Consider the following 54,480-nt stretch of genomic DNA (forward strand, 5'->3'; position numbering starts at 1 on the left):
CCGCAATGCCTCGATCTTGGCGGCACGCTCCTTCAAGGCCGAATTGGTCGGGTCGACGGTCAGCGCGAAACGGGCGTTGGAGAGCGTGTATTCATGGCCGCAATAGATGACGGTCGCGGCGGGCAGCGCTGCAAGCTTCTTCAGCGACTCGTACATCACCGGCGGCTTGCATTCGAACAGCCGCCCGCAACCCAGCGCAAACAGCGTGTCGGCGGTGAACGCCACCTTCGATGCCGGCAAGTGATAGGAGACGTGGCCGGCGGTGTGGCCAGGCGTGGCGATCACCTCGATCCGTTCATCGCCGAGATGAACGACGGAACCTTCTTCGACGGTTTCGTCGATGCCGGGAATCTTCGCCTTCTCCGCTTCCGGGCCGATGATGCGCAGCTTGAAGCGCTCCTTCAGCGCCAGATTGGCCTCGACATGATCGACATGGTGATGCGTGGTCAGGATCATCGTCGGCGTCCAGCCGGTGCGCTTGAGTGCGGCCAGGATCGGCGCTTCCTCGGGCGCATCGATGATCGCGGTCTGGCCGCTTTTGGGGTCATGCACCAGCACGCCGAAATTGTCGCTGCGGCACATGAACTGTTCGATTTCGACCGGCATCGCATCTCTCCATTGTCGCCGCAGACATAGGGCGCCAAGGCGCCGATGTCATCCCGGAATGTCGAATGACATCCCAGGGAGATGACAAGTGTCACTCGGGAATGTCGACCTCGTCGAGGCCTTTTGTTGAAACCCGCCGATATCACGGCTACATCCCTCGCATGCATTCCGACATCGTCGATCTTCGCTCCTTCTATTCGACAACGCTCGGCCGGTTCGCCGAGCGCTCGATCACCATGGCGCTGTCGTCGATCTGGGCAGACGTGCCCAATGAGCGGCTGGTCGGCCTCGGCTATACCTTGCCGTGGCTGGAGCGCTTCGGCGCCGATGCCGAGCGGGTCTTCGCCTTCATGCCGGCAACGCAAGGCGCCGTGGTGTGGCCGGCGACGGGGCCGACGGCGACGGCATTGGTCTTCGACGAGGAGCTGCCGCTGGTCGATTCCTGCATCGACCGCATGCTGCTCGTCCATTCGCTCGAACATGTCGAAAATCCGCGCGAAACGCTGAACGAGATCTGGCGGGTGCTGTCGCCGGCTGGCCGCGTCGTCATTGTCGTGCCGAACCGGCGCGGCGTATGGGCGCGCTTCGAGCACACGCCGTTCGGCAATGGCCGTCCTTTTTCGCGCGGCCAGCTTACCGAACTGCTGCGCGAGACGAATTTCACGCCGGCCGCCTGGTCCGATGCGCTGTTCTTTCCGCCATCGCGGCGTCGCTTCATGATGCGCTTCCAGAACGTGCTGGAACGCGCCGGCCGGCGGCTGTGGCCGATCTTTTCCGGCGTCATCGTCGTCGAGGCGCAGAAGCGGCTCTATCAAGGCGTTCCGGTCGCCCAGCGCGCCTCGCGTCGCGTCTTCGTGCCGGTGCTGTCGCCGCATGGCGCCACGCGGCTCGGGCGTCAGAAGGAGGCCGGGGACGCCAAGCTATCGGCTGCGGGGGTGACGGCTTCGTGATCGCGACAAGAACACCTGGAGCCTTGTCCCACCCTATCTGTCGCAAGGGGGCTCGCAGCCCATTTGAACGACGGATGCGATCAAGTCTCTCCATCCGGTTTCAGCACTGAACGCAAGGACCTCAGCTATGGCTGATCAACTGGACAATGCAGCCACCGTTCAGCCGGCTGCCGTGGCGGTCGAAGCCAGCAGCCTGGGCGATCAGGTGGCGACGATCAGGCAAGCACTGACGGGATCGCCGGTTCGCAGTTGGTTGCTCTGGACATCGGTCGGCATCATGGCCGTCATCATCGCAACGTCGATCGGCCAGGTCCTGCTCAACCGCTGGAACCAGCCTTTCTACGATGCGCTTGCGCGCCGCGACATGGCGGCCTTCCTGCACCAGCTTCTCGTCTTTGCGGCAATCGCCGGCGGACTTCTGGTGCTCAACATCGGCCAGACCTGGCTCAACCAGATGATCAGGCTGAAGCTGCGCGAGGCGCTGACGCTGGATCTGATCGACCAGTGGATGCGGCCGGCTCGGGCTTTCCGTCTGGCCAATGCCGGCGCCATCGGCGTCAATCCCGACCAGCGCATGCAGCAGGACGCCGCGCATCTGTCGGACCTGTCGACCGACCTCGGCGTCGGCTTGCTGCAGTCGTGTATCCTGCTCGTATCCTTCGTCGGCGTGTTGTGGGAACTGTCCTCGGGCTTCGTGTTTCATGTTGGCGGCACCGCGCTGGCCATACCGGGCTACATGGTCTGGGCCGCCATCCTCTATGCCGGCACCGCCTCCTGGCTGAGCTGGCTGGTCGGGCGACCGCTGATCCGCCTCAACAGCGACCGCTACACACGCGAAGCCGAGCTTCGCTCGTCGATGGTGCGCGTCAACGAGAATGTCGATGCCATCGCGCTGTACCATGGTGAGGCCGACGCCAGGCGACGGCTCGGACTCGACCTCGGTACGGTGCTGGGCGCCATGCGCCGCATCTACACCGCCCAGATCAACCTGTCCTGGGTGACCGACACCTATGGCTGGATCACCGTCGTGGCACCCATCCTGGTCGCCTCGCCGGTCTATTTCTCGGGCGATATCAGCTTTGGCGGGCTGATGATGGCGGTCGGCGCCTTCAACCAGGTTCACTCGTCGTTGCGCTGGTTCATCAACAATATCGGCAGCATCGCCGACTGGCGCGCCACGCTGATGCGCGTCGCCGATTTCCGCATCGCGCTCAATGAGACCGATGTGCTGCACGACAAGGAAAGGCGCATTGCCTTCGGCGAAAACGCCAATGGCAGCCTGACTTTCGAGAAGCTCGAAGTGGCCTCGCGGGATGGCTGCACCAAGCTTGCCGACCAGCATGTCGAAATCCGTCCCGGCGAGCGCGTCATGATCACCGGCGACCCCGGCGCCGGCAAGACGTTGTTCTTCCGCGCCATTGCCGGCCTGTGGCCATGGGGGAGTGGGCGGATCGGCCTGCCTGCGGGAGAAAACCCCATATTCGTGCCCCGCGTGCCGTATTTCCCGACCGGTACGCTGCGCGAGGTCCTCGATCACCCGAACGGACCTGCGCCGGCGAGCGACGCCGACATTTCGGCGGTGCTTGCCGAAGTCGGGCTTGGACGGCTGTCATCCTCACTCGACCGCAGCGCGCGCTGGGAGCATGAGCTGGGCGATGACGAACAGCGTTCGCTGGCCTTCGCCAGGCTCGCCTTGCGGCAGCCGAAATGGGTGATCATCGACGAAGCCCTGGACGCGTTCGACGGGCCCTCGCTGCGGCGCGTGCTTTCGACATTGGATAAGCGCTTGCCCGAGACGGCGATCCTCAACATCGGACGCGGGCTGCACAACAATCAGTTCTTTCCCCGCGCGTTGACGATCGTCAAGGATACCGGTGCGCAGGCGCTGAAACCTGTCCGCGTCAGGGCCGGTGCGATCGACCCGCCGCCGGCGGCCGCCCGCCGCAAGAAATAGGCTGTTTTCCTCGGTTACGGGCTCCAAGCTTTATTTTGCCGCGATCGCGAAGGAAGATTTCGCGAAGAAACAACTCTGGCGTCGGCCATGCTTGATGCTTTACGCCTGCTTGCCTGTCTTGCCTGTGCCCAGGCTGCTCCGACCGCCTCGCCGCCGGATGCGCTGGCGGTCGATGTCGAGCTGGTGCTGGCGGTCGACATTTCGCTGTCGATGGACGAGAAGGAGTTTGCCCTCCAGCGCGCCGGTTATGTCGAGGCGCTGCGGCATCCCGATTTCATCCAGGCTGTCCGCGCCGGCAAGACGGGCCGCATCGCGCTCGCCTATTTCGAATGGGCCGGCACGGTGCGCGACGACGCGATCATCGACTGGCAAATCATCGACAGCGCCGAGAGCGCCAACAGCTTTGCCGACAAAGTCGCGGCCCGGCCGTTCCGCAGCTTCCGCGGCACTTCGATTTCCAGTGCACTGGCTTTCGGCACCGAGATTTTCGATCGCACTTCTTTCGAGGGCGAACGCAGCGTCATCGATATATCAGGCGATGGTCCCAACAATATCGGGCCGCCGGTCACCGCGACGCGCGATGCGGCAACCGCCAAAGGCATCGTCATCAACGGCCTGCCGATCCTGATCAATCCGTCACCAACCTTCAGCCATCTCGACCAGTACTATGCGCAGTGCGTGACCGGAGGGCCTGGTTCCTTTGTGCTGCCGATTTACGCTGCCGCCGAATTTTCTACGGCCATCCGGCGCAAGCTGATCCTCGAAGTGAGCGGCATTCAAGATAGGACGAGGGTCATCCCCGTCGACACTGGTGCGCCTGTCGACTGCCTGAAAGGCGAGCGGGACAGACGGTTTTTTTCGGACCCGTATTTTCCGGAGCTCGACCGATAGCTTCGTCGTAGTGACAGGGTCAGGCCGGACGGACGCCGAACTTCTGGCGAAACTCGTCGTGAAGGTCGCGGCGCCAGCGCCGGCCATAGACATAGCCATTGATCAGTTCGGGCAGCGAATAGCCGAGATCTTTCGACGAGCGGTTGGCCATATAACCCGAGAAGGCTTCCGGAATCCGGCACTTCAGAACATCGGAAATGATCTGCCGCGTGATCATGTAGGGCGGAATATGCGGGTACGAGCGGGCAATATTCGGGTGTTTGCGCATCAGGTTCGCATAGGCTTCGACATAGCCGTGGCGACGTCGCGAAATCGAATTCTCCGAATTGTGCTTCGTCCAGTCAATGTCCTCAGACAATTGCGCGCCGAAGCGCCGGGCAAGGCGCAGCAGCAATTCCCGATCCTGCATCCGGGCGATGTCGCTGTCGTAGCCGCCGATGGCCAGCAACGCCTCGCGGCGCGCTGTTATCGCCGATCCCGCGATCAAGATTGTCTCCGCGACCAGCGTTTGCTCCAGCGTGGCAGAGTTTAGGAATGCATCGCGATTGATGCAATCGCTGGCGCGTCCGCCCTTCAGGGATACATAGGAGCTGATCAGCACTTCGAGCGCCGGATTGGCATCGAACCAGGTCAGGGTCCGTTCGAGCCTGTGCGGCAGATAGACGTCGTCGGAATCGAGGAACGTCACGACGGGTGCCCGCGCGCGCTCGATGCCTGCATTGCGGGCGGCATTGGCGCCTCGCCATTTCGCGCCGACATAGATCAGTCGCGGATCGCGAATGGCGGCCAGGGCCGCCGCGGTTCCGTCCGTCGAGCCATCGTCGACGACAATATGCTCGAACCTCGGCATGCTCTGGGAAAGTACACTTTCCACGGCGCGCAATACCGCCTCACGCCTGTTGTGAGTCGGCGTGATGACCGTGATGAGAGGAGCGTGCTCTGTCTTCCCGGTCATACTGCGTCAGCCATTTCCAGTGCAAAAAATACGCTTCCTGCCAGGTCTTTCGATCTTCAGGACGGTCAAATGGATCGGACTCCCCCTTCCATATCCCCCGTATTGGCGACGACGCTACAAAAAACAAGCGTACCTGTCACCCCATCGGGATGCTGCTCAATGCGCATGAAATGACGAATTCCAGTATCTAGCGCTTCAACTGCAACACTATTGCCGCGCGTTATGCTTGCGAATCGCCCTTGCGATGAATGACGCGTCTATAATCTGGATGCATTCCACTACGTCAGACGTAATCGCATCGCGGCCGGTGTTTGGGCAGATTGCCGTCGCGAGGTCGGCTGGTCGGCTTCGGTCCCAGAGGGAGTACTGTCATGACTGCTTACGCCGTTGCCCATATGCGCCAAGCCCGGATGGGTCCGCAGATCGTCGAATATCTGCAGAAGATCGATGCCACGCTGGCCCCTTTCGGCGGCCGTTTTCTGGTCCATGGCGGCGATGTCGAGGTCATCGAAAACAAATGGCAGGGCCACCTGATCATCATCGAGTTTCCCGACAGGCAACAGGTGCGCGGATGGTACAACTCGGCCGCCTATCAGGCGATCCTGACGTTGCGGACCGACAACTCGGAAGCCGACGTGATCTTCGTTGATGGCGTTGAACATCCGCATAAGGCCACGGATGTCCTTGACCAGGCGTGAAGTCGACAATGGCGCGGCGGGATCACCGTTTCAGCAAGAACACCGCCTGCTGGCCGAAGAAGTTCCAGAACCACCATGGCATCGACAGGCCGATCTTCTGGCCATTGGCGTCGAGCGCGGTTGCTTTTTCCACGGTAGCGCCAAGCTCGTCGCACAGATTGACGAAGTCGCGGATGGTGCAGAAATGGATGTTGGGCGTGTCGTACCAGGAATAGGGCAGGTCCGTGGTCACCGGCATGCGGCCATTGAGAAACAGCGACATACGAACCCGCCAATGGCCGAAATTGGGGAAGGACACGATGGCGCGATTGCCGATCCTGAGCAGTTCGTTGAGAACCAGCTTCGGGTTGCGGGTGGCCTGCAGGGTCTGCGACAGGACGACGAAGTCAAAGCCCTTGTCGGGATAGAATTCGAGATCCTTGTCGGCATCGCCCTGGATGACGCTCAAGCCGCGCGCCACGCATTCGTTGACGCCACGCTGCGACAGTTCAAGGCCGCGTCCGTCGACCTGCTTGGTGTCCTGCAGCAATTCGAGCAGCGATCCATCGCCCGAACCGACGTCGAGCACGCGCGATTGTGGCGGGATGAGGTTGGCGACGACTTCGAGGTCGACGCGCTGGTTGCGGGTGACGTTCACGATGCGAGCCCTCGCGCCCGTGCTGCGGAGCCGATGAAGCCATTGATCGCGGCAAACAATTCCGGCTCGTCGAGCAGGAAGGCGTCGTGGCCGCGATCGGTCTCGATCTCGACAAAGGATACCGACGCGCCGGCGGCGTTGAGCGCATGAACGATCGAGCGGCTCTCTTCGGTCGGGAACAGCCAATCCGAGGTGAAGGACACCAGGCAGAAGCGGGTTTTCGTGCCGGCGAACGCATCCGCCAGCCGGCCGCCATGGTCGGCGGCGAGGTCGAAATAATCCATCGACCGCGTCATGTAGAGATAGGAATTGGCATCGAAGCGATCGACGAAGGTCATGCCCTGGTGGCGCAGATAGCTCTCGATCTGGAAGTCGGCATCGAAGCCGAAGGTGAGCGCCTCGCGATCCTGCAGATTGCGGCCGAACTTCCGATGCAGGGCAGCCTCCGACAGATAGGTGATATGGGCGGCCATGCGCGCCACCGCCAAGCCCTTTTCCGGGCGCTTGCCGTGCTCGAAATATTTGCCGCCATGCCAGTCCGGATCCGCCATCACGGCCTGCCGGCCGACCTCATGGAAGGCGATGTTCTGCGAGGAATGGCGCGCGCCGGTGGCAATCGGCAGCGCCGAGAAGACGCGCTCCGGATAGCTGGACGCCCATTCCAGCACCTGCATGCCGCCCATCGAGCCGCCGAGGACGCAAAACAGTTTTTCGATGCCGAAATGGTCGATCAGCATCTGCTGGGCGCGCACCATGTCTCGAATGGTGATGATCGGCAGGTCGAGCCCATAGGGCTTGCCGGTGGCGGGATTGGTCGAAGCCGGGCCGGTGGAGCCCAGACAACCGCCGATGACGTTGGAGCAGATGACGAAGAAACGGTTGGTATCGATGATCTTGCCGGGGCCGATCAGCACTTCCCACCAGCCCGGCTTGCCGGTCACCGGATTGGTGCTGCCGACATGCTGGTCGCCCGTCAGCGCATGGCAGACGAGGATGGCGTTGGAACGGGCGTCGTTCAGCGTGCCGTAGGTCTGGTAGGCGATCTGGAACGGCGACAGCAGGGTGCCGGCATCGAGCTTTAGCGGCTTGTCGGGCCCAAAGCGTAGCACCGGGCTCGACGGCTGATCAGCCTCGTTGTTGGTTTTTCCTGCGCGCAGAGCGGCCATTGCATCCATCTCACACTTTGAATCCGCACGGTGCTTTCGAAATTCGAGGCCGATGCGGTGTCCGGCCGGCGCGGACAACAAAAAACCGGCATTGCCGCCGCAAAGCCGGTTACAGGATGCAAACGGCCCTTTAGCAAGTTGTTTAACGTGGCTGCAAGCCGACCGGCCAAATCACCACGGAATCTCGTACCTCTTCTAGGACTGTGGCGCGCCCGCGTCAACGGCCAGCCGCGGTCCGGAGGTTGCCACCTCTCGACATTGCGGGCCGTGGCTTGTATTTCCGCTGCGGCTTCCAGACGGAAGCGTTCTCGACGGATTTTGCGACATGAGCCAGACACCGGACAAGGCACGTCCAACCCCGCGCGCGGGCATCATGGACATCGACGCCTATGTGCCGGGCAAGAGCACGGCGCCCGCCGGCGTCGCCAAGGTCTACAAGCTGTCGTCGAACGAGAACCCGCTGGGTCCGTCGCCGAAGGCGATCGAGGCCGCGCGGGAGATTGCTGCGAAGCTCGACGTCTATCCCGATGGCACCGCCAGGCGCCTGCGTGAGGCGATCGCCGAGGTRCATGGTCTCAACGCGCAGAACATCATCTGTTCCAACGGCTCCGACGAAATTCTCGGCCTTTTGGCGCAGACCTATCTCGCTCCCGGCGACGAGGCGATTTTCACCGAACACGCCTTCATGGTCTACAAGATCTACATCCAGTCGGCTGGCGCCACTCCGGTCGCGGTCAAGGAGACCGATGAGCGTGCCGACATCGATGCGATGCTGGCCGCCGTCACGCCGCGCACGAAAATCGTATTCCTCGCCAATCCCAACAACCCGACCGGCACCTATGTGCCGTTCCAGGAAGTGCGCCGCCTGCATGCCGGCCTGCCTAGAAATGTGCTTCTGGTGCTCGACGCGGCTTATGCCGAATATGTCCGCCGCAACGACTATGAAGCCGGCATCGAACTGGTCGGCGGCGCCGAGAACGTGGTGATGACCCGCACCTTCTCCAAGATCGGCCTGGGCGGGGCGCGGATCGGCTGGATGTACGCGCCGATGCACATCGTCGACGCCATCAACCGTGTGCGTGGCCCCTTCAACGTCAATGCGACGGCGATCGAGGCCGGCATCGCCGCGATCCGTGACCGCGACCACGTCCAACGCAGCGTGATGCACAACGAAACGTGGCTCACATGGCTGAGCGAGGAGTTTGGCAAGCTCGGGCTGCGGGTGACGCCAAGCGTCGGCAATTTCATTCTGATCCATTTTCCCAACGACCAGAACCATTCGGCTGCCGCGGCGGATGATTATCTGACGGCGCGCGGCTATATCCTGCGGCGCGTTTCCGGCTACGGCTTTCCCAACGCGCTGCGCATGACCGTCGGCACCGAAGATGCCAATCGCGGCGTTGTCGCTGCTCTCACGACATTCCTGAAAAGCTAGAACACCATGACATCACCGATGTTTGAAAAGATCGCGCTGGTCGGCATCGGCCTGATCGGCTCGTCACTGGCCCGCGTCATTCGTCGTGAGGGCCTCGCCCGTCACGTCGCCATCTCGACCCGCAGTGCCGCGACATTGGCGCGGGCGCAAGAGCTTGGGCTCGGCTCCTCCTACTCCACTGATGCGAAGGAAGCGGTCCGCGATGCCGATCTGGTCATCGTCTCGGTGCCGGTCGGCTCGTCGGGCGCTGTGGCCGAGGAAATCGCGCCGGCACTGAAGCAGGGCGCGATCCTCACCGATGTCGGCTCGACCAAGGCATCGGTGATTGCGCAGATGCAGCCCTATGTGCCTGATGGCGTGCATTTCATTCCGGGCCACCCCCTGGCGGGCACGGAAAAATCTGGCCCCGATGCCGGTTTCGCCGACCTGTTCGACAATCGCTGGTGCATCTTCACCCCGCTGCCCGACACCAACCCGGATGCGCTGGAGAGGCTGTCGGAATTCTGGCGCCGCTGCGGCGCCAACATCGACACCATGGATCCGCAGCATCACGACATGACGCTGGCCATCGTCTCGCACCTGCCGCACATCATCGCCTACAACATCGTCGGCACCGCCGACGATCTGCAGTCGGTGACCAAGTCCGAAGTGATCAAATATTCGGCTTCGGGTTTTCGCGATTTCACCCGTCTCGCCGCCTCGGATCCGACCATGTGGCGCGACGTCTGCCTGCACAACAAGGACGCCATCCTCGAAATGCTGGCACGGTTCTCGGAAGATCTGGCGTCGCTGCAGCGGGCGATCCGCTGGGGCGACGGCGAAAAGCTGTTCGATCTGTTCACCCGCACCCGTGCGGTGCGCCGCTCGATCATCGAGGCCGGCCAGGACATCGACGTCCCCGATTTCGGCCGTCAGGCGGTCGAGCACCCGGCGAAGGCGTAGGTCGCTTCTTCAGCCTGCTGGCCAGTGGCTTTTCATCATCGCCAGCGTCTCGGCCCGGTCCGGCGCGCCTAGCCGGCCGCCGAAGCGCAGGCATTTGAACGCGGCGGCCGCACTGGCAAAGCGTAAGGCCTGCTCGACCGGCATGGCTTCCGCCAGTCCGACGGCGAAGGCGCCGTGAAAGACATCGCCGGCGGCCAGCGTGTCGACCGCATTGATTTTCGGCGCCGCGACATGTCGCGATGATCCCGTCGCGCGATCGAACCACCAGGTGCCAGCCGCGCCGCCGGTAACCGCGACAAACGCATCGCCACGCCGGGCAAGTGCCTCACAGGCCTGGCGCGAATCCAGTTCCGCGCCGCACAGTATGCGCGCCGCCGGCTCGGAAGCCACGATATGGGAAGCCAGCGGCAGCAGCAGTTCCAGCACGTCCCTCGGCGCGGTATCGGCATCAAGGATCGCCGGCCGGCCGATGGCGTGCGCCGCCTCCAGGGCAAGCGCTGCGGCACCGGGCCAGCGGACATCGACCAGCACGGCATCGAATGCTGACAGGTCTGCGAGCGGCAGAGCCTCGGGATCGGCCTGGGCCTGGCTGTCGTAGAAGGGCACGATGATGCGCTCGCCATGCGCGTCGACCAGGATCGAGGCCAGCGCCGAGCGGGCGCCACTGACGCGGCGCACGAAGCTGCAATCGATGCCTTCCGCCTCGATTCCGGCGATCAGTTGATCGCCGACGGAATCGTCACCCGCGCTCGCCCACAGCGATACGTCGGCGCCCAGGCGATGTGCAGCGCAGGCCGCGCTCGTCGCCATGCCCGAGGCGATCTGGACGCCGTCGGAGGCGATGAACTTGCCTTGGTGGTCGGGCAGCGTCTCGACACGCAGGATCGTATCCAGCGTCAGCGCGCCGACACTCAGCAGTCTCACGGTTTTTGCCATCGATGCGCTATTCCACCGGCTTGATCTTGCCCAGCGGAATGAAGCCGAGCGAGGCCTTGCCCTTGACCACCTTGAGCGGCATCGACGGCTGGTTGCCGAGCAGCGCCAGGCCAGCAAAGCCCTGCTCGATCTGCGTTTTTTGCTCGGGGATGGCACCGCCGAGGATCGCTGCCACGGCCTTCGGATCCTTCAGCGTGATCGTCAGGTCGGCGTCGATGAGACCCTCGGCATCGACCGACAGCGGTCCGGAAAGGGTGACGCGCGCCGTGCCTGACGACAGGTCGAGGTTGCGGATCTCGATCGCCTGGCCGCGCAGGCTCTTCACTTGCCTGCCGATCAGCGCGACGCCATTCTTCAGCGTCACGTCGCCGCTGGCATCGAGCGCCGGCAGCACCCGTCCGCCGATCGCCTCGGCATCGATCTCGAGATCGCTGAAATTGCCGAGATAGTTGATATCCCCACCTTTCGGCTGCAATTGGCTGTCCGCCTTGCCGGCACTGAACAGTTCGACCGGATCGGTGTCATCAGTGGGATCGGTCTGGCCGGACAGGCCCTCGGCCTGTAGCGAAATCCGCCGTGGCAGCGGCCATGACAGTTTGACGTTGGCTTGCAAATTGTCCCAGTCGATCCACAGCGGCATCATGCCTGGAACGGAGGTCCTGAGCGGACCGCGCAGATCGGCCACCGGCGACAGCGGCTGGATGATCTGGGCGACGGCATTGAAGCTGCCGGCCGAGGCGGCGATGTTCCTGGCATCGTCCTCATAGGCGAGATTGTCGCAGGAGACGGCAAAGCTCAGCGGATAGCCGCTGACCTGGAGATTGGCACAGCCGGCCTCGACGCCACTCTTGTTGAGCGAGGCAACCGCCTTGTCGGCTTCACTTCTGACCCGGTCGGCCAGATAGAACCAGCCGGCGCTGTAAATGGCGAACAGCACGACAATGAACGCGGCAAGCCAGAACAGGAGGCGTCGGCGCTTCGGTTGGCGTTCGTCACTTGACGTCATGCTTTGGCTCTCGTTAACGCAAGGGTGTTGTAGGCGGACTCGCGATTCCGACAACAACAGGTAGACAGAGGCGGACGGAAAAAACACCGATTCCGGTGTGGTGCTGCCATTCTTTACAATCAGGCGCGGCGATATGGGCGATTTTTGGGTGTTTGGCTATGGGTCGCTGATCTGGCGGCCGGGTTTCGCGCATGTCGAGACGCAGCGCGCCCGCCTGCACGGCTACCGGCGTTCGCTGTGCGTCTATTCCTTCGTGCATCGCGGCACACGTCAGCGGCCGGGGTTGGTGCTCGGTCTTGACCGTGGTGGCTCCTGCGTCGGTTTGGCGTTCCGCGTGCCCGGCGAATTGCGCGACGAGGTCATCGCCTATCTGCGCGAGCGCGAGCTGGTCACCAACGTCTATCTCGAACGGACGCTCAAGATTCGCCTTGACGGCGGCCGGACGGTCGAAGCCGTGGCCTACATCGTCGACCGCCAGCACGAGCAATATGCCGGCGCGCTCGACGCGGCGCATGCAGCGGCCGTGGTGCGCGGCGCGGTCGGCCAGTCCGGCAACAATGAGGACTATGTGATCAGCACGCTGGAACACCTTGAGGCGCTGGGCATAAGCGACCACTGGCTGGAGGATGTCGCGCGCCGGGTAGCGCCTTTGTGAAGCGCTGGCTCTGCGGAAAAGGCCGCCAGGCCTTTGACCTCGATAAGGGAAGACCTAGGTTAGGTCCCGAACCTCAGCCAGGGCTGCATTCACTGGCCCCCAATCATCCCGGAGATACGCTTTGCAGAAACGCCGCCTTGGTCGCACCGACCTTTCCATCGCGCCGCTGGTTCTGGGCGGCAATGTCTTCGGCTGGACCGCCGACGAGAAAACCTCGTTCGATCTGCTAGACCGCTTCGTCGGGGCCGGTCTCAACGCCATCGACACGGCGGACGCCTATTCGCGCTGGGTGCCCGGCCACAAGGGCGGCGAATCGGAAACGATCATCGGCAAGTGGATGAAAGACCGCGGCAATCGCGATCATGTCGTGGTGGTCACCAAGGTTGGCTCGGATATGGGACAAGGCCACAAGGACCTGTCCGCCGCCTATATCGAAAAGGCCGTCGACGCGTCGCTGAAGCGGCTGCAGACCGACGTCATCGACCTCTATCTGTCGCACTGGCCGGATCCGACCACGCCGTACGAGGAAACCCTCGGCGCCTACGAGAAGCTGCTCGCCAAGGGCAAGATCCGCTATGCCGGCTGCTCGAACCTCGACGCTGGCCAGTTGCGCGCGGCACTCGATGTGGCGAGCCTGCGCAGCCTGCCGCGCTACGAGGTGCTGCAGCCGGAGTACAATCTCTACGATCGCTCCTCCTTCGACGGGCCGTTGCGCGATCTGTGCGTGGCCGAGGACATCGGCGTCATCACCTATTTCAGCCTGGCCAAGGGCTTCCTCAGCGGCAAATACCGCAGCGAGGCCGATCTTGGCCAAAGCCCGCGTGGCGGCGGGGTGAAAGACTATCTCAACGCGCGCGGCACGCGCATTCTCGCGGTACTCGATGCGGTGTCGGCCAGACATTCGGCCAAGCAGGCGGAGGTGGCGCTTGCCTGGGTTATCGCACGGCCAGGCGTCACCGCGCCGATCGCCAGCGCCACCAGGCCTGAGCAGATGGACAGCCTGATCAAGGCCGCGTCGCTGAAATTGACCGCCGACGACATGGCCGAGCTCGACAAGGCAAGCGGCTGAAGCTTCCGGCGGCGCCGCACGCACGAACGTCCAAGACCACCCTCCTGTCTTGCCATACCGTCCGTCGCACGGGGCAAGGCAGAGAGTGAGATGACAGAGCCGCTTCTTTCGCAGCCGGATCTTTGGCGCCAGTTGGTCGCGCTGGTGCTTGCCGCCACCGTCGTCATGGGCAGCCCGGGGCCGGCAACGATAAGCGTCACCGCCGTCGGAGCTGCCTTCGGCTTGCGTGATTCATTGCGGTACGCCTGGGGGATCGTCCTGGGCACGATTGCAGTGCTGCTGGTGGTAGCTACCGGGGTCATGGCGGTGCTCACGTCGATGCCGAAGCTGGCGCCGTTGCTGGCTTTCGCGTCCGGCGCCTATATCCTCTATCTCGCGTTCAAGATCGCCACGGCTCCGCCATTGGCGGCGCGCGCGGCCGAGGCTTCGCGCCCGACACGGCTGGCCGGGTTTCTGCTGGCTGTCGCCAACCCAAAAGCCTATGTGGCGATCGCCGCCGTGTTCGCCGGCGCGTCGTCGAGCCAAGGCGCCGGCGATCTAGGCATGTGGCTCAAACTGACCGTTCTGGCGCTGATGATCGTCGTTATCCACGCTCTGTGGCTCGTTGCGGGAGCGGCGTTCGCCCGCTTCCTCCGCAGGCCGGCCGCTTCGCGGATCATCAATCTGGTCTTTGCCGCAACGCTGGTGTTGACCACCGCGCTGGCCGTGTTCGGCTGAATGTTGACTCAGGAGCCTTCAGGCTTTCGCGCCGAGTTCCCGCAACCGCTTCACCGCGGTTGACGGCAATGCCGGCGGGTTGGGAGTGCGGGATGCCTCGATGAGAAGCTGGTCACAGGCAGCCTCGGTTTCACCGATCAGCCTGGCCATGAATTCGTCCTTGCCCAAGCCCGGCGGAATCGGCGGCAGGAACCGCGCCTTGATCGTGCCGGGGTAGCGCAGGAATTTGCGGCGCGGCCAGTAGAGACCGGCGACATGGGCGACCGGCACCACCGGAACGCCAAGCTGCGAATAGATTTCGACGATGCCGTATTTGTAGGCCGGCTCGTCACCCGGCGCGCGGCGCGTCCCCTCGGGATAGATGATCAGCTGGCGAGGGTTGCGCGCCATTTCCTGCCTGGTGGCGGCGACCACCGCCTTCAACGCCTTCGAGCGGCTGCCGCGGTCGACCGGGATCATGCGCATCTTCATGATGTACCAGCCGAAGAACGGGATCCAGGTCAGCTCGCGCTTGAGGATGTAGAGCGGATCTTGGAGGAAGGGGAAGAAAGCGATCGCGTCCCAGAACGATTGATGCTTGGGCGCCAGGATGAAGGAACCCTCGGGCAGGTTTTCCAGGCCGGTGATGTCGCTCTTGGTCCCGGCAATCTTGTCATAGAGCCACATGCACGTGCGTGACCAGAATTTCGGTACGAACCAGGCGCGGTGACGGGGCGACAGGAAATAGTAGGGGGTCCAGAGGATCATCTGGACGATCAGATTGACGTAGAAGACGAAATTGAACGCCAGCGATCGGACATAGAGCATGGAGGGAGGCCCGGTGAGAGGTGTGCGTTGGTTACACCAAGCGCGGCGAAAAAGGAAATGGCCGCGAGCCGCTCTGACGAGCGAAGGAGAACGATGGTCGGGCGGCCCGGTTCAACTACGCCAATCGCGTCAGCCGCTCCTTCAGACGCGGGGCAGCGAAATCGAGAAAGGCCCGCAGCTTGACCGGCAGCAGGCCGTGGCCGGCATGCACCAGGCTTACCGGCCATGGTTCAGGCTCGAACTCCTGCAGCAGGATGCGCAGCGCGCCTGACCGCAGTGCGGCTTCGATCTGGTAGGAAAGCACTTTTGTCACCCCGATGCCGGCAATCGCGGCGTCGATGGCCGCCTCGGCGGTGTTGACCTGAAGCCGCGAGCGGACCTGAACCGGGACTTCCGTCCTGCCCTGGGCGAAGCTCCAGATGGCGGCGGAAGCAAGTCCCTCGAACGTGATGCAACTGTGTGTTTCCAGATCCTGCGGGGTCATCGGCGTGCCATGCTCGGCCAGATAGGCCGGGCTCGCACAAGCGACGCGGCGGATCGAGCCCACGGCAATGGCGACCAGGCTCGAATCAGGCAACTGGCCGATGCGTATGGCGAGATCGAAATGGTCCTCAACCAGCTGGGTTATGCGGTCAGCCAGCGTCAGGCGAATGTTCACGTCGGGATAGGCCGCGAGAAAACCGGTGACGACCGGCAGCACGTGCAGGCGGCCAAAAACGACCGGCGCGGTGATGGCCAGTTCGCCGGTCGGAGCGCTGTATTCGCCGGCCGCCGTGCGTTCGGCCTCACCGACATCGTCGAGGATGCGGCGGCAGGCAGCAAGATAGGCCTGGCCGGCATCGGTCGGCGTCAGCCGGCGCGTCGAGCGGTTCAACAGGCGTGTGTTCAGATGTCGTTCGAGATCGGAAACCTTGCGGCTGACCGTCGCCAGCGGAATGCCGAAACGGCGGGCCGCGGCGGAAAGGCTGCCGGCCTCCACCGCGACGACAAAGAGCGACATGGCTTCGAGACGATCCATAGCTTCTTCCAGAAAATGGAAGGACGGATTGCGAATATGTCATCTGCATTTGAAGGATGGAAGGCTTTATATAACGATTCCTGGCCTGCCTGCAGCATGGCCTCAACGGGTAAGGAGTCATCATGTCCGAAAGCCGGCCGCCGCTGCCGCCGTTCACAGCCGAGACCGCCGCGCAGAAGGCGCGCATGGCCGAGGATGCCTGGAATTCACGCGATCCGGCCCGAGTAGCGCTTGCCTACACGACGGATAGCCGCTGGCGCAATCGCGCCGAATTCCTGCAAGGCCGCGATGCCATCCAGGCGTTCCTGACGCGCAAGTGGAGCCGCGAACTCGACTACCGGCTGATCAAGGAGGTCTGGGCCTTCCACGGCAACCGCATCGCCGTGCGCTTCGCCTATGAATGGCACGACGACAGCGGCTCATGGTTCCGCAGCTATGGCAACGAGAACTGGGAATTCGACGAACACGGGCTGATGCGCCTGCGCATCGCCAGCATCAACGACCTGCCGATCGGTGCGGCCGATCGCAAATATCACTGGCCGCTCGGTCGGCGCCCGGACGACCACCCGTCATTGTCGGAGCTTGGCCTCTAGGGTCGCCCGGGCAAGGAGGCTTTCATGAATGCTCATGCTTTCACCAGCGACGTCGCCTTCACGCCAACCGTCAAGGCGATCCAGGCCCGCAAGGGCTCACGCCAGTCCTATGCCCGCGTCGAGGAGCGTGGCGGCTGGCAGGCCGATATCACGCCCGACCTTGCCGCCTTCATCGAGATGCAGACCAGCGTCTTCCTGTCGACGGCCAATGGCGATGGCCAGCCCTACATCCAGCATCGCGGTGGACCCGCCGGGTTTCTCAAGGTGCTGGATCAACACACGATCGGCTTTGCGGATTTTGCCGGCAACAGGCAGTTCATCACGCAGGGCAACCTGGCCGACAATCCGCAGGCCTTCCTGTTCCTGATCGATTATGCCCACCGGCAGCGCATCAAGATCTGGGGCACGGCCCGCGTCGTCGAGAACGATGCCGAGCTGATGGCGAGGTTGATGCCGCAGGACTACAAGGCGCGTCCCGAGCAGGTCATCCTGTTCACGGTCTCGGCCTGGGACTCCAATTGCCCGCAACACATCCCGCAGCGGTTCGAGGCGGCTGACGTGGCAGCGGCGCTTGGCGAACGGGACAAGCGTATCGAGGGCCTCGAACAGGAGATAGCGCGCCTCAAGGGGAGCGCTGCAGCCGGGGCAGGCGCTGCAGCCGGGGAATGAGGTTCAGCCGCCGGCAGCGGTCTCGGCCAGCGCGATGCCGTCCGGCGTCGGCTTCATAGGCACGATGCCGCGCGCCAGCGCCAGCAGATATTTATTGTATTCGGTGAACAGCACGCGCAATGCGCGCGGCTTGGTCAGCCAGCTGCCATTGTCGAGGTTGGTGTTGACCACCGGATACGGTTCGAGCTTGGCGCCATGCAGCAGCCGGCCCATTTCCAGCAGGCTGCGCGGCATATGATAGTTGTTAGTGACCAGGATCACCGTGCCATAGGCGTGGCTCTCCACCCATTTGGCGCTCTCCTCGGCATTGCCGATCGTGTCCAGCGCGGCGCGGTCGATATCGACGCAACAGGAGAACAAGCGCTTGTCGCCACCGATTGCCGCCTGCAGCTGGCGGCGGCTGGCGGAAGGATGCACGCCGCTGATCAGCAGCCGCTCGCCCTTGCCGGACGCCAGCAGATCCATTGCGGCGTCAAGGCGTGACTGGCCGCCGGTCAAAACGATGATTGCGTCGGCCTTAGCCGGATTGGCGGGCGTCGTCAGGTGGCTGACCTTGTTGGCGAACCAGCCAAAGCCGCCGGCAAACAGAGTTGCGAGGATGAGCAGGGAAAGCCCGGACAGGCGCAGAGCGGCTTTTAGGCGGCTGACCTTGCCGTGGTCGCGCGAATGGGCAACCACCACTGGCATCTGCCCAGCCGTCCCGGTCGTTTGCCGCGCGTCCATCGCCATATGGTTAATCCCCAAATGTGGCTTTGGGTAGTAGAAAGACGCACTTTGCGTTACGCCAATTCTCCATCCGTGATCATCCTGTTTCTATCGATGTCATTGTCCCGAACTTGTCCCTGCTTCCAAGCGACGTAAATTAGCCGGCATCCGGCTGGCGGACCTCGATGTCGCTGAGATAGGCGACGACAGTGGCGTGCGAGGTCGCCGCCGTCAGCCCACCGATCACCAGAACCATGAGAACGACCCCGAGATAGCCCGCCGAACCGATGGCGAAATTGCCGAACAGCGCGGTCGCCTGGTCGGCCTGCGGCGTCGCCATGTTGCGCGACGACCACCATGAAAAGACGATGAACACGAGCACAGCCGCGGCTCCGCCGGCGGCGGCACCCTTCATGCCGGTAACCAGGAAATGCCGGCGGAATTCACGCGCGATGAAGCTCGCCTCGGCGCCGACAAAATGCAGAACCTCGATGATGTGGCCATTGCCCGCCATGGCGCCGCGCGTCGCGAACACCACGGTCAGCACGGTCGCCGACAGCATCAGCGCCAGCACCGCGATGCCGATGGTCACCGTGGTGCGGGCCATGGCCACCAGCCGGTCGACCCAGGTGCGGTGATCGTCGAGCGATGCGCTTGGCAATTTCGGCGTGATCGCGGCGCGCATGGCGGCGAAATCAGGCGGGCTGCTCTCGTCGATGGTGACGATGATCAGGCGCGGCACCGGCAGTTCATCGATGTTGAGGCCGGAGCCCAGCCACGGCTCCAGGAGCCTCGCGGTCGCGTCGCGATCGATGATCCGGGTCGCCTTCACGCCGGGAAACTCGCTGGCCATCTGCGAGGCCTCCGCAAGGGCGGCCTCCATGTCTAGGCCGTCGACAGGCTTGATCTGGATCGTCGCCTCGCGCGAGATCTGGTTCTCCCAGACCGAGGCGGTGTCACGCACCAGCGTCACCGCGCCGAAGGTCAGGCAGGACAGGAAGGTCATGATGGCAATGACCAGCACCAGTGCCCGGCCGGCGATGTTCTGCGCCGGCACGATCGGCGCCATCCGGCGCTGGGCACGCGGCCTCGCCTCGGCGGCCTCGGCGTCCTGCTCCTGCTGTTCAAGATGTTCGGCGGACAGCTCAGTCATAGATGTCCAGCCTTCCGCCGGCCAGGATCATGCGGCGCGCGTCGACCTGTTCCATCAGGCCAAGGTCATGGGTCGCGATCACCACGGCGGTGCCGAGACGATTGAGCTCGATAAACAGCCGCAGCAGGCGTCGCGCCAGCGGCGGATCCACATTGCCGGTCGGCTCGTCGGCCAGCAGGATCTCCGGCTGCTCGATCAGCGCACGGGCGATCGCCGCACGCTGCTTCTCGCCGCCGGACAGAACTGGCGGCAGCACATGCATGCGCTCGCCCAGCCCGACCCATTTCAACAGTTCGGTGACATCGGTCCGGTAGCTCGCCTCCTCGCGCCCGCGCACGCGCAGCGGCAAGGCCACGTTCTCGTAGGTGGTCATATGGTCGAGCAAGCGAAAGTCCTGGAACACCACACCGATACGACGCCTCAGGTGCGGCAGTTCGGCGCGCGAGATGCGCGAGCGGTCCTTGCCGAAAATGGTGATCAGCCCGCGCGTCGGCTTCAACGACATGAACAGCAGGCGCAGCAACGTCGTCTTGCCGGCACCCGAAGGCCCGCTCAGGAACTGGAAGGAGCGCTCCGGAATGTGCAGGGAGATGTCACGGAGGATTTCCGGACCCATGCCATAGCGGAGGCCGACATTTTCGAAGCGAATCAATTTCGGCGACCTGAAATTCGCGGCGGCAGCGAGCCAGCCTGTTCTGGGTAATGACCATCGGCCGGCATGGTTAACCGGCGGTTAATTCTTGGGCTTTTTCGGCTCTTCACGAGGGCTCCGGTGGGGAAGCGTTAACCATTTGTGGCTACGCAAAAGAAACGAAAAGCGAACACGTGCTGCAATGCTGGGGCCATGATGGCTGACGATAGAACCGCGCGCCCGGTTTCCGGCGAAATCATGACCGATCCGGCGGCAATTGCCGCAACGGACTGGTTCATTCGCGCTCCAGCGGCTGACATCGTCGATGCCGACTATGTGGTGATGCCGCGCCTTGTCCCCGCCGCGGAAAGCGTTTCGCAGCTGCCACGCGCGATCGTCACGCCGCCCATCGAGGGCATGGACATGCTGCGCAAGCCCGAGGCCCCGGCGGAGCGGCCACCGGCTTCACGCGGCGGGCCGATCTTCTGGATCGCCGGCATTGGCGCCGCGTTCGCCGCTTTCTGGGTCTCCGGAGGGCATGCGCTGGTGCGCCAGGCGCCGTTCCTATCCAGTGCGCAGGCGTCGGCGCTGAGCATTTCAGGCGTCACGTCACGCGTCGATGCCTCCGGACCGAACCCCGTGCTGTTCGTCGATGGCGAGGCCGCCAATGACGGCGCGAAACCGGCGCCGCTGCCGCCGCTCGAAATCCGGGTGACCGGCAATGACGGGCGCACGACCCGCTATTCGTTGGGGACATCAGGTCGTTCGCTGGCGTCGGGCGAAAGATTTGGCTTTGCCAGCCGGCTGGACGTGCCTAAGAACGGCGTAAGAACCGTTTTGGTCACTTTCGCCCGATAGGCGATCACCGGGGAAGACCACCAATGCCAAACGTACGCGGCAAGGACATCGAGGTCCTGTTTTCGGCATCGGCGATCGCACGGCGCAATCTCGAACTCGCCAAGGAGATCGCCGGCCACGATTATCACGATCTGCTGGTGATTTCGGTGCTGAAGGGCTCGTTCATCTTCGCCGCCGACCTGATCCGCGCCATGCATGATGTCGGGCTGTCGCCGGAGGTCGAATTCATCTTCATTTCCAGCTACGGCGCCGGCACCACAAGCGGCGAGGTGAGGGTGCTGCGCGATATCGACAATGAGGTGGCCGGCCGTGACGTGCTGTTGATCGACGACATTCTCGAATCGGGCAAGACGCTGAGCTTCACCCGCGACCTGATGCTGTCGCGCGGCGCCAAGAGCTGCGCCATCGCCGTGCTGCTCGACAAGCGCATGCGCCGCCAGACCTCACTCAACGCCGACTATGTCGGCTTCGACTGTCCCGACTATTTTGTCGTCGGCTACGGCATGGACGTTGCGCATGCCTTTCGCGAATTGCCGTTTGTCGGTGTCGTCAAAGGCGACGTGTAAGCGACGTTCAAAAAGGCTTGTTGGTCTCCTGCGCCTTCAGAAAAAGTCAACTTTTCGCAGCCAAACATGGCCGCCATGGCAAAGCTTCTGATCGTCGAGGACGATGAGTCCGTCCGCACCCTGGCCGCCCGCGCGCTTGAACGCGCCGGACACACAATCGATATCGCCGCGGACGGCGCGCAAGGCCTCTCGCTGATCCAAGCCGAAAATGGCGGCTATGATCTCGTCGTCTCCGACATCCGCATGCCGGAGATGGACGGCATCGAGATGGCGATTGCAGCGGCAGCGCTCTTCCCGTCGATGAAGATCATGCTGATGACGGGCTATGCCGACCAGCGCGAGCGCGCCGAGGAGCTGAACGGCGTTATCCTCGATGTCGTGCAGAAGCCGTTTACGCTGGCCGAAATCCGCTCCCGCGTCGAACGGGCGCTGATCTGCTTCGCCTGATCAGGCTGGATCGGCTGCAGCGAGCACAGGCGCAGCGCTCTTGCGGCGTTCGAAGTTGAGCGCCAGCAGGCCGGCGCCGATGATGAGCGCCGCGCCGATCACCGTCGTCGACCGTGGCACCTCGGCGAAGAACAGGAAACCCCACAGCGGCGACCACAGGATGCCGGTGTATTCGAAGGTGGCAACGCGGTTGGCCGGTGCCATCCGGTAGGCCTGCGACAGCAGGATCATGCCGGCGGAGGCGACGAAACCGCAGGCAGCCATCTTGAGAAAATCAGGCAGTGTCGGCGAGAGCCAGGGCCGCACCAGGAATTCGAGGCTCGGGTGGACGGCGTGGGCGATGCCAGCCAGGTGAAACGTACCGGCAACCACGGCCGCGCCGACCAGATAGGCGCCGTTCTGGTAGAAGGCCATGACGGTGGACGATTCGGTATCGCCGATCTTGCGGGCCATCAACTGCGAAAAGCCGTAGAGCGCCGCCGAGCCCAGCGACAGCAGCGCCGCCCAGTCGAACAGACCGGCGCCCGGGCGCAGCATCACGAGGACGCCGAACAGCCCGATCAGCACGGTCGCCAGCGTCTGCCAGGAGACGCGCTCGCCAAGATAAGGCCCGGCCAGCACCATGATGAACAGCGGCGCCATGAAATAGAGCGCCACGGCGTCGGCCAGCGGCAAGGCGGCGATAGCCAGATAGTACACCGTATAGGAGGTGAACTGGATGAAGGCGCGCATCGTCAGCATGCCGAATCGCCTCGACAGGATCGCAGGCAAGCCGACATCGACATGGACGAGAACAATCAGGATCGGCAAGGCGACGATCGAGCGGATCGCCATCACCTCGGTCACCGGATAGCCGCTCGACACGGCTTTGACGAGCGGGTCCTGCAGCGAGAAGACCAGCACGCCAAGGCACAGGCTCAGGATGCCAAGGACCATCCGGTTCTGCATGTGCCTTCAGGGCTCCCTGCAAGCGAAAAAGAACCCGCCACCGTTTCGGGCAGCGGGCATGAGTGAGGACTCTTCGAATTGGTCCGCGGCCGATTTCGCAGCCGCATATCCAATGGGTGAGGCGACTATCGTTCGGCGTTTGACATGTTGCAAACGAATTGGAATGATATCAGTGATCAAAATTCCTTATGGTGGATTTCATGCGACCGACCCTCGACAGCGACCTTCTGCGCACCTTCGTGGCTATTGCCGAAGCGGGCAATTTCACCAGGGCGGCGGAGCAGGCAGGCCGTACCCAGTCGGCGGTGTCGATGCAGATGAAGAAGCTCGAGGACCTGATCGGCGACACCCTGTTCGAGCGCGGTTCACGCGGCGTCGTGTTGACGCGGCGCGGCGGCGAACTCATCGTCAATGCTCGCCGCATCGTCTCGCTGCTCGACGAGACGGCGGCATCGATGGCGGCGGCACCGCTTGGCGGGCCGGTGCGTATCGGCATTCCGGAGGAGTATGGCCACGCGATCCTGTCGCGTGCGCTCGGCGCTTTTTCGAAGCGCCACACCCAGGTCGAGGTCACCGTGCGCTATGCGCATTCGGGGGCGCAGGTGGCGGCGCTCGCCGCCGGCGAACTCGATCTGTGCGTGGTTTTCGAATGGCAGGATCCTGCCGGCGGCGAAGTGCTGATGCACGATCCGACCGTATGGGTGACATCGACCCTGCATCACATGCATGAGGAGCGGCCGGTGCCGATCGCGCTCTACAACCGGGCCGGCTGGTGCAAGGATTTTGCCGTCAAATCACTGGAGCAGCGCGGTCTTGCCTATCGCGTCGCCTATACCAGTGACACGACTGGCGGCCTAAAGCTCGCCGTCACCTCCGGGCTGGCGATCGCGCCGATCTCGCGCAGCAACATTCCGGCCGGCTGCCGCGAACTGACGTCGGCGGACGGGTTCGGCGACATCGATTCCTCGAATGTGGTGATGCACCGCAACCCGAATGCCTCGGGTGAGGCGATCGACGGCATGCAGGAGGCAATCCGCGAAGCGTTCGTCAACAGGCAGATCTAGTGCCTGTCGTCCAAGCTGTGCAGCGGTCTTGGGATAACGACATGCACAAACAAAGACTCAAGCGGCCGCTTCCTCGTGGAAATGCAGCCGGTTGCCGAACGGATCGGCGACCGATATTTCGCGGGATTTCCACGGCGTTTCCTCCAGACCCGGCCTGGCGAAGCGGTAATTTTTGCCGATCAGCTCGCGATGAAGTGCCGCGATGTCCTCGACCTTGATGCGCACGGCAATGCCCGGCGCGCCGTCGCCGTGATGTTCGCTCAGATGCAGCACGCAGCCGTCGCGGCCGACCGCCATGTAGAGCGGCGCGTTGTCGTCGAAGCGATGCTCCCATTGCACCTCGAAACCAAGGAAGCCGACATAGAACTCACGTGCCTTGGCAATGTCGAAGATGCGCAGGATGGGCGTGACGGCGCCAAGTTTCGGCATGGTGTTGCAACCGTTCGAGTGTCTTCGGGTGAGGTTGGAAGCGGGGCGGCGATCCCTATTTCAGCTCGAGCAGCCGTTCCAGATAGCTGCGTTCGATGTCGGGGCTGAGCGCATTGCCGAGCCGCTTGCGGATCGCTTCCAGAATCTGGCGGGCGCGCTGCACGTCGATCTCGTCGGGCACTTTCACCGAATCGCCGAAATCAGGGCCCTGGCTGGCGCGCGGACGGCCCAGCGGGTCACGGTCGGCGTTCTGCTGGCGGCCACCTTCCTCGCTGCCGCCCTGATCGCCCTGCATGGCCTGCATCTGCTTCATCATGTCCTTGGCGCCCTTGCGCAGCGCTTCCAGCGCCCGGCCCTGGTGGCCGACCGCCTGATCGCCGTCGCCTTCGCCGAGCGCCTGTTCTGCATTGCCCATGGATTTGCCGGCCTCGCCAAATCCCTCATTGGGCTCCATGCCCATGCCTTCGAGCCCCTTCTTCAGCTGCTCGAGGTCGCTTTTCAGCTGGCCCTGGCCCTGCTGCAGCTGCTTCAGCGCATCGGCGAATTCCTGCGGTGTCATCGGCTTCTGCTGGCCATCCTCGCCGGGCTTGCCGTTTTCGCCGGACTGACCTTGCTCACCGTCCTGGCCGAGCTGCTCTTCACGGTTCTGTCCGCGCTGGCGCTCGCCGCGCTGCATCTGGTCCATGCGGAAGGTGTCGTTCATCATCTCCTGCTGGCGCCGCAGGATTTCGCCGAGCTTGTCCATCTGCTGGCGCATCTCGCTGTCCTGCTGGCCGCCTTGCTGCTGACGGCCGGCCTGGAGATTGTTCATCATATCCTGCAGTTGCGACAGCAATTGCTGCGCCTTGTCGCGATCACCCGACTTCGCCAGGTTCTCGATCTGGTCCATCATGCGGTCGATATCGCTCTGGCGCAGTTCCTGGCCGTTCTGCTGCATCTGCGGCGCGTTGGGATTCTGCTTGGCGCGTTCGGCGAATTCCTGCAGGAACTGGTTCATCGCCTCGCGCAGTTCCTTCATCGCCTTTTCGATTTCCGCGTCGCTGGCGCCGTTCTTGATGGCGTCCTGCAGCGCCTGCTGCGCCTGGCGCAGCCGCTTTTCGGCGGCCGAGAGATTGCCTTCCTCGATGCCAAGCGCGATTTCCCAGAGATAGGACACCTCGCTGCGCAGCTGGTCGTCATTGACGGCCATCTTCAGCCGGCTGCGGGCGCTCATGATGGCGAGGTAGTGGGACATGTTGTCGAACGTGTCCTCGGGCCGCAGCGTGATCGCGTCCATCAGGTCGAGCACGTGCGGCTTGGCGTTGGCGTCGAGCGCCAGCAGGCGGCGCTGCTCGAGCACCGCGCGCGCCAGCGGGTTGGCGAATGGCCGCTGCGGCATAACCAGCGTCTTGGTCTCGCTCGACGCGGCGTGCCCGGCATCGTCGGTGGCGACCAGCGTCAGCTTGATGCTGTTGCCGGCCCAGACATGCTCGGTCAGGTCCTTCGTCGTCCGGGCGGCATTCGACTTGCCGCCGCGACGCGGCAGCGACAGCGGCATTTCAGGCGGACCATAGAGCGGATGTGCATTGGGCGCCTGCGGATCGGCGAGCGCGAAAACCGCCTTGGCATTGGCGGCGCCATAGTCGTCGTCGATCTGGTAGTTGAGCTCGAAGGCGCCGTTGGCGGCGCGCTTCGGCTCGCCGACGAAACGGATCTGCGGCGGCTTGTCCGGCATGACCGCGAAGGCCCAGCGGCCGAGCTGATCCTCGCCCGACGTCAGCGTCAGGGTGCCGTCGCCGGTCAGCTTGCCGGTGAACTGGCGCACCTTGGATGGCGTCGCCGGGCTTGCCGCCGGCTTGGCCGTGGCGGCGGCCTGCGGGCCAGCCGGGTCGATGGCCCGGGAATTGCCGTTCTTGTCGGCATAGGCGAGCGTTTCTTCGCCCGAGCCGCCGGTGACGCGCAGCGAGACGTCGCTGCCTTCGGGAATGATGAAGGTCGGCGTCGCCTGGTTGACGTCGGCGGTCAGGAAGATCGGCGGCTTGCCGGTATAGGCCGGCGGCGTCACCCAGGCGTCGATGCGCGGTGGTATGGCATCGTGGACGCCATGGGCACTGAATCCGTCGACAATCTTGCCGCCGCTCGGTCCAAAGGAGAAGGCAAAGGCGGTCACCAGCAAAAGTGCGGCCACCGCGCGCAGACCCCAGCGGTCGCGCTCCGGCACGCGCGTTCGCGGCAGATCGGCGCCAAGGCTGTCGAGCTTTCCGGCCATTCGCTTCTGGTGTTCGCGCCACAGTGCCTGCGAGAAGCTGCTTTCCCTGCCGCTCGGCCGATCGGTCTGCACCAGCACCGGGCTGTGCAGCAATTGATTGGCCGCTTCGATCCTGCGGTCGATTTCGGCGGCGGCGGGCAAGCGGAAGAAACGCAGCGGATAGAGTGCCGCAAGTGCTGCCACACCGAATGCGGCGAGCAGGCCGATGCGCGCCACGTCCGGCAGGCGCGAGAAGATGCCGAGCCAGGAGACGCTGAGGAACAAGCTGGCGACGATGACGAGCGGAAGCAGCACCGGCCAGCCACGCTCGACCATCATCGAGACCCGCGTCGCCAGCCGGCTCAAGGCAAGGCGCCGGGCCAGGCCGCGATGGCTGCTGAAGGTGGGTCGTTGCGTCATCGGCCCTTCCATGGGCGGGCAGGATAGCCCGATCTCACGACTCGAAGAATACCAGCAAACACGGCAAAGGCGAGGCAGTTTGAGAAAACGTGAAGCTGCCGGACTGGTTGCTGTCAGAACGTGGCGGGGTTGGCGTTGGCACCGCAGACCAGTATGGCGACCCTTTCGCCGGGCGCGGGCTCATACCGCCCGGACAGCACGGCCGCGAAGGCGGCGGCACCGCCCGGTTCCGAGATGATGCGCACCCGGTCCCACAGCGCCTTCTGGGCAGCGACGATGTCGTCGTCGCTGACCAGGATCGAGCGTTCGACAAAGGCCTCGGCGATCGGGAACATCATTTCGCCGACGCGCTTGGGCGCCAGCGAATCCGCGGCGATGCCCTCGGCCGGCGCGTCGACGGGGCGGCCGGCCTCGAAGGCGCGGTAAAGCGTTGGCGCCCCTTCCGGCTCGATGGCGATGATGCGGATGCGGCCGGCGAACCAGGCGGCGATGCCGCCAATCAGGCCGCCGCCGCCGACGGCGACCAGCAGCGTGTCGATCTCAGGCAAATCGCTCTCTATTTCCAGCCCGAGCGTGCCTTGGCCGACCAGCGTCTCCTCCTGGTTGAAGGCATGGATCTGCAAGGCACCGGTTTCCTCGGCGAAGCGTTCGCTCGCGGCCAGCGCCTCGGCGTAGCGGGCGCCGCCGACGATGAGCTCAGCGCCGTAGCTGCGGATCCGCTCCAGCTTGGCCGGCGGGCTCACCTCTGGAACGAAGATGGTCGCCTTGTGGCCAAGCCGCATGGCGGCGTAGGCGACCGCGGCGCCATGATTGCCGCCCGACGCGGCGACAACGCCGGCCTTGGGAACCGTTCTCTCCAGGAGGTTGGTGAAGGCGCCGCGCGCCTTGAACGAGCCGGAATGCTGCAGGCACTCGAGCTTCAGGTCGACGGTCAGCGGCGGGCGGTCGAAGTCGGCCATGTCGACGCGCAGCACCGGCGTGTGGCGCACATAGGGCCGGATGCGAGGTTCCATCGCGGCAATGCGTTCGCGTGTGACGGTGTTGCCGTTGCTCATGGACGTCTCCTTGGGATTGACAGCAATTAGTAACTTGGCAAAATGGCTAAATGCAAGAGGTTGATGTCTTCAAGGCGATCGCCAACGAACGCAGGCTGCAGATTCTCGACTGGCTGAAGGATCCGCGTGCGCATTTCCCGCGCCAAGCCGATGGCGATCTGGTCGAAGACGGTGTCTGCGCGCTGCTGATCGCCGAGAAGCTCGGCATCACGCAGGCGACGCTCAGCGAGCACATGCGTGTGCTCACCCAGACCGGCCTGCTGCGGGCCAAGCGCATCAAGCAATGGACGTTCTACCGCCGCGACGAGGACAGGATCGCCGACACAAGGGCGCTCATCCAGAACCGGCTGTAGTACCGCCGGCGCAGCGTTTCGGACGGAGCAGCGTCTACCTTAGCCAGTCGGGTACCGAATCCAGCCCGATCAGGTCGTCATAGGTCAGGCGCGGGCGCACGATGTGGAAACGGTCGCCGTCGACCAGCACCTCGGGCACCAGCAGGCGGGTGTTGTAGGTGCCGGCCTGCACCGCGCCATAGGCGCCGGCGGTGGAAACGGCAATCAGGTCGCCAGCCTTCAGCCTGGGCAGGTCACGGTCGAGGCCGAGATAGTCGCCGGTCTCGCAGACCGGGCCGACGACATCGACCATCATGCGCGGCGTGTCGGCCGGCGGCTGCACCACCGGCCTTATGTCGTGGAAGGCATCGTAGAGCGTCGGCCGGATCAGGTCGTTCATGGCGGCGTCGACGACCAGGAAATTCTTGGCGTCGCCTTCCTTCACGAAGATCACTTCCGAGACGAGGATGCCGGCATTGCCCACGATCAGCCGGCCGGGTTCGAACATCACCTTGAGCCCGAGCTCGGTGACATGCTTCCTAACGATCTGGGCATAGGCGTCGGGCAAGGGCGGCGGGTTGTTGTCGACGCGGTAGGGGATGCCGAGGCCGCCGCCGACATCGACATGCTCGATGGCATGGCCGTCGGCGCGCAGCGCGCCGACCAGATCGACAAGCAGGGCGAAGGCGTCGTCGAAGGGCTGCAGCTCGGTGATCTGGCTGCCGATATGGGTGTCGATGCCGGTGACCTTGAGGCCCGGCAGCTGTGCAGCACGGGCATAGACCTGACGCGCCCGTTGCCACGGGATGCCGAACTTGTTCTCGGCCTTGCCGGTGGAGATCTTCTTGTGGGTCTTGGCGTCGACGTCGGGATTGATGCGCAGCGAGATCGGCGCCACCTTGCCAAGGGCGGCGGCACGGGCCGACAACAGTTCCAGTTCAGGCTCGGATTCGACGTTGAAGCAAAGGATGCCGGCCGCAAGGGCAAAGTCCATTTCGCGCGCGGTCTTGCCGACACCCGAAAACAGGATCTTGCTCGCGGGGATGCCGGCCGCCAGCGCCCGCCGCAATTCGCCTTCCGACACCACGTCGGCACCGGCGCCGAGTCTGGCCAGCGCTCGCAGCACCGCCTGGTTGGAATTGGCCTTCATGGCATAGCAGACCAGCGCGTCGAGCCCGGCAAAGGCCTTGGCGAACACCCGGTAGTGTCTGGCTAGGGTGGCTGTCGAATAGCAGTAGAATGGGGTGCCGACCTGTGCAGCGATATCGGCGATCGCCACGTCCTCGGCATGCAGCACGCCGTCGCGGTAGTCGAAATGGTTCACGAGAGTGGTTCCGGAAGTTGGAGCACGATGAGACCGGGTCTTAAACGACCAACCCGGGTGTCATCGGCCTAGATCAGCGGGTCGAGGAAGAACTTCTTGTCCTTGACCGGTTTTTCCGGCTCGGGCGGCACGGGCTGGTGGGCCTTTGAGGCATCCTTGCGCGCCTGGACGGCTGCCTCATAGGGCGAGTCGAGGGCGCCCCTCCGGCCGCAGGCCGAGACGGCCGCAATCGCCACCAGCAGCGTCAGCGTCACCAAAATCCTGCTTCCGGTCATCGATCCATCCGTCCGAAACTTTTTCCAGCCGCCGCTTTTAGCCGAGTTCTCAGAGCATTGCACCCCGGATATTGCTGGTCGCAATAGCTGGGATCACGCCTTGGCGATGCGCTTTTTCCAGCCGCGGATCTGCCTTCTGACTTCCGACGGCGCGGTGCCGCCGAAACTGGTGCGGCTCTTCACCGAGTTCTGCACCGCCAGCACCGAAAAAATATCCGCCGTGATACCTGGATTGATCGACTGCAGGTCTTCCAGCGAAAGCTTCTCCAGCCCCACTTTCTTGTCTTCGGCCAGCGCCACCGCCCGGCCGGTGACATGATGCGCCTCGCGGAACGGCAAGCCGAGCGTGCGCACCAGCCAGTCGGCAAGATCGGTGGCGGTCGCGTGGCCCGAGCCGGCCGCCTTTTTCATCGCCGCTGCGTTGACTGTCATGTCCGAGACCATGCCGGTCATCGCCGCCAGCATCAGGTCGAGGGTCTCGGCGGCATCGAACACCGATTCCTTGTCTTCCTGCATGTCCTTGCCATAGGTCAGCGGCATGCCCTTCATCACCGTCAGCAGGCCGACCAGATGGCCGGTGACGCGGCCGGTCTTGCCGCGAACCAGTTCGGCGGCGTCGGGGTTCTTCTTCTGCGGCATGATCGACGAGCCGGTGGAAAAGCTGTCCGACAGCCTGACGAAGCCGAATTGCGGCGTCGACCAGATGATGATCTCCTCGGCGAGCCGCGACAAATGTGTGGCGCAGATCGCCGCCAGGGCGAGGAACTCCAGCGCGAAATCGCGATCCGAAACGCTGTCCAGCGAATTGCGCATCGGCTCGCGGAAGCCGAGTGCCTTGGCGGTTTTGTGGCGGTCGATCGGGAAGCTGGTGCCGGCAAGGGCCGCGGCACCGAGCGGGCTCTCGTCCATCCGTTCGATCGCGTCGCGAACTCGCGAAAGGTCACGCGCAAACATCTCGACGTAGGCCATGCAGTGATGGCCGAAGGTCACCGGCTGCGCCGCCTGCATATGGGTGAAGCCCGGCATCACCGTCGCCGCATGCTCCTCGGCGCGTGCCAGAAGCGCCTCGATCAGCCCTTTCAACGCCCCGGCGACGCGGAGGCACTCGTCCTTGACCCACAGCCTCAGGTCGACCGCGACCTGGTCATTGCGCGAGCGGGCGGTGTGCAGGCGGCCGGCCGCCGGTCCGATCAGGTCGGCGAGGCGAGCCTCGACATTCATGTGAATGTCTTCCAGACGGGTCGAGAACTCGAATGTGCCGGCCTCGATCTCTTTCTGAATCGTGTTCAGCCCGTGAGCGATTTTTTCTTGATCGGCCGCCGAAATAATGCCCGTTTGCGCCAGCATCTCGCTATGCGCGATCGAACCTCGGATGTCTTGCGCATAGAGCTTGCGGTCGAACGAGATCGACGCGTTGATCGCTTCCATGATCGCGGCCGGACCCGAGGCAAAACGTCCGCCCCACATCTGGTTGCTGGTCTTCTTGTCGCTCATGGCTATAACCCGTGCTTCGGAGCAGTTTTGAGAAAATGGCAGACGGTAATAGATTCTTCCCGGCCCCGCGCCTGATCCTTGCCGCTTTGGTGGCGGGCGCGCTGGCCGGCGCGGTCGCGGTATATGTCAGCGAGAGCCGGTCTGGCAACAACGCCGAGCACCAAGTGGCTGTCGGCGACAGCAAGGACGATGTCGCCTGCGCCGCCAAGGGCGAGCGCGCCAAGAAGGTGGCGGCAGCGGCCACCGGCGAGGTCGCGGCACTGTTGCCGGCCGATCCGCCGCAATCGTTGAAGAGCCTTGCCTTCAATGGACCGGACGGTAAGCCGATGACGCTCGCCGACCATGCCGGCAAGACGGTACTGCTCAATCTGTGGGCGACATGGTGCGCGCCGTGCCGTGCCGAAATGCCGGCTCTCGATGCGCTGCAGAAGGAAAAGGGCAGCGACGCCTTTCAGGTGGTCGCCATCAATGTCGATGCCGGCGACGATGTGAAGCCGAAGAAGTTCCTCAGCGAGACAGGCGTCAAGACGCTCGGCTACTACCGGGATTCGACGATGGCCGTGTTCAACGACCTCAAGACGCGCGGCCTGGCGCTCGGCCTTCCCGCCACCATGCTGATCGACGGTGAAGGCTGCCTGATCGCCCACATGAACGGCCCTGCCGAATGGTCGGGCCCGGACGCAAAGCGGCTGGTCGAGGCCGCGCTCCAGCCCGAAAGCTAGGCTCTGTCCACACTCAGTGCCGGCGCGGGTGCGAAGGCCAGGACGCTTCTGTTGCGCTGGCCGGCCGTGTCGTTGCTGACGCGGGGTGCGTCGACACCGATTAGCTCGCCGAACTCCTCGATGAGGCCAGGCCTGCCGATATAGTAACCCTGGCCGATTTCGCAGGCTTCGGCATCCAGGAATTTCAGCTCGCCGAGCGTCTCGACACCCTCCGCCAGGACCGACAGGCCGAGGCCGCGCCCGAGCCCCAGTACGGCGCGCACGATTGCCGCGACCTGGCCGTTCTTGTCGACGGATTTGATGAAGGAGCCATCGATCTTGATCTTGTCGAAGGGAAAGGCGCGAAGGTTGGAGAGCGAGGAATAGCCGGTTCTGAAGTCGTCCATGGCCACCCGCACGCCCAGCGCCTTGACCTGCCGCAAGGTCGCCAGCGCGCGCGGCATGTCCTTCACAAGCGCCGTCTCAGTGATCTCAAGTTCCAGCCTGCCGGGCGCAAGACCGGAATTCAGCAGTGTTTCGTGGACCTTGCGGCTGAAATTCGGATTGTGAAGCTGCACCGCCGAAACGTTTACGGCCACCGTCAGCGGATTTTCCCAACGGGCGGCTTCCTCGCAGGCCGCCGTCAGCACCCATTCGCCAATCTGGCCAATAGCTCCGCCGTCTTCGGCCACCGGGATGAATATGGTCGGAGGCACGTCGCCGCGCGTCGGATGCCGGAGCGCGCCATGCCCTCGTCGACTTCGGACAGCAGCACGACGTCGGGAGACTGGCCGGCAAGCGTGGCCGCGACGGCCTCGCCGTGGCGGAGCCGCTCGACGTTCCAGGCCACGACGGTGAGCGTGTCGCCGGGGCTTTCGCGCGAGGCCCTGCCGCCGATCTCGATCTGACCCAGTGCGGGAATGGCGGCAGCGAGGCGCAGATGGGTGGCGCTATCACGCGGCCCGTCGCGCATGGCCTCGCGGTCGGCGATCGGCACATGTGTCAGCTGCGAGACAAGCATTTCGTCTATCCATTTTTAGCCGGTTAACGACCTGGGCCTTTACGCCAGTTTTCGACGCCCTAGGTACCTAGGGCGCCGATATGACGGTTTCATCTCATGCCGGTGCAAGCCGTCGAGGGAGGAGAGATTGGCTGTCCACAGGCCTGAAAAGGCACAGCAGAACTGTCACATACTTTCTCTATGAGACGGCCCGGGACCTGCGCAACGATCCTTGAAACGAGCCACTCAACAGGGAATGAGATTCATGTCGATGATCAAAAATGGCCTGGCGGCTCTTGCCGCCGGCGCAATCAGCGTTTCCATGGCGCTGCCAGCGGCCGCCGCGCCCACCAAGTTCGATTTCTGGTTTGGCCTTTCAGGCGACCTCGCACGTGTCGTCGACACGATGTGCAAGAACTTCAACGCCTCGCAGTCCGACTATGAAGTCGTTTGCACCAGCCAGGGCAACTACGACGCCACGCTGCAGAACACCATTGCCGCCTTCCGCGCCGGCAAACAGCCCGCCATCGTCCAGGTCTATGATGTCGGTACCGCCACGATGATGTTGTCGGGCGCCTACAAGCCGGCCGACAAGCTGATGGAAGAAAACGGCTACAAGATCGACTACGCCGACTATTTCCCCGGTATCGCGCGTTACTACGCGACGTCGAAGGGCGAGATGCTGTCGTTCCCGTTCAATTCCTCGACGGCGCTGCTGTACTGGAACAAGGACGCCTTCGCCAAGATCGGCAAGACCGAAGCGCCGAAGACCTGGGAAGATGTCGGCGCCGACCTGCAGGCCATGAAGGACGCCGGCTACGAATGCCCGATGGCGATCAACATCTCGGCCAATGAAAGCTGGCAGCTGATGGAGCAGTTCTCGGCCATCCACAACCAGCCGATCGCCACCAAGAACAACGGCTATGACGGCCTCGACGCCCGCCTGGAAGTCAACAAGACCAAGTTCGTCCAGTACGTCACCGACCTCAAGAAGTGGTATGACGCCGGCCTGATCAAGATCAAGTCGAAGGACCTCGGCCAGGACATGGTCCAGGCTTTCGCTTCGGGCACCTGTCAGGTCATCATGACCTCGGTCGGCGACCACGGCACCGTCGGCAAGACCCAGAAGGAAGGCATGAACTGGGATGTCGCCGAACTGCCGGCCTACGCCGGTACCGAGCGCAAGAATTCGCTGGTCGGCGGCGCCTCGCTGTGGGTGCTCTCGGGCAAGTCGGACGCGGAATACAAGGGCGCGGCCGCGTTCCTCAATTTCATACACGATCCCAAGACCGCACTGTTCTGGTCGACCAACACCGGCTACATCCCGGTGACCAAGTCGGGCTTCGACTACATGAAGTCGACTGGCTTCTACGACAAGGCGCCCTTCAAGGGCCGTGAAACCGCGATCGCCAGCCTGACCGCGTCCGAGCCGACCGAAATCACCCGCGGTATCCGGTTGGGCAATTTCACCCAGATCCGCGCCGAGTTCGGCACACAGATGCAGGCGATCTTCGCCAACAAGGTCAGCGTCCAGGAAGGCCTCGACACGCTGGTCAAGAATGGCGATGCCATTCTCGACCGCTTCCAGCAGACCTATCCGGGCAAGACCCTGCCCTGATCTCGGATCGACGCGGCCGCCCGCCGCTCTTGTCCAGGCATGATCTCTTCCGAAAACCGCTTTCCACTTTCGGGATCATGCTTGGGTCGACGGGCGGCCGTTTCGTAGACTAGTCTCCCTTTGCTCTAAGCCAGCTGTTAAGCGGCGTCGGCGGACCGATGGAAAAACGCGTTACCTTCAGCAGTTGGACGATCGGCATCCTTTTCGCGGTGCCGCAGCTCCTCTTGATCTTCACCTTCTTCTACTGGCCGGCCGGTCAGGCGGTCTACTGGTCGCTGACGCTGCAACAGCCCTGGGGCGGCGGCAACATCTGGGTCGGGCTCGACAATTTCCGCTCGATCCTGTCCAACGCCGATTACTGGAACTCGATCACCGCCAGCCTGGTCTTTGCCGGGATCAGCACCGGGCTTGCGATGTTCATCGCGCTCGTGCTCGCGGCGCTGACCGACCGGCAGCTTGCTGGCTCGCGCTTCTATCGCGTGGTGCTGATCTCGCCCTACGGCATCGCAGCTCCGGCGCTGGCAATGGCGTTCCGATTCATCCTGGCGCCGGAAGCGGGCTTCATGGCCGTCGTCAACCAGGTCTGGCCCGGCTTCTGGGACCCTGGCCTTGATGGCGCCGACGCCATGGCCTCGATCATCATCGCCTTCTCCTGGAAATATGTCGGCTATAATTTCATCTTCTTCCTCGCCGCGTTTCAAGCCATTCCGCGTTCGCTGATCGAGGCGGCGGCGATGGACGGCTCGGGCGTCATGAGGCGTTTCCGGGACATCCAGTTCCCGTTGATCACGCCGACGATCTTCTTCCTGCTGGTCATCAACATCACCGAAAGCTTCCAGGATTCCTTCGGCATCGTCGACATCATGACCTCGGGCGGGCCGGCCAACGCCACCAACCTGATGGTCTACAAGATCTATTCCGACGGCTTCAAAGGGCTCGATTACTCGGGTGCCGCCGCGCAGAGCATCATCCTGATGCTGCTCATCATCGTGCTGACCATTTTCCAGTTCCGCTTCATCGAGCGGCGCGTGCACTACAGGTGAGGCCGATATGGTAGAGCGCACCCCTTTCCTCAATTTCTTCACGCATGTGATCTTGTTCGTCGGCTTCGTGCTTTGCATCGCCCCGTTCGTGGTCGTCACCATTGCCGCGTCGCATAATCTCAAGGATGTCAACGACGTGCCGATGTCGCTGCTGCCGGGCAGCGACTTCTGGCTCAACATCAAGACGGCCTGGACGACCGCCGACCTTGGCCCCAAGCTTCTGAACAGTTTCATCATGGCCGCCGGCGTCGCGGCGGGCAAAGTGCTGATCTCGGCGCTCACCGCCTTTTCGATCGTCTATTTCCGCTACCCCGGCCGCATCTTCATCTTCTGGCTGATCTTCGTCACGCTGATGCTGCCGCTGGAAGTGCGCATCGTGCCGACCTATGCGGTGGTCGCCAACGTTCTGTCGCCCTATCAGACCATCCTGGATTTGACTGGTCTGAGCTGGCTCATCGAGAAAGTCTCGGGCGTGCAGGTCTCGCTCAGCCTTGGGCTGCTCAACTCCTATTCCGGACTTATCCTGCCGCTGATCGCGACGGCAACCGGCACCTTCCTCTACCGGCAGTTCTTCCTGACGGTTCCCGATGAGCTGACCGAGGCCGCGCGCATGGACGGCGCCGGTGCGCTCCGCTTTTTCATCGACATCCTGCTGCCGCTGTCGCGCAACAACATGGCCGCGCTTGGAACCATCATGTTCCTGTGGGCATGGAACCAGTATCTGTGGCCGCTGCTCATCACCACCGACCAGTCGCATGCGACAGCGGTCACCGAGTTGAAGCAGCTTATCCCCAATGTCGGCGGCATCCCGGAATGGAACATCGCCATGGCCGGAACGCTTATCGTCATGCTGCCGCCGCTGATTGTCGTGGTCGCCATGCAGCGCTGGTTCGTGCGCGGCCTGATCGCCACCGAAAAGTAACAAGGAGACGGCCAATGGCCTCCATCACCATTCGCGACGTCAAGAAGAGCTACGCCAAGTCGCAGGTCGTGCACGGCGTCGACCTTGATATCGCGTCGGGCGAGTTCGTCGTCATCCTCGGGCCATCCGGCTGCGGCAAGTCCACTTTGCTTCGCATGATCGCCGGGCTGGAGGATATCTCCGGCGGCACGATCGCGATCGACGGCACCGTCGTCAACAAGCTGGAACCGCGCGAGCGCGGCTGCGCCATGGTGTTCCAGAATTATGCGCTCTATCCGCATATGAGCGTGGCGCAGAACATCGGCTATTCGCTCAAGGTCGCGGGTGTTCCGGCCGCCGAGCGTACGCAGCGCATCCAGGCGGTTGCCCGTACGCTGGAGCTCGAACATCTGCTCGACCGCAAGCCGATGGCGCTTTCCGGAGGCCAGAGGCAGCGCGTTGCCATGGGCCGCGCGATGATCCGCGAACCCAAGGTGTTCCTGTTCGACGAGCCGCTGTCCAACCTCGACGCCAAACTGCGGGTCCAGATGCGCTCGGAGATCCGCAAATTGCATCGCCGCTTGAACGCCACCTCCGTGTTCGTCACGCATGACCAGGTCGAGGCGATGACACTGGCCGACCGGCTGGTGGTGATGAATGGCGGACGTGTCGAACAAGTCGGCACGCCCGGTGAGGTCTACAGCCGTCCGGCCAGCCGTTTCGTCGCCACCTTCGTCGGTGCGCCGGCGATGAACATGCTCGAAGGCACGGTCGAGCTAGACGGGCTTTCGCTGCTGGGCGGCAGCCGGCGCCTTGCCGTTCAACGCGCCGGTCTGGCTGTCGGCACGCAGGTGGCCGTCGGCATCCGGCCGGAAGCCGTCCGTCTGGTGGCGCCGGGCACGGCAGGCGCGCTCGATGCGACCGTCGACCTCGTCGAGGAACTGGGCGCGGGACGGGTCATCTATGTCGATCTCGATGGCGCGTCGTTCTCCGTCATGACATCGGAGGCCGTCCACCCCGAGCCGGGCAGCACTGTCGGTCTGCGGTTTTCGCCGGATGACTTGCATTTCTTCTCGTCGGACACGGGAACCCGTCTCGAGGTCTTCAAGGCCTCGGTGCCGGAGCCAGCACTCTGATTTCTGAAGGCAGTCACTGTCGCCGATGACGGGGCAGGCGGTGCTGGCAAAAACGGTCGTGCGATGAAAATAATCCAGGTCACCGATGTCCATCTTGGCCGGCAGGGCGAGCGCCGCTATGGCGTGGACCTGCATCAGCGATTGGCTTCATGCATCGCGCACATCAATGCGCATCACGCCGACGCGGCGCTTTGCGTCTTCACTGGCGACCTGACCGAGACCGGTGCGCCCCAGAGCTATGCCGATCTCAGGACAGCCCTGAATGCGCTGTCGGTGCCCTGGCGGCTGCTGCCGGGGAATCACGACCGGCGAGCCAATCTTGCCGCGGCGTTTCCTGAAGTTCCGGTCGATGAGAACGGCTTTGTGCAGTCGGCTCATCAAATGGCCGACGAGGTGCTGCTGTTCCTCGACTGCCTGGCGGAAGGACGCATCGAAGGCGAATTGTGCGAGTGGCGGCTTGCCTGGCTCGACGCCCGGCTCGAGGAGACAGCCGGCAGGCCCGCCTATGTCTTCATGCACCATCCGCCGGTCGCGCTAGGCCTGCCGCAGCTCGACCCGCTGGCGCTCGAGCAGCCCGAACGGTTCCTCGGCCTGCTGCGGCGCCATGGCAATGTCCGCCACATCTTCTTCGGTCACGTCCATCGCGACATTGCCGGCACGGTCGCCGGCATTCCGTTCTCGGCGCAGCGCGGCCTGCATGCAAGGTTCGCGCTCGCCCTCGACAGATCGAGCGAGATCGTCGAGCAGGCGCCACCCTCCTACGCGGTCATCCTCGTCGACAGCGCCAATGGGCGCGTGGTCGTGCATGGCTGCGATTTTCTCGAACAATGGCCGATCTATTCCGGCGAAACCGGCGAACGCCTCACGGCGTGAACCGGCTGCGCCGCGTTGAGGCGCAGCGTCGCCAAGCCTTCGACCGTTCAGGCGAACACGTGCGCCGTTCCCGATACGGTCAGCCGGACGATCTCGCCGACCGCCGGCGCGTCCATGCCGGATTTGCGCAGGATCAGCGGCGTGTTGCCGATCGCGGCGGCGTCGGGGGGATCGGCGCTGTTCAGAAGCCGCACCGCGACCGTGCACATCGAGCCGGCGAATTCGGACTCCGTCACTTCGCCGAACAGCATGTCAGGGGTGCCCGACATGCCTTCGCGCGATGTCCTCTTCAAGGCAATCTGCTCCGGCCGCAGCATGATGCGGACAACATCGCGGCTGTCCGACGTATCGACGGCGATGCGCCCGAGCGGAGAATTGGCGAAGCCGCCCGATATCTTGGCCGGCAGGATGATGGCGTCGCCGAGGAACTCGGCGATCATCCTGTCCTTCGGCTTGAGGTAGAGCTCGCGCGGCGTACCGACCTGCGAGAACTTGCCGTCGCGCATCACCGCCACCTGGCTGGCGAAGGACAGCGCCTCGGCCTGGTCGTGCGTCACCAGGATGGTGGTGATGCCGGCTGCCTCCAGGAGTTCGGCGACGGCCTTGCGCATTGAGGCGCGCAGGCCGGTATCCAGGGCCGAGAACGGCTCGTCGAGAAGCATCAGCCGCGGCTTCATCGCCATTGCGCGGGCCAGCGCCACGCGCTGCTGCTGGCCGCCGGAGAGTTGATGGGGGCGGCGTTTGAGGATCGCCTTGTCGAGCCCGACAATGTAGGCGAGTTCGGCGATTCGCTCGGCGCGCTTGTCCTCGCCGCGACCCATACCGAAACCAATATTGTCGCCAATGGTCAGATGCGGGAACAGCGCGCCGTCCTGCGCCACCACGCCGATGCCTCGACGATGCGCCGGCACCGCGCTGCCGTCCTTGGCCAGAACCTCGCCGTTGAGCGTGATGCGACCCTGGTCCGGCGCCTCGAAACCGGCGATCAGCCGCAGCAGGGTCGTCTTGCCGCAACCGGACGGGCCGACGATCGCCGTGCGGCTGCCGCTGACGACGCTCAGGTCGACGCCGGCAAGTGCCGCCACCGGGCCGTAATGCTTGTGCAGGCCGCTGATTTCGAGAAAGCTCATCGTCCGGCCATCCGTTTCGACTGGACATAGAGCAGCCAGGTCAAGGGGAGCGACATCGCCACCATGATGAAGGCGTAAGGGGCGGCCGAGGCATAATCAATCTCGCCGCTGTAGGACCAGAACGCCATCGCCAGCGTGCGGGTGCCGTTCGGCGCCAGCATCTGGGTGGCGGTCAGTTCGTTCATGATGCCGAGCGCCACCAGCGCCATGCCGGCCGCGGCACCTGGCGCCGACAGGCGGATCGTCGTCGACCACAGCGCCTGCAGCGGCGGCCGGCCGAGACTGGAAGCAGCGCGTTCGAGTTCGACCGGCGCCTGCGCGATCGATGCGCGCAGGCTGACCAGCGCGCGCGGCAGGAACATCAGCGCATAGGCCACCAGGATGGTGAACAGGGTCTGGTAGAGGGGCAGGGCGATGCGCACCGTAATGGTGACCAGCGCCAGCGCGATGACGACCCCCGGCAACGAGCCGACGATGTAGTTGCAGCCCTCCAGCAGGCGCTGCAATGGCCCGGGCGCGCGGATCGAGATCCAGGCCATAGGCATGGCGGCGACAGTGGCGAGCAGCGCGCCGGCGAGCGCCAGGAACAGCGTCTGGCCGAGCGCAAGGCCGATCTCGTCGAAGCGCCAGACGGCGGTGCCACCGGCGGCAAGCCAGCCGCCGATGGTGATGAATGGCACGCCAAGCGCCAGCAGCGTGGTGGCGCCAAGCAAGGCCAGGCACGGGATGGTGGCGCGGCCGAGGGGCGCGCGCTGCTGGTGTCGTGCGGCGCCGGAGCCGACGCGCGCATAGCGCTCCTCGCCGCGCACCAGCACTTCGAGGCCCAGAAGCACGAAACAGCAACTCACCAGCACGCCGGCCAGCATGTTGGCGGCCGGTCCGTTGAAGGTCGACTGGAACTGGTCGACGATCGCGGTGGTGAAGGTGTCGAAGCGGATGAAGACATAGAGGCCGTACTCGGCCAGCAGATGCAGCCCGACCAGCAGCGAGCCGCCGCAGATGGCAAGCCTGAGTTGCGGCAGCACGACGCGCCAGAATACGCGCCATGGCCCAAGGCCGAGTGCTGCCGCGGCGTCCTCGAGGGCGGGATCGAGACGGCGCAATGCCGCCGACACCGGCAGATAGAGGAACGGGAAATAGGCGATGACGGAAACCAGCACGCCGGCCCCAAGGCCGTGCAGCCTGGGCACCATGGTGATCCAGGCGTAGCTGTGCACGAAAGCCGGGATGGCGAGCGGCGCCACGCACAGCCAGGCCCAGAGCCGGGCGCCAGGCAGGTCGGTGCGCTCGGTCAGCCAGGCCAGCGCCACCGACAACACGACGGCGATCGGCACGGCCAGCAAGACCAACAGGACCGTGTTGACCAGAAGCTCGCCGACACGCGGCCGGAAGACCAGTGCCGAGACGGTTTCCCAGCCGGTCTGCACCGCGGTCCAGATGATGAAGGCAAGCGGCAGCAGCGCCAGCAGCGAAACGAAGATGGCGGCGATGACCAGCCAGGGTGCCGCGCGTCGCCGAGCCCTTCGGCCTGTGCCCACAGGCAGGCCCGAGCGCGCGAGATCGACCGCAGACTGCATCAGGTCAGACGCCGTGCCGGTGCCGTCCAGCGGCAGCAGTTGAAGGACCGCAATTGCGGTCGGGAACACAGCGTGTCGTCATCGACGAATGCCATCTCGAAAAACAAAATCACTCCCGCGGAAAGTGAATTCCCGCGGGAGCGTGGTCGGTGTCCTTTTAGGACGAATGGCAACTAAAGCAAGCCGGCTGCCGTCATCAGGTCGGTGACCTTCTTGGAGTTCAGCGTCGTGGCATCGACCTTGGGTGCCTGCAGATCGGCCAGCGGCACCAGCTTCGGGTTGGACTCTGCACCCTTGCCGACCGCGTATTCGAAGGAATCGCCAGTCTTCAAGATCTCCTGGCCGCCCTTACCTGTCACCCATTTGAGGAATGCCTGGGCGTCCTTCGGATGCTTGCTCGAGGCCAGCACGCCGCCGCCGGAAATCGAGACGAAAGCGCCCGGATCCTGGTTCTTGAAATAATGCAGTTCGACATTCTTGCTGTTTTCGCCGGTCTTGGCCTGATCGCCGAAATAGTAATAGTGGTAGATCACKCCGCCTTCGATCTCRCCGGCATTGACYGCCTTCATCACCGTGCTRTTGCCCTTGTAGGCGGTGAARTTCKYCTTCATTGCCTTCAGCCAGTCCGCSGTGGCGGKYTCGCCCTTGAGCTGCAGCAGCGCACTGACTATTGCCTGGAAATCGGCGCCCGACGGCGAGGCGGCCCAGCGGCCCTTCCAGCTCGGATCGGCGAGATCGAGCATCGACTTGGGCAGCTGGTCGGCCGTCAGCTTGGTCTTGTTGTAGGCAAAGACGGTGCTGCGTGCGGCGACGCCCACCCATTTGCCGCTGGCCGCCTGATAGTCGTTGGGAACCTGGGCCAGCGTGTCGGCGTCGACCGGCGCGAACAGGCCGGCACTTTCGACCAGCGCCATGGCCGGCGAGTTTTCGGTCAGGAACACGTCGGCCGGCGAGGCCGCGCCTTCGGCGACGATCTGGTTGGAGAAGTCGCTGTCGCCGCCATTGCGGACTGTGACCTTGATGCCGGTTTCCTTGGTGAAGCCTTCGGCCCACGCCTTGGTCAGGTTCTCGTGCTGGGCGTTGTAGACAATGATGCCATCATCTTCCGCCATCGCCGGGCCGGCGATCAGGCTGATTGCCAGCGCGGTGGCGCCGACGAGGGTGGAAAGAGCATATTTCATGGCATTGTCCTCGATCTCGGGGGTCTTGCGTCTGTCACGGCTGCACCTATCAATACCTGACAGGGATAGTCAACATTGTCTTACCGATTTTGATCGAGCGCCGAGGCGCAAACTTTCGTGATTTGCCGGTAATTTGGCTTGGACATTATTTCGCCGGCCACGTAACAAATCACCGCCGAGACGCGAAAATCGGGGAGTAACTCTTGTGACCGGCAAGGATGAGGCCGAGCTTTCCCGGCTGATGCGGGCCGCGATCGCGGGAGATGAAAAGGCCTACGCCGACTTTCTGCGCCGGATTGCCGCGCTGGTTCGCGGTTTTGTCAGGCGCAAGATCGTGCAGGGCGGGGTCGATCCCGAGGATGTCGTGCAGGAAACCTTGCTGGCCATTCATGTGAAACGACATACCTGGCGCCAGGATGCGCCGGTGTTGCCGTGGGTCTATGCGATCGCCCGCTTCAAGCTGATCGACGCGTTCCGGCGGCGCGGACGACGCATCGAGATCGATGTCGACGATATCGCCGAGACCTTCGCCGAACCGGAACAGGAGAGCGTCAGCGAACGCGATATCAACCGGGCATTGGACGGCCTGTCGCCGGCACAGCGCTCCGTGGTTTCGGCGGTGTCGGTGGAGGGGCGGTCAATCGGCGAGACGGCGGCCAGGTTCGGCATCAGCGAGACGGCGGTGCGCGTGTCGCTGCATCGGGGACTTGCCGCGATAGCCAAGCGATTCGGGCAGGGGCGATTCGGGCGGGAATGACATGAGGACGGACGATCTCATCAAAGCGCTGGACGCCGATGCCCGCAGCAAGGCGATGCCGCTGCAATCGGCCTGGTGGATGGCCGCCGGTGCGGCAGCGGTCATCGCGGCTATCGTTTTCCTCCTGACGATCGGCCCGCGCCCCGACTTCATGGCCGCCGCGCACACCATGCGCTTTCTCTCCAAATTCGTCTTTACAATCGTGCTTGCCGTCAGCGCCTTTGCCCTGATCCGCGCCTTGTCGACACCCGGTGCGCCGACCAGCAGGGCAATGGCCGGGATGATCGCCGCGCCGCTGTTGGTAGCCTTGGCCGTGGTTCTTGAGCTGCTTGCCGTGCCCGAGGCCGACTGGGGCACAAGGATGGTCGGCTCCAACATGATGATCTGCATGGGCTTCATTCCGCTGATCGGCATTGGCCCGCTTGCCATCTTCCTGTGGATGCTGCGCTACGGCGCGCCGACACGGCCGGAGCTTGCCGGTGCAGTCGCGGGCCTGCTTGCGGGCGGGCTGGCGGCAACCTTCTACGCCGCGCACTGCTTCGACGATTCGCCGCTTTTCGTCGCCACCTGGTACACGATAGCGATTGCGTTCCTCGCGCTGCTTGGCGCGCTCGGCGGGCGTTTTTTCGTGCGCTGGTAGTGCGGCGCCGGAGCAGTTCACGGAAACGCCGAACCGCTCCCTCTTTTTGTTTGACGCAATTCCGGACGGAAAACCGTCTCACACTTTTCCTGGAATTGCTCAGTCGCGCCCCATGCACACCGATCCTTAATCATGCCGGCAATTGTTTGTCGCGTACCGAACGCGCCGGCATGCCGGGCGCAACCATTCCTTAAAATCGATCCGCCAAGGTCGGCGCAACAACATGCGTTTGCGCACGGGGGTGGCACGTATCGTGATGGGGCGAGGATTGACCGGCCGAAGACCTTTTGGGCACGCAGGGTTGGCGGTGCTCGTGGCCGGCCTCTGCGTCGTGGCGGCCTCGATCCTGCTGTCGCGACTGGATCCCGGCACCGAGGCGCTGAAGCTCTGCATGCAGGTTTCGGTGGCGGTGGCGGCGGGTGCGCTTTTCCTTGCCGCCCTGTGCATCCGCCGGATCAGCGAGGATCGCCGGCAGATCGCGGAGAGCGAGCAGCGCTTCCGCCGCGCCATGGAGGATTCGGCGATCGGTATCGCCGTTGTCGGCCTCGACGGGCGCATTCTCCAGACCAATCCGGCCTTCGCCGCCATGCTTGGCTACAGCCGCGCGGAGATCGAGGCGCTGACCTTCTTCCAGATCACGCATCCCGACGATATCCAGATCGGCCGGGACACGATGGCCGGTCTGAAAGCGGGCACGGTCAATTCCTTCCACTTCGAGAAACGCTATCTCAGGAAGGATGGCACACCCGTCTGGGCGCATCTTGCCGGCTCCGTCATCCGTGACGAAAGGAGCGGCCGTCCGCTCTATCTCGTCTCGCAGATCGAGGACATCGACGCCCGCAAGCAGGCCGAGGCGCGCATTGCCGAAGCCGAAACGCGCTGGAATTTCGCGCTTGCCGGTGCCGGCCAAGGCGTCTGGGATCTCGACATGCGCAAGGGCGGGACGACGTACTCCGAGACCTGGGGCAAGATGCTGGGCTTTGACGAAGGCGAGCTAGACGGTGATCCCAACTGCTGGCTAACGATGATCCATCCCGACGATCGCGAGACCGTCGCCGAGGCGGATCGCGCCCATCTCGACGGCAAGACACCCTACTTCGAAGCCGAATTCAGGATGCGCCACAGGGATGGCCACTGGATATGGATACTCGACCGCGGCAAGGCCATCGAGCGTGACGAGGAGGGGCGGCTGGTCAGGGCCATCGGCAGCCTGACCGACATTACCCAGCGCAAGGAGGCGGAAGCACGCCTCACCGTATCGGCGGCGATGCTGGCCGATGAGAAGGAGCGGCTGAGGGTGACGCTGCAGTCGATCGGCGATGCCGTCATCTGCACCGATGCCGCAAACCGCGTCACCTTCATGAACCCGGTCGCCGAAAAGCTGACCGGGGTTGCCGGTGGCGAGGCCCTCGGCAAGATGCTTGGCCATGTCTACTGGGCGGTCGATGAGGAGACGGGGCACCGGATCGGCGTCACCCGGCCGACCATCGGCGGCCAGGCGCCCGCCGACCAGAACAGCCGCGCCGTCCTGATCCGGCGCGACGATACGCGCTGCAGCATCCGCCAGGTGGTGTCGCCGATCATCAACGAGCGAAACGAATTCTGCGGACTGGTCATCGTCTTCCAGGACTTCACCGACGCSCGCGCGCTGCAGCGCCAGCTTGCCCATGCGGCCGCGCATGACGCCCTGACCGGCCTTGCCAATCGCTCGAGCTTCATCCGCGCCATGGAGGAGCTGGTCGATCAGGCGCGCAAGGGCGGCATCTCGGGCACAGGCAGCGGATATCAGTTCATGTTCATTGACCTCGACCACTTCAAACTGGTCAACGACACCGGCGGTCATGCAGCCGGCGATGCCTTGCTCAAGCGGGTTGCCGAGGCGGTTCGCGGTGTGCTTGGTCCCGAAGACATGGTCGCGCGCCTGGGCGGCGACGAATTCGCGGTCGTCCTGAAATCGGGTTCGGCTGCCGGCGCCAAGATCGCGGCGCGTTCCATCATCGATGCGATACGCGGACTGGACTTCGCCTGGGATGGCCGTCCTCACGTGATCGGCGCCAGCATCGGCCTGGCTGCGATCGGCGCCAGTTGCGGCGAAGTCGACGAGATCATCGCCAGGGCCGACGCCGCTTGCTATGCGGCCAAGGCGGCCGGCCGCGGCTGCGTTTGCGTGGCGCCGGACGGCGAGGTCATGGACGACAGGATGGAACCGCCCGAGCCGCTTGCCGCGGCCTCCTGATCTCGGCCTATCAGCCCCCAGACCTGATTAGCGCGTCGGAACGGGATGCTCGCCGCGATAGTCGTAGAAACCGCGTCCGGTCTTGCGGCCGAGCCAGCCGGCCTCGACGTATTTGACCAGCAGCGGGCAGGGGCGGTATTTCGAATCCGACAGGCCGTCGTGCAGCACCTGCATGATCGACAGGCAGGTATCCAGCCCGATGAAATCGGCCAGCTGCAGCGGGCCCATTGGGTGGTTGGCGCCGAGCCGCATGGCGGTGTCGATGGCGTCGACCGAGCCGACACCCTCATAGAGCGTGTAGATCGCCTCGTTGATCATCGGCAGCAGGATGCGGTTGACGATAAAGGCCGGGAAATCCTCCGAGACCGTGATCGTCTTGTCGAGCTGCTTCACATAGGTCTTCGCCGCCTCGAAGGTCTGGTCCTCGGTGGCGATGCCGCGCACCAGTTCGACCAGCTTCATCAGCGGCACCGGGTTCATGAAATGGATGCCGATGAATCGCTCCGGCCGGTCGGTCTGCGCGGCAAGCCGCGTGATCGAGATCGACGAGGTGTTGGTCGCCAGGATGGCTTCGGGATTGAGCTGCGGACAGAGCTGCGCATAGATCTTGCGCTTGACCGTCTCGTCCTCGGTCGCTGCCTCGATCACCAGATCGGCGCCGGCAAGATCGGCCATCGCCGGGGCGGAGGCTATACGCGCCATCGCCTCGTTGCGCACCTTCTCGTCGAGCTTGCCTGACCCTACCTGGCGGGCCATGTTGCCGCTGATGGTGGCGATGCCCTTCTCGATACGGTCGGGCGATATGTCGTAGATCAGCACCTTGTAGCCCGAAAGCGCGGAGACATGGGCGATGCCGCCGCCCATCTGGCCCGCGCCGATGATGCCGATCGTCTCGATCTTGCTCATTACACCGATCCCGTCAAAAGGCCTTTGCGGCCTGCTTTTTGTGCGGTGCAAACTAAAAGGGCGGGGCGACTTCGTCTACCCCACCCTTCACTATTTAATACGCTTTGGCAGAGAGCGTCAAAGCGCCTTTTGCAGTTCTGGCAGGATGACGAAGAGGTCGCCGACGAGGCCGTAGTCGGCGACCTGGAAAATCGGCGCCTCCTCGTCCTTGTTGATGGCGACGATGACCTTCGAATCCTTCATGCCGGCGAGGTGCTGGATGGCGCCGGAAATGCCCACCGCGATGTAGAGATCGGGGGCGACGACCTTGCCGGTCTGGCCGACCTGCCAGTCGTTCGGCGCATAGCCGGCATCCACCGCGGCGCGCGAAGCGCCGACGGCGGCACCAAGCTTGTCGGCGACCGGCAGGATGACTTCCTGGAACTTCTCCGAGGAGCCCAGCGCGCGACCACCCGAGATGATGATCTTGGCCGAAGTCAGTTCCGGGCGGTCGGTCTCCGAGAGCTTGTTCTCGACGAAGGTGGAGAGGCCGGGATTGGCTGCCGCCTTGACGGTCTCGACCGCGGCCGATCCGCCCTCGGGGGCTGCCTGGAAGGAGGCGGTGCGGACAGTGATAACCTTCTTGGCGTCGGTCGACTGCACCGTCTGGATGGCGTTGCCGGCGTAGATCGGCCGCTTGAACGTATCGGGCGAGACGACTTCGATGATCTCGGAAACCTGCGCGACATCGAGCAGGGCCGCCACGCGCGGCGCGACATTCTTGCCCGACGAGGTCGCCGGCGCGATGATGGTGTCGTAACCGCCCGCGAGCGACACAACGAGTGCTGCGGTCGGTTCGGCGAGGCGCTCGGCAAGCTCGTCGGCCTCGGCCAGCAGCACCTTGCTCACGCCCTTCAGCTTGGCTGCGGCGTCGGCCGCACCCTTGGCGCCCTTGCCGGCAACCAGCACATGCACGTCCGAACCGATCTGCAGGGCCGCGGAGAGCGCCTTGGCGGTCTGGTCGGAAAGGGTGGCGTTGTCGTGTTCAGCAATCAGAAGAATAGCCATTTTCGTGTTCCTTTCCCGACCGCTTACAAAACGCCGGCTTCGTTCTTGAGCTTGTCGACCAGTTCGGCGACGCTCTTGACCTTGACGCCTGCCTTGCGGCCGCTCGGCTCCTCGGTCTTGATGACCTTCAGCCGCGGCTTGACGTCGGCGCCGTAGTCGGCCGGGCTCTTCTCGTCGAGCTGCTTCTTCTTGGCCTTCATGATGTTGGGCAGCGAGGCGTAGCGCGGCTGGTTGAGGCGAAGGTCGGCGGTCACGATCGCCGGCATCTTCAGYTCCACCGTCTGCAGGCCGCCGTCGACTTCGCGCGTCACYTTGGCCTTGTCGCCGTCGATCACCACCTTGGAGGCGAAGGTGCCCTGCGCCCAGCCAAGCAGGGCCGCCAGCATCTGGCCGGTCTGGTTGGAATCGTCGTCGATCGCCTGCTTGCCGAGGATGACGAGGCCRGGCTGTTCGGCGTCGACGACGCCCTTCAGCACCTTGGCGACGCCGAGCGGCTCGGTCTGTTCGTCGGTCTTGACCAGGATGGCGCGGTCGGCACCCATGGCAAGCGCGGTGCGCAAGGTTTCCTGCGCCTGCTGCGGACCGATCGARACRACGATGATCTCTTCGGCCTTGCCGGCCTCCTTCAGCCGGATCGCCTCTTCAACCGCGATCTCGTCGAACGGGTTCATCGCCATCTTGACGTTGGCGAGTTCCACCGCCGAACCATCAGCCTTCACGCGAACCTTGACGTTCGCATCCACAACCCGCTTTACGGGCACAAGGATCTTCATTGCCTGTCACCTCTTCAAGATAWTYRGGCGCGCTATAACAGCCTGCGCCCTTTCTGAGTTGTCGAAAGCCGACATTCCGGATGGAAATTCTGGTCTTGGACCGCCTTAGGCTGGGACGGAGACGTTTCCGTAGTTGCGGCAACCCTGCACGTCAATACGTCGCAAGGCGCTCAAATCGGTTCAGTCCGAGCCGGAAGCGTTTCCCCGCCCCCAGCGCGGCGTCGCGGCAGGCGGGTCGGGGGTCACCGGTTCGGCGGCGACGGCAGGCTGGTCGGCGGGAGCGACAGGGACATCCTCGTCGGGGCCGGCAAACAGCGGCACGCCGCGGCTGCGCAATACTAGCACCAGAATGGCGCCGGCGATGATGCCGCCGATGTGGCAGGCCCATGAAATCCGGTCCTCGCCGCCTGCGGCAAACATCACCACCTGGAACGCCACCCACAGGACCAGCGGGATGAAGGCCGGAATGCGCAGCGGGATGCGGGCAAAGGCCAGCACCCACACCTTCACGCGCGGATAAAGGATCAGATAGGCGACAACCACGCCGGCGATGGCGCCGGACGCACCGATCAGCGGCACCTGCGAATCCCAGGCGATGAGGCCCTGGAAGGCGGCTCCGGCGATCGCGCACAACAGATAGAAGATGAGGTAGCGGACGTGGCCGAGGGCGTCCTCGACATTGTCGCCGAACACCCACAGGAACAACATGTTGCCGCCGAGGTGGAAGATGTCGGCATGCAGGAAGGAATAGGTGAGGTAGCTCAGGCTTTCGGGGACGACCACAAAGCGAGGATCGAGCTCAGCGGTGTCATGGACGACGGCCGGGATGAAGCCGAGGCCGAGCACGGCGGCATTGGAGAAATTCTCGCCGCCGAGCGCGGTGGCGAAGTAGACCAGGGCGTTGACCACGATCAACCCGATCGTCACATATTGCAGGCGGATGTGCCGCAGCCTGTTGGTGTCGTAAAGCGGGATGAACATCGGTCCCCCTGGCCCCCTCGCGCTTTCGGACAGTTCAGCGGTTCTTGCCGGGAACCCATAGCACGTCGGCATTTCCATTGTCATTGACCGCCCGGGCGGCGACAAACAGGAAATCCGAGACGCGGTTGATGTATTTCAGCCCGTCGGGGTTGACGTGCTCGCGGGGGTCCTGGGCCAGGGCCACCATCAGCCGTTCGGCCCGCCGCGCCACGGTGCGGGCGAGATGCAGGGCGGCGGCGGCCGGCGTGCCGCCGTTCAGCACGAAGGATCTGAGCGGCTGAAGATGCTTGTTGAGCAGGTCGATATCCTTTTCGACCCGGTCGGTCTGCGTGGCGATGATGCGCAGCGGCTCATAGCCGAGCGGCTTGCCGTCATCGGGCACGGCGAGATCGGCGCCGAGGTCGAAGAGATCGTTCTGGATGCGGGAAAGCATGGCGTCGATCACCGGGTGGGTGACTGCCGTGTGAACCCGGGCGATGCCGATGCAGGCATTGGCTTCGTCGACCGTGCCGTAGGCGTCCACCCGCAGGTCCGATTTCAGCCGCCGTTCGCCGGTGCCGAGACCGGTGGTGCCATCATCGCCGGTGCGGGTGTAGATCTTGTTTAGCTTGACCACATCGCCTCCCGAACGGCCTCACTTGCGGGTGAAATACACCGCCAGCAGGATCAGCGCCAGCGCCACCGCCTGCAGCAGAACACGCGCCTGCATCAGCTTGTTCGAGGTGACGCCGGACCCGCCACGCATCATGTTGATGAGACCGCGAACGAGCACGATCACCACGGCGACCATGACCAGAATGGCGAGGATGTTGAAGACGGTTGCCATGGTGTGTTCCCAGTTCGGTTGGTTCAGGCGCGTTTGGCAAGGAAGCGGTAGAGTATAGATGCGGGCAGGATGCGTTTGAGCGCCGCACCGATCTTAGCCGGCACTGTTACCACATAGTGCGGGCGTGGGCGCCGCGACAGAAGCGCATGGCGCAGCGCCGCATGTACCACTTCCGGCCCCGGCTTCAATGCCGATTGGCTGCCGCCGGCCCGCAACCTTGCCAGTTGCGCCTCATAGTCGAGGCGGTGGACCGAATTCTCGTGATCGATGTTCTGCAGGAACCATGGCAGCGCATTGCTGGCGATTTTCGACTCTACCGGCCCGGGTTCGATCAGCGAGACATGGATGCCGCTGCCCCTGAGTTCCTGATGCAGGCACAGCATCAGACCCTCCAGCGCGTGCTTCGAAGCCGAATAGGCGCCGCGAAAGCGCACCGGCGCGAGGCCGAGGATCGACGAGCAATGGACGATGCGTCCATGGCCCTGGCGTCGCATCACCGGCACCAGCCGCCGGGTCAGGTCGTGCCAGCCGAAGAAATTCGCCTCGAATTGCTGCTTGAGCGCCGCCACCGGCAGGTCCTCGACGGCGCCGGCTTGCGCGTAGGCGCCATTGTTGAGCAAGGCGTCGAGCCGGCCGCCTGTGCGATCCAGAACCGATGTGACCAGCGCTTCAATGGATGCGGCTTCAGTGTAGTCGAGATAGAAGGCCTCGATGCCGTCCGCTTCGAGTGCGGCGATGTCGTCCGGCTTGCGTGCCGTCGCGAACACCCGCCAGCCTTCCGCCTTCAATGCGCGGGCGCAGTAGGCGCCTATTCCCGAAGAGGCGCCGGTAACGATGATCGAGCGCAACGCTTGCGCCTGACTGGTCGTGGTTTCGCCAAGGGTTGCCATTTGCCGCAATCCCTTCCCATATTCGCGGCGTCGAGACAATCGAAGGGAGCGCGGGTTCTTGCTGCGGAATATTGTCGCCCTGCGCCGCGTGCTCTACGACGCGCTCGGCCATTTCAACACCGATGACGGTTGGGCAATGGCCAGCCACCTGGCGATCACCTCGCTGATGGCGCTGTTTCCGTTCCTGATTTTCGCCACGACGCTGGCAAGCTTCCTCGGCGCGCAGGCGTTCTCCGACACGGCCGTGCATCTGGTTTTCGACACCTGGCCCGAGCAGATCGCCAAGCCGATCGCGCGCGAGGTGCTCAATGTGCTGACCGTCAGGCGCACCGACCTGTTGACCTACGGCGTGCTGCTTGCCGCCTACTTTGCCTCGAACGGCATCGAGGCGTTGCGCACATCGCTCAACCGCGCCTATCGCGTTTCGGAAACGCGCGGCATCATCTACCGCCGGGTGCAGAGCATCATCTTCGTTCTGATCGCGACGGCCGGTTTCCTGGCGATAAGCGTGCTCCTGGTGTTCGCGCCACTGCTGGCGCGGCTCGCGGAAGCCCATATCGAAGGGATCAAGCCCTATATGGGCACGATCACGCTGTGGCGCTACGTCATCGCCTCGGTGGTCATCGTCGGCGGATTGTTTGCCGTGCATTTCTGGCTGCCGGCGGGCAGGCGCCGCTTTGTCTCGATCATACCGGGCATCATCTTCACGCTGGCGGCATGGCTCGTCGGTTCGACCGTCTTCGCCACCTATCTCGATCACTTCTCGTCTTATGTGACGACCTATGCCGGCCTCGCCTCGATTATGATCGCGGTGGTCTTCCTTTATATGCTCTCGGCGATCTTCATCCTCGGCGGCGAACTCAATGCCGCGATCAGCCGCTATCTGGAGGCGCGCGCCCGAGTCGGTTGATTGAAAGGCTGAGGCTTGGTCTGTCGAGCCGTTGCCAGGCCGACGCCGAATGTCGTGATCGCCATGCCGACAATCTGCAGCGCGTTGAGCTGCTCGTCGAACAGGGCCCAGGCGATGATGGCCGTCACCGCCGGCACCAGGTAGAACAGCGAGGCCACTTTCGACATCTCGCCGTCGCGGATCATCACCATCAGCAGGAAGATGGCGCCGAGCGACAGCACCAGCACCAGCCAGGCCATGGCGAARATCAGTTCRCCGTTGATGACGACGGTGCGTGTCTCGAAGGCGAGCGAAGCCAGGATCATCAAAGAGGCGCCGCCGACATATTGCCACATGGTCGCCGCGACGAGGTCGCCGCCGGAGGCAAAACGCTTCTGCCAGATCGTGCCTGCACTCATGCCGAGCACCGAGACCAGCGAGGCGGTCAGCGTCGCCGCCGTCACGCCGCCGCCGAGCGCGCCGAGCTTCGGCCAAAGCACGATGACGATGCCGATGAGACCGATGCCAAGCCCGGCCCAGTGACGCGGCAGGATCGCCTCGCCGAGAAACTTGCCGGCAAGCACGGCCGTGATCAGCGGCTGCAGGCCGACGATGAGGGCCGAAAACCCGGCCGGCATGCCCCGGTGGATGGCCCAGAAGACGGCGCCGAGATAGACGCCATGCATCAGGATGCCGGCGCCGGTGGCGTGCAGCGCTTCAGTGCGGGTGGCTCTCTTCGAACCCAGCACGAGCATGAGGACGGCGAGCAGGATCGCAGCCAGCACGAAACGCCCGGCAAGAAAGGTGAACGGCTCGGCCCACGGCATGGCGTAGCGCGCGCCGATGAAGCCAGTTGCCCACAGGACAACGAAGGTGGCGGGGATGAACCGCTTGATGCTGTGCATGTTCGGGGGACCGCCGCACTGGGGAGAGTTGATCGTGGCGCTGCTCTAATGCGGTTCAAGGCGGCGCGCAAAACGAAACGATTGATCCATACATCATTGGAATTCAACCGACGGCGAATTCGGCTCGGTTTGAGATTTCGGTGACCGATTTCTTGTTACCAGCTGCACCCCGGCCACTTGATAAGCGGGCTGTGCCCATAGACAGCTTCCCTGTCGTCAAACGACTTGACCACCGACCATACCGGATCGCCGTTGTCGTCGGTCTCGTTGCCCACCATGACCGAAACGATATGGTCCGGGTACTTGGCGCCCTCGATTGCCGTCAGCCTGTCGCAAACGCGCGCCTTTTCTTCGTCAGTCAGATGTCGCTTCATGGAAGCCTCCACCGCTTGGCGCCAAGCATACAGAAGTTTTGACCGTCACGCGACGGTCGGTTGATGGCAATGACGACGGGGCAAATTTCAAACCGACATGACCCGAATTCGCGACGCGGTTTCCCTGGCCCGCCAGGCTCAAAGGCCGACCGTCCGCCTGATGTCGTCCACCGAAGCGCCGGCATGGCGCAAGGCGGCAAGGCCGGTGTCGCCGAGGCTCTTGGACAGCTTTCGTCCATCCGGCCCGAGGATGAGGCGATGATGGAAGTAGGCCGGCTGCGGCAGTCCGAGGAGTTCCTGCAGCAGGCGCTGCACGCCGGTGGCGGAAAACAGGTCCTGTCCGCGCACGACATGGCTGACGCCTTGCAGGGCATCGTCCATGACGACGGCGAGGTGATAGCTGGTCGGGATGTCGCGGCGCGCCACGATCACGTCGCCCCAGTCCTGCGGCCGGGCTTCGATCG

The 54,480-nt window shown here is 63.9% G+C and carries 58 protein-coding genes, 1 pseudogene and 1 riboswitch (1 of these 60 only partly in view); of the genes and pseudogenes, 26 read left to right on the top strand and 33 right to left on the bottom strand.

The features are described from left to right. A partial coding sequence (gloB, locus tag AC1D0I_RS22535) for a hydroxyacylglutathione hydrolase (protein WP_477397811.1) occupies positions 1-606 on the bottom strand: 606 nt, incomplete at its 3' end. A 161-nt stretch (positions 607-767) separates the two neighbouring features. Between gloB and AC1D0I_RS22540 the strand changes: the two genes are divergently transcribed. The 3 genes from AC1D0I_RS22540 (at position 768) to AC1D0I_RS22550 (ending at position 4,401) form a co-directional block, all read left to right on the top strand. Beyond that, complete coding sequence (locus AC1D0I_RS22540) at positions 768-1,556, top strand: class I SAM-dependent methyltransferase (protein WP_477397813.1); 789 nt, start codon at positions 768-770, stop codon at positions 1,554-1,556. A gap of 127 nt (positions 1,557-1,683) precedes the next feature. After that, positions 1,684-3,510 carry an ABC transporter ATP-binding protein/permease gene (locus AC1D0I_RS22545; protein ID WP_477397815.1) on the top strand — a complete coding sequence of 609 codons (1,827 nt, stop codon included), beginning with the start codon at positions 1,684-1,686 and terminating at the stop codon, positions 3,508-3,510. Positions 3,511-3,597: 87 nt separating this feature from the next. Further along, positions 3,598-4,401: a DUF1194 domain-containing protein gene (locus AC1D0I_RS22550; RefSeq protein WP_477397817.1), complete on the top strand. Its 804-nt coding sequence runs from the start codon at positions 3,598-3,600 to the stop codon at positions 4,399-4,401. Between the two features lie 19 nt (positions 4,402-4,420). Here AC1D0I_RS22550 and AC1D0I_RS22555 read toward each other — a convergent pair whose 3' ends face one another. Next, the gene (locus AC1D0I_RS22555) at positions 4,421-5,356 is read right to left on the bottom strand and encodes a glycosyltransferase family 2 protein (protein ID WP_477397819.1); all 936 of its coding nucleotides are present in this window, start codon (positions 5,354-5,356) and stop codon (positions 4,421-4,423) included. Positions 5,357-5,727: 371 nt separating this feature from the next. Between AC1D0I_RS22555 and AC1D0I_RS22560 the strand changes: the two genes are divergently transcribed. Then, the gene (locus tag AC1D0I_RS22560) at positions 5,728-6,054 is read left to right on the top strand and encodes a DUF1330 domain-containing protein (protein ID WP_477397821.1); all 327 of its coding nucleotides are present in this window, start codon (positions 5,728-5,730) and stop codon (positions 6,052-6,054) included. A gap of 22 nt (positions 6,055-6,076) precedes the next feature. Here the strand turns inward: AC1D0I_RS22560 and metW are convergent, their stop codons facing one another. Together metW and metX are read right to left on the bottom strand one after the other, a co-directional pair. After that, a complete protein-coding gene (metW, locus tag AC1D0I_RS22565) occupies positions 6,077-6,691 on the bottom strand; it encodes a methionine biosynthesis protein MetW (protein WP_477299790.1) in 615 nt (204 codons plus the stop codon). Continuing rightward, a complete protein-coding gene (gene metX / locus AC1D0I_RS22570) occupies positions 6,688-7,857 on the bottom strand; it encodes a homoserine O-acetyltransferase MetX (protein WP_457153179.1) in 1,170 nt (389 codons plus the stop codon). The genes metW and metX overlap by 4 nt, the downstream gene beginning before the upstream one ends. 110 nt (positions 7,858-7,967) lie before the next feature. Beyond that, positions 7,968-8,045: riboswitch (SAM riboswitch) on the bottom strand. 137 nt (positions 8,046-8,182) lie between these two features. On the opposite strand from metX, the gene hisC reads away from it, so the two are divergent. Then, the gene (gene hisC, locus AC1D0I_RS22575) at positions 8,183-9,292 is read left to right on the top strand and encodes a histidinol-phosphate transaminase (protein WP_477397823.1); all 1,110 of its coding nucleotides are present in this window, start codon (positions 8,183-8,185) and stop codon (positions 9,290-9,292) included. 6 nt (positions 9,293-9,298) lie between these two features. Continuing rightward, a complete protein-coding gene (locus AC1D0I_RS22580) occupies positions 9,299-10,234 on the top strand; it encodes a prephenate/arogenate dehydrogenase family protein (protein ID WP_477397825.1) in 936 nt (311 codons plus the stop codon). Between the two features lie 9 nt (positions 10,235-10,243). Here the strand turns inward: AC1D0I_RS22580 and AC1D0I_RS22585 are convergent, their stop codons facing one another. Both AC1D0I_RS22585 and AC1D0I_RS22590 read right to left on the bottom strand, forming a co-directional pair. Continuing rightward, positions 10,244-11,170, bottom strand: a complete 927-nt coding sequence (locus AC1D0I_RS22585) for a sugar kinase (protein ID WP_477397827.1) — start codon at positions 11,168-11,170, stop codon at positions 10,244-10,246. A 7-nt stretch (positions 11,171-11,177) separates the two neighbouring features. Continuing rightward, complete coding sequence (locus AC1D0I_RS22590) at positions 11,178-12,176, bottom strand: DUF2125 domain-containing protein (RefSeq protein ID WP_477397829.1); 999 nt, start codon at positions 12,174-12,176, stop codon at positions 11,178-11,180. A 133-nt stretch (positions 12,177-12,309) separates the two neighbouring features. Here AC1D0I_RS22590 and AC1D0I_RS22595 point away from each other — a divergent pair, with 133 nt between their 5' ends. The 3 genes from AC1D0I_RS22595 to AC1D0I_RS22605 all read left to right on the top strand — a co-directional run bounded on the left by AC1D0I_RS22595 (position 12,310) and on the right by AC1D0I_RS22605 (position 14,617). After that, complete coding sequence (locus tag AC1D0I_RS22595) at positions 12,310-12,831, top strand: gamma-glutamylcyclotransferase (protein ID WP_457152227.1); 522 nt, start codon at positions 12,310-12,312, stop codon at positions 12,829-12,831. Positions 12,832-12,952: 121 nt separating this feature from the next. Continuing rightward, on the top strand, positions 12,953-13,900 hold the full coding sequence (locus tag AC1D0I_RS22600) for an aldo/keto reductase (RefSeq protein WP_477397831.1): 948 nt from the start codon (positions 12,953-12,955) through the stop codon (positions 13,898-13,900). Between the two features lie 90 nt (positions 13,901-13,990). Next, a complete protein-coding gene (locus tag AC1D0I_RS22605) occupies positions 13,991-14,617 on the top strand; it encodes a LysE family translocator (protein ID WP_477397833.1) in 627 nt (208 codons plus the stop codon). Between the two features lie 18 nt (positions 14,618-14,635). Here the strand turns inward: AC1D0I_RS22605 and AC1D0I_RS22610 are convergent, their stop codons facing one another. After that, entirely contained in the window at positions 14,636-15,424 is a 789-nt protein-coding gene (locus tag AC1D0I_RS22610; RefSeq protein WP_477397835.1) for a lysophospholipid acyltransferase family protein, read from the bottom strand. A gap of 115 nt (positions 15,425-15,539) precedes the next feature. Beyond that, positions 15,540-16,442, bottom strand: coding sequence for a LysR family transcriptional regulator (locus AC1D0I_RS22615; RefSeq protein WP_477397837.1), 903 nt, complete (start codon positions 16,440-16,442; stop codon positions 15,540-15,542). 122 nt (positions 16,443-16,564) lie between these two features. On the opposite strand from AC1D0I_RS22615, the gene AC1D0I_RS22620 reads away from it, so the two are divergent. Both AC1D0I_RS22620 and AC1D0I_RS22625 read left to right on the top strand, forming a co-directional pair. Continuing rightward, positions 16,565-17,035: a nuclear transport factor 2 family protein gene (locus tag AC1D0I_RS22620; RefSeq protein WP_111544521.1), complete on the top strand. Its 471-nt coding sequence runs from the start codon at positions 16,565-16,567 to the stop codon at positions 17,033-17,035. 24 nt (positions 17,036-17,059) lie between these two features. Beyond that, positions 17,060-17,704: a pyridoxamine 5'-phosphate oxidase family protein gene (locus AC1D0I_RS22625; protein ID WP_477397839.1), complete on the top strand. Its 645-nt coding sequence runs from the start codon at positions 17,060-17,062 to the stop codon at positions 17,702-17,704. 3 nt (positions 17,705-17,707) lie between these two features. On the opposite strand, the gene AC1D0I_RS22630 is transcribed toward AC1D0I_RS22625, so the two are convergent. The 3 genes from AC1D0I_RS22630 to ftsE all read right to left on the bottom strand — a co-directional run bounded on the left by AC1D0I_RS22630 (position 17,708) and on the right by ftsE (position 20,214). After that, positions 17,708-18,433, bottom strand: a complete 726-nt coding sequence (locus AC1D0I_RS22630) for a YdcF family protein (RefSeq protein ID WP_095084883.1) — start codon at positions 18,431-18,433, stop codon at positions 17,708-17,710. A 133-nt stretch (positions 18,434-18,566) separates the two neighbouring features. Next, positions 18,567-19,562: a cell division protein FtsX gene (locus AC1D0I_RS22635; RefSeq protein WP_477397840.1), complete on the bottom strand. Its 996-nt coding sequence runs from the start codon at positions 19,560-19,562 to the stop codon at positions 18,567-18,569. Beyond that, entirely contained in the window at positions 19,555-20,214 is a 660-nt protein-coding gene (gene ftsE, locus AC1D0I_RS22640; RefSeq protein ID WP_027023302.1) for a cell division ATP-binding protein FtsE, read from the bottom strand. Before ftsE ends, AC1D0I_RS22635 begins: the two co-directional genes overlap by 8 nt. Before the next feature lie 192 nt (positions 20,215-20,406). Here ftsE and AC1D0I_RS22645 point away from each other — a divergent pair, with 192 nt between their 5' ends. The 3 genes from AC1D0I_RS22645 to AC1D0I_RS22655 all read left to right on the top strand — a co-directional run bounded on the left by AC1D0I_RS22645 (position 20,407) and on the right by AC1D0I_RS22655 (position 22,064). Continuing rightward, a complete protein-coding gene (locus AC1D0I_RS22645) occupies positions 20,407-21,051 on the top strand; it encodes a hypothetical protein (RefSeq protein WP_477397842.1) in 645 nt (214 codons plus the stop codon). Between the two features lie 23 nt (positions 21,052-21,074). Then, complete coding sequence (gene hpt / locus AC1D0I_RS22650; protein WP_477228397.1) at positions 21,075-21,617, top strand: hypoxanthine phosphoribosyltransferase; 543 nt, start codon at positions 21,075-21,077, stop codon at positions 21,615-21,617. Between the two features lie 75 nt (positions 21,618-21,692). Then, the gene (locus AC1D0I_RS22655) at positions 21,693-22,064 is read left to right on the top strand and encodes a response regulator (RefSeq protein ID WP_477397891.1); all 372 of its coding nucleotides are present in this window, start codon (positions 21,693-21,695) and stop codon (positions 22,062-22,064) included. Here AC1D0I_RS22655 and AC1D0I_RS22660 read toward each other — a convergent pair whose 3' ends face one another. Beyond that, the gene (locus tag AC1D0I_RS22660; protein WP_477397844.1) at positions 22,065-23,012 is read right to left on the bottom strand and encodes a DMT family transporter; all 948 of its coding nucleotides are present in this window, start codon (positions 23,010-23,012) and stop codon (positions 22,065-22,067) included. It lies immediately after the preceding gene. A gap of 200 nt (positions 23,013-23,212) precedes the next feature. Here AC1D0I_RS22660 and AC1D0I_RS22665 point away from each other — a divergent pair, with 200 nt between their 5' ends. After that, a complete protein-coding gene (locus tag AC1D0I_RS22665) occupies positions 23,213-24,076 on the top strand; it encodes a LysR family transcriptional regulator (RefSeq protein WP_095085020.1) in 864 nt (287 codons plus the stop codon). 57 nt (positions 24,077-24,133) lie between these two features. Here AC1D0I_RS22665 and AC1D0I_RS22670 read toward each other — a convergent pair whose 3' ends face one another. The 3 genes from AC1D0I_RS22670 to AC1D0I_RS22680 form a co-directional block, all read right to left on the bottom strand. Further along, entirely contained in the window at positions 24,134-24,505 is a 372-nt protein-coding gene (locus AC1D0I_RS22670) for a glyoxalase superfamily protein (protein ID WP_095084877.1), read from the bottom strand. Between the two features lie 55 nt (positions 24,506-24,560). Beyond that, on the bottom strand, positions 24,561-27,152 hold the full coding sequence (locus AC1D0I_RS22675) for a TIGR02302 family protein (RefSeq protein ID WP_477397846.1): 2,592 nt from the start codon (positions 27,150-27,152) through the stop codon (positions 24,561-24,563). 113 nt (positions 27,153-27,265) lie between these two features. Then, entirely contained in the window at positions 27,266-28,207 is a 942-nt protein-coding gene (locus tag AC1D0I_RS22680; protein WP_477397848.1) for a threonine/serine dehydratase, read from the bottom strand. 50 nt (positions 28,208-28,257) lie between these two features. Here AC1D0I_RS22680 and AC1D0I_RS22685 point away from each other — a divergent pair, with 50 nt between their 5' ends. Further along, positions 28,258-28,560 (top strand): ArsR/SmtB family transcription factor, encoded by a 303-nt coding sequence (locus tag AC1D0I_RS22685; RefSeq protein ID WP_477397850.1) that lies wholly within the window; start codon positions 28,258-28,260, stop codon positions 28,558-28,560. 34 nt (positions 28,561-28,594) lie between these two features. Here AC1D0I_RS22685 and lysA read toward each other — a convergent pair whose 3' ends face one another. The 3 genes from lysA to argH form a co-directional block, all read right to left on the bottom strand. Then, the gene (gene lysA / locus AC1D0I_RS22690; protein WP_477397852.1) at positions 28,595-29,863 is read right to left on the bottom strand and encodes a diaminopimelate decarboxylase; all 1,269 of its coding nucleotides are present in this window, start codon (positions 29,861-29,863) and stop codon (positions 28,595-28,597) included. 68 nt (positions 29,864-29,931) lie between these two features. Then, positions 29,932-30,138, bottom strand: coding sequence for a lipoprotein (locus AC1D0I_RS22695; protein WP_111544266.1), 207 nt, complete (start codon positions 30,136-30,138; stop codon positions 29,932-29,934). A gap of 93 nt (positions 30,139-30,231) precedes the next feature. Beyond that, positions 30,232-31,632: an argininosuccinate lyase gene (gene argH / locus AC1D0I_RS22700; protein WP_477397854.1), complete on the bottom strand. Its 1,401-nt coding sequence runs from the start codon at positions 31,630-31,632 to the stop codon at positions 30,232-30,234. Between the two features lie 35 nt (positions 31,633-31,667). On the opposite strand from argH, the gene tlpA reads away from it, so the two are divergent. Beyond that, positions 31,668-32,354: a thiol:disulfide interchange protein TlpA gene (gene tlpA / locus AC1D0I_RS22705; protein WP_477397856.1), complete on the top strand. Its 687-nt coding sequence runs from the start codon at positions 31,668-31,670 to the stop codon at positions 32,352-32,354. On the opposite strand, the pseudogene AC1D0I_RS22710 reads toward tlpA, so the two are convergent. Together AC1D0I_RS22710 and AC1D0I_RS22715 are read right to left on the bottom strand one after the other, a co-directional pair. Continuing rightward, positions 32,351-33,070 (bottom strand): annotated as a pseudogene (locus AC1D0I_RS22710) (EAL domain-containing protein); the annotation flags it as partial. The gene tlpA and the pseudogene AC1D0I_RS22710 overlap by 4 nt on opposite strands. Next, positions 32,977-33,354 carry a hypothetical protein gene (locus tag AC1D0I_RS22715; protein WP_477397858.1) on the bottom strand — a complete coding sequence of 126 codons (378 nt, stop codon included), beginning with the start codon at positions 33,352-33,354 and terminating at the stop codon, positions 32,977-32,979. The pseudogene AC1D0I_RS22710 and the gene AC1D0I_RS22715, both read right to left, overlap by 94 nt. A gap of 244 nt (positions 33,355-33,598) precedes the next feature. Between AC1D0I_RS22715 and AC1D0I_RS22720 the strand changes: the two genes are divergently transcribed. The 5 genes from AC1D0I_RS22720 to AC1D0I_RS22740 all read left to right on the top strand — a co-directional run bounded on the left by AC1D0I_RS22720 (position 33,599) and on the right by AC1D0I_RS22740 (position 38,904). After that, positions 33,599-34,951, top strand: coding sequence for an extracellular solute-binding protein (locus AC1D0I_RS22720; protein WP_477397860.1), 1,353 nt, complete (start codon positions 33,599-33,601; stop codon positions 34,949-34,951). Between the two features lie 158 nt (positions 34,952-35,109). Further along, the gene (locus AC1D0I_RS22725) at positions 35,110-35,994 is read left to right on the top strand and encodes a carbohydrate ABC transporter permease (protein WP_477397862.1); all 885 of its coding nucleotides are present in this window, start codon (positions 35,110-35,112) and stop codon (positions 35,992-35,994) included. A gap of 7 nt (positions 35,995-36,001) precedes the next feature. Continuing rightward, positions 36,002-36,916 (top strand): ABC transporter permease subunit, encoded by a 915-nt coding sequence (locus AC1D0I_RS22730; RefSeq protein WP_477397864.1) that lies wholly within the window; start codon positions 36,002-36,004, stop codon positions 36,914-36,916. Positions 36,917-36,930: 14 nt separating this feature from the next. Further along, on the top strand, positions 36,931-38,031 hold the full coding sequence (locus tag AC1D0I_RS22735) for a sn-glycerol-3-phosphate import ATP-binding protein UgpC (RefSeq protein WP_477397866.1): 1,101 nt from the start codon (positions 36,931-36,933) through the stop codon (positions 38,029-38,031). Positions 38,032-38,094: 63 nt separating this feature from the next. Then, complete coding sequence (locus tag AC1D0I_RS22740; protein WP_477397868.1) at positions 38,095-38,904, top strand: phosphodiesterase; 810 nt, start codon at positions 38,095-38,097, stop codon at positions 38,902-38,904. 47 nt (positions 38,905-38,951) lie between these two features. Here the strand turns inward: AC1D0I_RS22740 and AC1D0I_RS22745 are convergent, their stop codons facing one another. From AC1D0I_RS22745 to AC1D0I_RS22755, 3 genes are all read right to left on the bottom strand, one after another. Beyond that, positions 38,952-40,034 carry an ABC transporter ATP-binding protein gene (locus tag AC1D0I_RS22745; RefSeq protein WP_477397870.1) on the bottom strand — a complete coding sequence of 361 codons (1,083 nt, stop codon included), beginning with the start codon at positions 40,032-40,034 and terminating at the stop codon, positions 38,952-38,954. Continuing rightward, the gene (locus tag AC1D0I_RS22750; RefSeq protein ID WP_477397893.1) at positions 40,031-41,611 is read right to left on the bottom strand and encodes an ABC transporter permease; all 1,581 of its coding nucleotides are present in this window, start codon (positions 41,609-41,611) and stop codon (positions 40,031-40,033) included. The genes AC1D0I_RS22745 and AC1D0I_RS22750 overlap by 4 nt, the downstream gene beginning before the upstream one ends. 173 nt (positions 41,612-41,784) lie before the next feature. Beyond that, on the bottom strand, positions 41,785-42,792 hold the full coding sequence (locus AC1D0I_RS22755) for an iron ABC transporter substrate-binding protein (protein WP_477397872.1): 1,008 nt from the start codon (positions 42,790-42,792) through the stop codon (positions 41,785-41,787). A gap of 205 nt (positions 42,793-42,997) precedes the next feature. On the opposite strand from AC1D0I_RS22755, the gene AC1D0I_RS22760 reads away from it, so the two are divergent. The 3 genes from AC1D0I_RS22760 (at position 42,998) to AC1D0I_RS22770 (ending at position 46,425) form a co-directional block, all read left to right on the top strand. Then, positions 42,998-43,549: a sigma-70 family RNA polymerase sigma factor gene (locus AC1D0I_RS22760; RefSeq protein ID WP_477397874.1), complete on the top strand. Its 552-nt coding sequence runs from the start codon at positions 42,998-43,000 to the stop codon at positions 43,547-43,549. A 1-nt stretch (position 43,550) separates the two neighbouring features. Next, positions 43,551-44,189, top strand: coding sequence for an NrsF family protein (locus tag AC1D0I_RS22765; RefSeq protein WP_477397876.1), 639 nt, complete (start codon positions 43,551-43,553; stop codon positions 44,187-44,189). A gap of 256 nt (positions 44,190-44,445) precedes the next feature. Continuing rightward, complete coding sequence (locus AC1D0I_RS22770; protein ID WP_477397895.1) at positions 44,446-46,425, top strand: PAS domain S-box protein; 1,980 nt, start codon at positions 44,446-44,448, stop codon at positions 46,423-46,425. Between the two features lie 27 nt (positions 46,426-46,452). Here AC1D0I_RS22770 and AC1D0I_RS22775 read toward each other — a convergent pair whose 3' ends face one another. The 7 genes from AC1D0I_RS22775 to AC1D0I_RS22805 form a co-directional block, all read right to left on the bottom strand. Continuing rightward, positions 46,453-47,331, bottom strand: a complete 879-nt coding sequence (locus AC1D0I_RS22775; protein WP_095084859.1) for a 3-hydroxybutyryl-CoA dehydrogenase — start codon at positions 47,329-47,331, stop codon at positions 46,453-46,455. A 117-nt stretch (positions 47,332-47,448) separates the two neighbouring features. Further along, positions 47,449-48,378 (bottom strand): electron transfer flavoprotein subunit alpha/FixB family protein, encoded by a 930-nt coding sequence (locus tag AC1D0I_RS22780; RefSeq protein WP_184876247.1) that lies wholly within the window; start codon positions 48,376-48,378, stop codon positions 47,449-47,451. Between the two features lie 23 nt (positions 48,379-48,401). Beyond that, on the bottom strand, positions 48,402-49,151 hold the full coding sequence (locus tag AC1D0I_RS22785; protein WP_095084857.1) for an electron transfer flavoprotein subunit beta/FixA family protein: 750 nt from the start codon (positions 49,149-49,151) through the stop codon (positions 48,402-48,404). 180 nt (positions 49,152-49,331) lie between these two features. After that, on the bottom strand, positions 49,332-50,132 hold the full coding sequence (locus AC1D0I_RS22790) for a rhomboid family intramembrane serine protease (protein WP_477228413.1): 801 nt from the start codon (positions 50,130-50,132) through the stop codon (positions 49,332-49,334). 34 nt (positions 50,133-50,166) lie between these two features. Then, on the bottom strand, positions 50,167-50,748 hold the full coding sequence (locus AC1D0I_RS22795) for a cob(I)yrinic acid a,c-diamide adenosyltransferase (protein WP_477228414.1): 582 nt from the start codon (positions 50,746-50,748) through the stop codon (positions 50,167-50,169). Positions 50,749-50,766: 18 nt separating this feature from the next. Then, positions 50,767-50,958 carry a twin transmembrane helix small protein gene (locus tag AC1D0I_RS22800; protein ID WP_095084854.1) on the bottom strand — a complete coding sequence of 64 codons (192 nt, stop codon included), beginning with the start codon at positions 50,956-50,958 and terminating at the stop codon, positions 50,767-50,769. A 23-nt stretch (positions 50,959-50,981) separates the two neighbouring features. Then, positions 50,982-51,848 (bottom strand): SDR family oxidoreductase, encoded by an 867-nt coding sequence (locus AC1D0I_RS22805; RefSeq protein ID WP_477397878.1) that lies wholly within the window; start codon positions 51,846-51,848, stop codon positions 50,982-50,984. 58 nt (positions 51,849-51,906) lie between these two features. Between AC1D0I_RS22805 and AC1D0I_RS22810 the strand changes: the two genes are divergently transcribed. Next, positions 51,907-52,758, top strand: coding sequence for a YihY/virulence factor BrkB family protein (locus AC1D0I_RS22810; protein ID WP_095084852.1), 852 nt, complete (start codon positions 51,907-51,909; stop codon positions 52,756-52,758). On the opposite strand, the gene AC1D0I_RS22815 is transcribed toward AC1D0I_RS22810, so the two are convergent. The 3 genes from AC1D0I_RS22815 to gluQRS all read right to left on the bottom strand — a co-directional run. Continuing rightward, entirely contained in the window at positions 52,728-53,642 is a 915-nt protein-coding gene (locus tag AC1D0I_RS22815) for a DMT family transporter (protein ID WP_477397879.1), read from the bottom strand. The genes AC1D0I_RS22810 and AC1D0I_RS22815 overlap by 31 nt on opposite strands. A 155-nt stretch (positions 53,643-53,797) precedes the next feature. Further along, complete coding sequence (locus AC1D0I_RS22820) at positions 53,798-54,016, bottom strand: hypothetical protein (protein ID WP_095084850.1); 219 nt, start codon at positions 54,014-54,016, stop codon at positions 53,798-53,800. 138 nt (positions 54,017-54,154) lie between these two features. Continuing rightward, positions 54,155-54,480: the end of a tRNA glutamyl-Q(34) synthetase GluQRS gene (gene gluQRS, locus AC1D0I_RS22825; RefSeq protein ID WP_477397881.1), read on the bottom strand. 550 nt of this gene lie beyond the right edge of the window; the window shows 326 of its 876 coding nt (coding positions 551-876); its start codon lies beyond the right edge, outside the window — the gene reads right to left on this strand; it ends in the stop codon at positions 54,155-54,157.

The organism is Mesorhizobium sp. P2_D1 (assembly GCF_056404455.1).

Excerpts from the sequence above, each read along its gene's own strand:
- AC1D0I_RS22540 (WP_477397813.1), top strand. The coding sequence starts at position 768 with ATGCATTCCGACATCGTCGATCTTCGCTCCTTCTATTCGACAACGCTC.
- AC1D0I_RS22545 (WP_477397815.1), top strand. The coding sequence starts at position 1,684 with ATGGCTGATCAACTGGACAATGCAGCCACCGTTCAGCCGGCTGCCGTG.
- AC1D0I_RS22550 (WP_477397817.1), top strand. The coding sequence starts at position 3,598 with ATGCTTGATGCTTTACGCCTGCTTGCCTGTCTTGCCTGTGCCCAGGCT.
- AC1D0I_RS22555 (WP_477397819.1), bottom strand. The coding sequence starts at position 5,356 with ATGACCGGGAAGACAGAGCACGCTCCTCTCATCACGGTCATCACGCCG.
- AC1D0I_RS22560 (WP_477397821.1), top strand. The coding sequence starts at position 5,728 with ATGACTGCTTACGCCGTTGCCCATATGCGCCAAGCCCGGATGGGTCCG.
- metX (WP_457153179.1), bottom strand. The coding sequence starts at position 7,857 with ATGGCCGCTCTGCGCGCAGGAAAAACCAACAACGAGGCTGATCAGCCG.
- AC1D0I_RS22580 (WP_477397825.1), top strand. The coding sequence starts at position 9,299 with ATGACATCACCGATGTTTGAAAAGATCGCGCTGGTCGGCATCGGCCTG.
- AC1D0I_RS22585 (WP_477397827.1), bottom strand. The coding sequence starts at position 11,170 with ATGGCAAAAACCGTGAGACTGCTGAGTGTCGGCGCGCTGACGCTGGAT.
- AC1D0I_RS22590 (WP_477397829.1), bottom strand. The coding sequence starts at position 12,176 with ATGACGTCAAGTGACGAACGCCAACCGAAGCGCCGACGCCTCCTGTTC.
- AC1D0I_RS22595 (WP_457152227.1), top strand. The coding sequence starts at position 12,310 with ATGGGCGATTTTTGGGTGTTTGGCTATGGGTCGCTGATCTGGCGGCCG.
- AC1D0I_RS22605 (WP_477397833.1), top strand. The coding sequence starts at position 13,991 with ATGACAGAGCCGCTTCTTTCGCAGCCGGATCTTTGGCGCCAGTTGGTC.
- AC1D0I_RS22610 (WP_477397835.1), bottom strand. The coding sequence starts at position 15,424 with ATGCTCTATGTCCGATCGCTGGCGTTCAATTTCGTCTTCTACGTCAAT.
- AC1D0I_RS22615 (WP_477397837.1), bottom strand. The coding sequence starts at position 16,442 with ATGGATCGTCTCGAAGCCATGTCGCTCTTTGTCGTCGCGGTGGAGGCC.
- AC1D0I_RS22620 (WP_111544521.1), top strand. The coding sequence starts at position 16,565 with ATGTCCGAAAGCCGGCCGCCGCTGCCGCCGTTCACAGCCGAGACCGCC.
- AC1D0I_RS22625 (WP_477397839.1), top strand. The coding sequence starts at position 17,060 with ATGAATGCTCATGCTTTCACCAGCGACGTCGCCTTCACGCCAACCGTC.
- AC1D0I_RS22630 (WP_095084883.1), bottom strand. The coding sequence starts at position 18,433 with ATGGCGATGGACGCGCGGCAAACGACCGGGACGGCTGGGCAGATGCCA.
- AC1D0I_RS22635 (WP_477397840.1), bottom strand. The coding sequence starts at position 19,562 with ATGACTGAGCTGTCCGCCGAACATCTTGAACAGCAGGAGCAGGACGCC.
- AC1D0I_RS22645 (WP_477397842.1), top strand. The coding sequence starts at position 20,407 with ATGATGGCTGACGATAGAACCGCGCGCCCGGTTTCCGGCGAAATCATG.
- hpt (WP_477228397.1), top strand. The coding sequence starts at position 21,075 with ATGCCAAACGTACGCGGCAAGGACATCGAGGTCCTGTTTTCGGCATCG.
- AC1D0I_RS22655 (WP_477397891.1), top strand. The coding sequence starts at position 21,693 with ATGGCAAAGCTTCTGATCGTCGAGGACGATGAGTCCGTCCGCACCCTG.
- AC1D0I_RS22660 (WP_477397844.1), bottom strand. The coding sequence starts at position 23,012 with ATGCAGAACCGGATGGTCCTTGGCATCCTGAGCCTGTGCCTTGGCGTG.
- AC1D0I_RS22665 (WP_095085020.1), top strand. The coding sequence starts at position 23,213 with ATGCGACCGACCCTCGACAGCGACCTTCTGCGCACCTTCGTGGCTATT.
- AC1D0I_RS22670 (WP_095084877.1), bottom strand. The coding sequence starts at position 24,505 with ATGCCGAAACTTGGCGCCGTCACGCCCATCCTGCGCATCTTCGACATT.
- AC1D0I_RS22675 (WP_477397846.1), bottom strand. The coding sequence starts at position 27,152 with ATGACGCAACGACCCACCTTCAGCAGCCATCGCGGCCTGGCCCGGCGC.
- AC1D0I_RS22680 (WP_477397848.1), bottom strand. The coding sequence starts at position 28,207 with ATGAGCAACGGCAACACCGTCACACGCGAACGCATTGCCGCGATGGAA.
- AC1D0I_RS22685 (WP_477397850.1), top strand. The coding sequence starts at position 28,258 with ATGCAAGAGGTTGATGTCTTCAAGGCGATCGCCAACGAACGCAGGCTG.
- AC1D0I_RS22695 (WP_111544266.1), bottom strand. The coding sequence starts at position 30,138 with ATGACCGGAAGCAGGATTTTGGTGACGCTGACGCTGCTGGTGGCGATT.
- argH (WP_477397854.1), bottom strand. The coding sequence starts at position 31,632 with ATGAGCGACAAGAAGACCAGCAACCAGATGTGGGGCGGACGTTTTGCC.
- tlpA (WP_477397856.1), top strand. The coding sequence starts at position 31,668 with ATGGCAGACGGTAATAGATTCTTCCCGGCCCCGCGCCTGATCCTTGCC.
- AC1D0I_RS22715 (WP_477397858.1), bottom strand. The coding sequence starts at position 33,354 with ATGCTTGTCTCGCAGCTGACACATGTGCCGATCGCCGACCGCGAGGCC.
- AC1D0I_RS22720 (WP_477397860.1), top strand. The coding sequence starts at position 33,599 with ATGTCGATGATCAAAAATGGCCTGGCGGCTCTTGCCGCCGGCGCAATC.
- AC1D0I_RS22725 (WP_477397862.1), top strand. The coding sequence starts at position 35,110 with ATGGAAAAACGCGTTACCTTCAGCAGTTGGACGATCGGCATCCTTTTC.
- AC1D0I_RS22730 (WP_477397864.1), top strand. The coding sequence starts at position 36,002 with ATGGTAGAGCGCACCCCTTTCCTCAATTTCTTCACGCATGTGATCTTG.
- AC1D0I_RS22735 (WP_477397866.1), top strand. The coding sequence starts at position 36,931 with ATGGCCTCCATCACCATTCGCGACGTCAAGAAGAGCTACGCCAAGTCG.
- AC1D0I_RS22740 (WP_477397868.1), top strand. The coding sequence starts at position 38,095 with ATGAAAATAATCCAGGTCACCGATGTCCATCTTGGCCGGCAGGGCGAG.
- AC1D0I_RS22745 (WP_477397870.1), bottom strand. The coding sequence starts at position 40,034 with ATGAGCTTTCTCGAAATCAGCGGCCTGCACAAGCATTACGGCCCGGTG.
- AC1D0I_RS22750 (WP_477397893.1), bottom strand. The coding sequence starts at position 41,611 with ATGCAGTCTGCGGTCGATCTCGCGCGCTCGGGCCTGCCTGTGGGCACA.
- AC1D0I_RS22765 (WP_477397876.1), top strand. The coding sequence starts at position 43,551 with ATGAGGACGGACGATCTCATCAAAGCGCTGGACGCCGATGCCCGCAGC.
- AC1D0I_RS22775 (WP_095084859.1), bottom strand. The coding sequence starts at position 47,331 with ATGAGCAAGATCGAGACGATCGGCATCATCGGCGCGGGCCAGATGGGC.
- AC1D0I_RS22780 (WP_184876247.1), bottom strand. The coding sequence starts at position 48,378 with ATGGCTATTCTTCTGATTGCTGAACACGACAACGCCACCCTTTCCGAC.
- AC1D0I_RS22790 (WP_477228413.1), bottom strand. The coding sequence starts at position 50,132 with ATGTTCATCCCGCTTTACGACACCAACAGGCTGCGGCACATCCGCCTG.
- AC1D0I_RS22800 (WP_095084854.1), bottom strand. The coding sequence starts at position 50,958 with ATGGCAACCGTCTTCAACATCCTCGCCATTCTGGTCATGGTCGCCGTG.
- AC1D0I_RS22805 (WP_477397878.1), bottom strand. The coding sequence starts at position 51,848 with ATGGCAACCCTTGGCGAAACCACGACCAGTCAGGCGCAAGCGTTGCGC.
- AC1D0I_RS22820 (WP_095084850.1), bottom strand. The coding sequence starts at position 54,016 with ATGAAGCGACATCTGACTGACGAAGAAAAGGCGCGCGTTTGCGACAGG.